Below are 57,671 nucleotides of genomic sequence, written 5' to 3' on the forward strand. Positions count from 1 at the left end.
TTGGAGAATAAGGAGGCTCTGATTCAAAGAGCGTCTGATTTAGGAATCAGGGTCATTGTTACAGATGGATTCAGGAGTTTCCAGGAACAGGACTCTTTGTATGAAAAGGGCAGGACGGCAGACGGCCAAATTGTCACCCATGCAAAAGGCGGGGATTCTTATCATAATTTTGGACTCGCAATAGATTTTGCTTTATTGGATAAACAAGGTAAAGCCTTGTGGGATACTGCCTACGACGGGAATGGAAACGGAAAATCTGATTGGATGGAGGTAGTTGCCATTGCCAAGGACCTTGGATTTCAATGGGGTGGAGATTGGAAACATTTTAAAGATTATCCGCATTTGGAAATGCGCTTTGGACTGAAGATTGATGATTTGAAAAGAGGAAAGCGCCCTCCGGAAAAATCACTGACAGCATCACAAAAATAAACAAAGCATCGGGTACCGTTCACAGTGAACTGCTCCGATGCTTTTGTCTGTTATTTTTGATTGGAGACAGTGGAAACCTTTGAATAAGGCTTTCCAATCTTAAGGAACTGCCTAATGACGAGGCCAGGCCCACCGAGCACGAAGAGATAGCGCGCCTCGATGACTTGTTTCATTAAGGCAGCAAATGAACCTGAGATTTTCAAACCAAAGACTTTTCCTACGGCCGCCTTATTACCAATGGACGCTACTGTTCCTTTATGGTGGTAAACGAAAGTTTTGAGCGGTTCACCCCTCAGGCTGGCAATTATATTTGGGCCGCATAGTTCTGCCTGCTGTATGGCCACCTGCGCAGTCGGAGGCAGGGCGTTTTTCTCATCCTTCATGAATAAGGCGGCATCCCCGATACAAAAGACATTTTCAAGTCCTTTTACCCGCAAATATTCATCGACCGGAATGCGTCCTCTTGAAATGGGCAGGTCCAGTTTTTCCAGGAGGGTATTGCCACGGACACCGCCAGACCAGATCAAAGTCCTGGACGGAAGTACTTCTCCATTGTCAAATTCAATGGAAGTTGGAGAACATTCTAGTATTTTTGTAGATGTCATTAATTCAACGTTGTTCTTCTTTAAATAATTCGTTGTAAAATCAATCGCTTCTTGATCAAACCCTGGCAGAACGGTTGGAGAAGCTTCGATATTGATGATTCTTGTTTCAGATAATGGAATATCATATGTGCGACAAAGCTTTGGCAAAGCTTCAATCAGTTCGCCAACCATTTCAATACCGGTAAAGCCTGCCCCGGCAACCGCAAATGTAAGTCTTGAAGGATCAGAATCTTCTTTGTAAGCAGCCATCTGTCTGAGAACATGGTTGTAGATGGCTTTAGTGCTCCTGAAGCTTTTAATTTTAAACGCATTTTCTTCTACTCCAGGGATACCAAAAGTAGCAACATCAAAACCAAGGGAGATCAGCAAGTAGTCATATTCAATTTCATCTCCAGAATCCAGGCGGACCTTCTTTTCATCAAAGTCAACATCTTGTACGGTTCCTTTTTTGAACTGGACCTTATTTGTCTTGAGGAGGTCAGGGATATGCAATGTAATTTTATCGTCCGATGCAGTACCTGCACCTGTTTTATGAAGTTGGGTAGAAATATAATGGTAATCATGTTTATTGATCAATGTTACTTCAGCTTCGCCGTTCCTTAGAGATTTCTCAAGTTGGCGGCTTGTAATCAGTCCGCCATATCCAGCGCCTAATATGACTATTTTGGGAGTCTTCACTGTATTTCCTTCTTTCTGGCTGTTTATTGTGAAGTAATTCACAAGAAAGGGCAAAAAAATAAAACTTGCAGTTGGTTTTTAATACCCTTTTGTGAAATATTTCACATTGTTTATACCAATAGAATACAATAATCCTATTTATATATCAAGTCTTTTCATGCTGCTATTTTTAACAAAAGTTTGAACAAAATTCTTGATTCTGCCGCACATATACATAAAAAAGAGAGAGGGTACTTTCCCACTCTCCATCGGAAGTTTATAATTTCAATACTTCAGGCTCGCCATTGTCATTCATCAGCCGGATTGTTTCCGGCTTAATTTCTAAGATAATGAACTCGGGATCATTTGGACTTTCTATCCATTTCTTCATTCTTTCGTTCCAAAATTTATCCTTTAAGCTTTGTTCTTCCCGGATTGCAGCTTTGCCCTGCACTTCGATATAGGCGTCACCCATTCCTTCGCCTTCGTAGCCAAGCAGGATGTGGACATTGGCATTCTTTTCAATCTCTTCAGCTTTATATGTTTCCTTGCTGGTTGGGGTGTAAATTGTCAATTCTTCATGGAAGAAAGTCATATAGCGTGTGTGTGGCTTATTATCCACTACTGTCGCAAGGGTTCCTACCTTTGACTCACCGAGAACATCTTTGATTTTTTCCTTCAAAAGTTGTTGGTTCATATAGTTTCCTCCTTTTTGTTCACCTTCTTACTATTCTCTTTTTTAGCAGGGATAAACCAAACAGCCCTGGAATCCCAGGGCTGTTGTTATAATTCATTATCAATATCAACATTGTACTTCTTCTCACTTGAGGACGAATCCTTTGTATGATGACCGTCCTTTTCTTCTTGCTTTTCCTGATTGAGGTCTTCCATCGGAATCGTGTCTACTGTCAATTCACTTTTGTATCGATCATGGAGGCTTTTCGTCCGGGTTTCATACTGTTCCGGGTTGTCCATATTTTGAGTATTATCTACTGGTATAGGCTTTTTATCATCTTTTTTCATAATTTCTCACCTCACTGATTAATTCTTACGGGTATCGCACTTAAGGCCTACTTATCATTTTTCGACTCTTCCTGAGGTTTTACTGGATCCCTTTGAGGCTCGATATCCTTTTTGTGCGCTTGCTTATTCTCCTGTTCTGGTGAACCATCATTGTGTTTTTTTCTGGCATGATAAAACCTCCTTTTAATTGAAAATACCCTTTCATACCAATTTAAAACAAACTCCACTGTGAGCAGGGAAGCCCTCATACAAAATGGATAAAGGCAGCACCCATTAAATACCTCAAAGTACAACCGAATGATTTTCATAAATGCGGGGTACGGAATTGACCAGTATTCACCATAAACAATTAAATCGTGAATTCCAATTAACCACCCTGTCCAATGTCTTTTGTGCCAGGAAACTTCATATAGTTAGAATGTATGTTTAATTATTTGGATATGGAGGGGGAGCGTGATGATTATCATCCGGTTTCCAGATGCTGCAGGCAAGCAAAAGCTGCAAAATCTGTCTGGGAAACAGAGGGAAATATACGACCATCTGGATCATAGCCTGACTTTGTTTGAGTTTGATTCAACCTTTCAGCTCCTATTTGAAATCAGGCTCAGGGAAAATATCATTGAAGCGGCACTGAAACTGAAAGATGCTTCGGTGGCCTTCACTTCATTCAAATACTCTAAATTCAATCCGATTTATTGGACAAAAGGACCAAGTGGTTATCTTTTGAATCCAAATGTACGGCCGTCTGATGCCATATCTGATATTTTTAACAATGGGCAGGAGTATGGGTTTGAATGCTCTACCGCAATGGTGATCATTTTTTATAAAGCAGTCCTTGAATCCATCAGAGTGGCGGATTTTAACTATTTATTCAGGGGGCTGCTTGTATGGAACTGGAATTATGACCCTGATTTAGCCATCATCACCTTGGAAGGGAGTGAGTTCATCCCCGGCGATGTCGTCTATTTCATGAATCCCGATTTCGAAATGCCCATCTGGCGAGGCGAAAACGCGGTTGTTCTGGGAAAAGGGCTATACTATGGGCATGGAATTGGAATTGGCACGGCGAAGGAAATGATCGAGGCACTTAACACCCTTCGGAAAGAAGGCTCGACAACATCTGCCTTTATGCTGCAGCAACATAGCAGGCTGAACTCGAAATACTTGTCCCAGTTCTCCGACAGATAATCCCAGAAAACAGTAAAAGGCTGGCTGTATTGCCGGTCTTTTTTGCTGCTCCTTTCTGCTCATTTTTTTTAAAGCGATTTCTTATACAATTTACGAGGCATAGTTTTAGAAATTGGGGGAATATAAAAAGAGACATATTCTATACGTTTCTAGGTTCCGAATGTGGAATTTATAGGCAGTTAAAAAGGGAGTTTTGGAAATGAGATTATCAAAAGTACTTGAAGCCCTCGGCAACAGTTTGAAAAAATACATAAACGATGCAGATCCTGAATTGACAGGTATACAAATGGATTCACGCAAGGTGAAGCCTGGGGATTTGTTTGTTGCGATTTCTGGTTTTCAAATTGATGGTCACCAGTTTATTCAAGAAGCAATTGAAAAAGGTGCTGCTGCCGTTATTGGAGAAAATGAGCTTGAACTTGCTGTACCGTATATCCAGGTATTTGACAGCAGACTGGCTCTAGGGAGAGCTGCAAGTACTTATTATCAACATCCGTCAAGGAAGCATACAGTGATTGGCATTACAGGCACAAATGGAAAAACGACGGTTTCTTATATATTAAAGCATATTCTTGAGCATGCCGGCAAAAGCTGTTCTTTGCTCGGAACGGTGTCTTATATTATAAATAATGAAGTGTACAAGCCTTCGAATACTACTCCGGATGCTTTGCAAATCCAGGAATTAATGGCAGCCAGCAATGATGAATTTGTTGTTCTTGAGATATCATCACATGCCTTGAAGCAATATCGTATTGAAGGATTGGAACTGGATTACGGATTGTTCACGAACCTTTCCCATGACCATCTGGATTATCATCCGACGATTGAGGATTATTTCGAGGCAAAAACACTGATGTACAATTACATGAAGCAAGAAGGTTCAGCAGTTGTCAGCATGTTGACCGAGTGGGGAGAAAAGCTGGCCGATCTATTAAGTGCCAAGGAAATCCCTGTCTATTCAATGGGGAATCACGAAACAGATGATTTGAAAATAGAGGATATCAGGCTGAATGGTTCGACAAGGTTTGATGTCAAGATGGGAGGGATTGTCTATTCTTTAAGTTTCCCTTCTCCTGGTCTCCATAATGTCTATAATGCTGCAATGGCCTTTTTGACAGCAATAAAAATCGGCATTCACCCTGATGTGATCACTGATGCATTAAAGACGTTCCCTGGTGTGCCGGGGAGGTTCGAAATGATTTCACATCCAGAAGGTGCAACATTCATTATTGACTATGCCCACACGCAGGACGCGATAGAATATTGTCTGCATGCGGCACAAGAACATGATGCTGTGAAGATAAAGCATATATTCGGGTTTCGCGGAGAGCGGGACAAGACGAAGAGAGAGCATATGGTAAAGACGTCTGCGGCCATGAGTGATGAATTCATTTTGACATTCGATGACTTGAACGGCGTTTCAGAAGATGAAATGGAGAATGAGCTGAAGGAATTGAATGAACGGTTTGGGATGAAAAAGGGAAGGGTAATCACCGACAGGACGATTGCGATCCAGGAAGCTTGGGAAAGTGCCGGGATGGGTGAATGGGTCCTCATCACCGGCAAAGGACCCGAGGAATATCAGACCATATATGAACTTCCCACATCTTCCGATAAAGAGACGCTGTTATACTTACAAAAACAGCAGGATAAAGAAAAAATAATCGGTTGAACAATCCACAGGCTGAGTAGTTACAGCCTGTGGATTTATTCTTTTAAATGATCTGTTAAAGCCGAATGTTGTTTTTACATCTGTTGATAGTAGTGGAAGACGCGTAGACTCCTCCGAAAATGCTAACGCATTTCCATCGGGCGTGGGCTGATTCGAGGATGCAATTCAGTGTCCTGCGGGCGCAGCTGGTCAGGTGAGACCCCGCAGGAGCAAGCGACGAGGAGGCTCAGCGCCAGCCAAGAAGAATTTGGTCTTTGAAAAAGCTGGCACTTGAGCTTTTTCATAATTCTTCCCCCGCGGAAAGCGAAGCGCCTGGAACGAAAATCAACAGTCTTGTTTAACAGAGCATTTTTAAAATAAACCTTTTTGTAAGGAAATGACACAAATTAGCCTTTTAATCATGACAATAATATGAAATGTGATGTGATTAACTCCAAATTTTTTCCACCATCTTTTATCATATAAGTAAGTATTATAAGGCATGACTTTGCGGGAGGAGGTACTCAATATGGATAAAGTGGATATTTATAAAATGCTCGAAGAGGTAAAAGAACCAATGCTGGGAGTCGATATTGTGAACCTTGGCCTTGTCTATGAAGTCAGTGTCAAGGACGATCGTGATGTGGAAATCGTGATGACCACCAGGAATGAGAACTGTATGCTTGCTGACTATATCGCCCTCTCTGCTAGGGAACATTTGACAGACCAGATAAAAAACCTGGAGCATATCGACATCAAAATGGTTTCCGCCCCAAAATGGACTAAGGATCGCATGACGAGATATGCGAAATTTTTACTGGATCTTTAACATAAGTGAGAAGATTGCAGCTTATATTGCGATCTTTTTTTGTTTCCATTCTACAAAAGTTATCTTGGAATTTCTTCCATACCCCAATATAAGTTTACTTTTAAACGAATTGTCTTTTAGAATGTGAGTTGGGGGAAAAATGGAGGCATTAATTATGATTTATAAAAAAATATCAGGAATCAACTTGTGGAAATTGAACAGGACATTAAAGAAACTGGCGTTTGCAAGGATGGAATTGGAGAAACAGATGAGGAAAGAATTGATCGTCGTCCTGCTGGAGCCGAAAAAGGATAATGTGCTTTCCAGTCCGGAGGAGAGACAGGAAATTGAAAGGGCAGTGCTGGAATTAAGCGGGTTTGAGACATTGAGGATTTGCCTGCTTGAAGACTGCAAGCCGGTATACAGGGAAAAACTGACGAACAATGGAATATCAAGATGGCTGGAAATACCGGTGAAGCCGTTGATTACATATGAGTTTTTGTATGCGAACGAGGAAGTCCAAATGCAAAAAATTGGATAGCAACAGGCAGAAAGAGAACCTCCATGGTTCTTTTTTTTATTGGCATTTTTTAAATATTGAATTGGGCTAGTATTTTTTTTGGTGTTTAATTGCACAAATGTCCCGGGTTGAATAGGATATAGGGACACAAAAAAAGGAGGTTGTTACGATGTCAGATGGATGCGGCTACGGCGGAGGTTTTGCTTTGCTTGTTGTTTTGTTCATTCTTTTAATCATTATCGGAGCGTCTTGGGGTTTCGGTTACTAAAGTGAACTTCAATAGGAGGTTTTAAAATGTACGGATATGGCGGATGCTGTGGTTATGGCGGCTATGGCGTAGGAGGAGTTGGATACGGCAGCGGATTTGTATTGATCGTTGTGCTGTTTATCCTCTTGATTATCGTCGGCTGCTCATGCTATCGCTACTAATGATACTCTAGCGTCTTGGTCAGTTACGACAAGCGCCTTGAGCGATAAGTGATCGATGTTAGTGATAAAAAGGTGTTTGAGCCATTGGTTCAAGCACCTTTTTCATATTATCGGACACAATTTTGGTTATATAGCACGATGAAAAAAATATAAATTCCTGTTATTTTTAGATAAATTAAAAATATTCCGAAAATAGTGTTGCTTTTTTCGTGCTTGTTCGTCTAACTGTTTGTAAAAGGGGGGAGAAATTTGAGCGATTATTACAACATTCATTTCCAAAAGGTATATGAGGAATACAGTGATAAGGTATTCGGCTATCTGCTGCTATTGACAGGAAAGAAGGAAGTCGCGGAAGATTTAACCCAGGAAACTTTTCTAAGAGTGTACAAGAACATTAACCAATTTAATGGAGACTCGCAAATTTTCACATGGCTGGTGAAAATAGCACGGAATGTGGCGATTGACCACTTAAGAAGGGGAAGAAGGCTGCGGTTTTTTTCATTGGACAAGTATGCGATCCAATCAAGTCAGCCTTCTCCGGTAGAGATTATCGTAAAAGGAGAAAAGACATCGCTTCTTTACAAAGCAATCAAAGCATTGAAGCTAAGTTACCAGGAAGTGTTGATTTTAAGGAAGATCAAGGAATTTTCAATTAGGGAAACTGCCTTGATTCTTGGATGGAGCGAAAGTAAAGTGAAAATCACCACTTCCAGGGCAATGGCCGCCCTAAAAAAAGAGTTGAAGAGAAGAGGGGAACTAATTGAGGAAATCATTTGAACTAGAAGATAGCTTCAGGAATCTAAACCAGATACCTAGGTCGGAAATTCAAAAAAGGAAAACCTATAATACTATCCTCCAAAATGGAAAGCCAGGAAGACAGCTGAACTACATAGTAAAACACTGGACAGGCAGTTTCCTGACATTTGTGATGGTCCTAGCCTGTGCAGCATTCCTTTTTACGGAAGTCCAAACTCCAGCATATGATGGCCAAACTGCTTCTAATCCGGCACAAGTCTTGGCGACAAGCGCTCCTGTCATAACGTATCTCACCAAATCGGATTCGGGTGACCTTTTTAATCTGCACTCGAACCTGACTAGAAAAGGAGTGACCATTATTGATGATCCTTCCTGGATGGAGACACTGAATAGGACTCTCAATGGGCAAAGCAGCGTAAAGGAGGTCAAATCCCTGGATCAAGCGTATGATATATTGGTGATTTATGAAAACCGGAAGCCGGATAAATGCAAATTATGGATTGACGGTGATAAGGTTTATATCAAAAAGATTAAAGAACAACGTATATACAAAATTGAAAAAGATAAGTCGGAAAAAGTCATTGCGATGATCAGAGACATGGAAGAACAGGTTCAGTTTTGAGCCTGTTTTTTATTTTTTGATGATCCTTTTGTCTTATATTTAAAAAAATATCGAAAAAAAGTTTAGAGACCCGAAAAAGGTGGTAAAAGTGAGGTTGTACTTATTAATCAACTTGAATATACAGGAGGATCAGAGATGAAGAGAGGTCTAGCATTACTTATTGCAGCAACCATGCTTATCGGCTTGCTGGCTGGATGCTCAGGGGAGCAGAGCGGAGAAGCAGAAAAAACGAAAGACGGGAAAGTCATTGTTGATTTCTGGACATTCTGGGGATCAGAAACACGTCGTCCGATCATCGAAAAAATCATTGATGATTACAACAAGTCCCAGGACAAAGTTTTTGTGAAGCACACATTCCTGCCATGGGGTGATATTTGGACAAAGAACCTTGCATCCGTTGCTGCAGGAAATCCAGCAGATGTCATCGTTAATGATATCAATACTGTTGCCCAGCGTGCTGAAAACAAGCAGGTTGAGGATTTAAGCAAGTATGTTGATGATTCATTCAAGCAGCAGTTTTATCCTCATCTTTGGGATACAGTCGAACATGAAGGAAATACATACGCAGTACCATTCAATACTGATACGCGTCTTCTTTTTTATAACAAAAAAGCTTTCAAAGAAGCTGGACTTGATCCAAACAAGCCACCAGCAACCTGGGCTGAACTTGAAGAATATGCTCAAAAATTAGATGTGAAAAATGGCGATAAATATGATCGCGTTGGATTCTATCCGCTGTGGGGAAGTGTCGGCGCTTCCAGCTGGATGACGAACGCAGATGATGGCAAAGGCTTCATTGAGGATGGAGAGCTGGCAATCAACACTCCGAAAAAAGTGGAAGCACTAAATTGGATTCTTGATTGGAAAGAGCGTCTTGGTGAAAGTACAGTACAGGCTTTCCAGGCAGAATTCGGCAGTGAACAGTCAAATCCTTTCATCGCAGGAAAAGTTGCGATGTGGGTTGATGTAGGCACATTCTATACACAATTACGTGATTATGGTCAGGATGTTGAATTTGGCGTTGCACCAATTCCAGCCAAAGAAGCAGGAGCGGGGAATTGGGCAGAAGGCGGCGGTTTCGTCGTTGAAGTACCAAAAGGTTCCAAGCATCCAAAAGAAGCCATGGACTTTATTAAATATTTGACAGATGTTGAGGCCCAGAAATATTGGGCTGTCAAAAACTATGACAATGTAGCGAATATTGAAGCAGCTGAAGCAGCTCTGGAAGAACTCGAAGGGCCGGATAAAATGGTTTATGAAGCTTCAGTCAAAAATCTGGAACAAACAAAGATGTTCCCGGTACCTGTTGAGTATCCAGATTATCAGAGCAGATTGAACCCGCACATCGACAATGCCTTATTAGGAAAAACAGCTCCTGAAAAAGCATTGAAGCAAGCGGAAGAAGATATTGAAAAAATGAAGAAGTAATGTAAGAAAAAGAGAAGGCGCATTCCGCCCTTCTCTTTTTGATAAGGTTCTTTTGTCAAAATACTAAAAAGATGGTTGAATTATTTTTTCTGAATTATCGTTTTCATTTATATGCAACAAGGGGGTTTAGGAAAGTATGAAGTCATCGGAAAGTACAATAGTGCACACAAAAGCTGGGTCAAAAGTAATAAGTGAACGTAAAGCTGCCGCAGCAACCCAACGTAAGGGCCTCAGCAAGAAAGCGAAAGATAATCTGGCTGGTTACTTATTCATTTCCCCATGGATCATAGGATTTCTCGGGCTGACTCTGGGCCCATTGCTGTTCAGTCTGGCAGCAAGTTTCACAGATTACAATATTACCTCGAAAATGAATTTCATCGGTTTGGAAAACTATAAACGCATGTTTACAATGGACGATTTATTCCGCACTTCTCTTTTTAATACCATTTATTATGTTGTTTTCTCGGTACCATTGACCACTGCGGGAGCGATTATTCTGGCCGTCCTGCTGAATCAGAAGATCAAGGGGATGAAGTTTTTCCGGACAATCTATTATCTTCCGGCGGTCTTATCCGGTGTAGCAGTCTACTTTCTCTGGATGCAGCTTTTGAGTCCTTCGACTGGCCTTGTGAACACAATGCTCGGCTGGTTCGGCATTGATGGGCCGGCCTGGCTGTTTGATCCTGAATGGACCAAGCCTGCATTGTTATTGATGAAAATGTGGAGTGTTGGCGGAGGAATGCTATTATACCTGGCCATCATGCAAGGGGTATCGCCTCAAATGTATGAGGCGGCAGACATTGAGGGAGCTTCGCCATGGCAAAAGTTTTATCATATCACATTGCCAATGATTTCTCCGATCATCTTTTTTGATGTCATCACAAGTACCATTGGTGCTTTCCAAATCTTCCAGGAAGCATATGTAATGACCGAAAACGGAAGTGGCGGCCCTGGAAATTCCCTATTATTCTATAATCTGCATATGTGGAACAACGCCTTTGAGATTTTTAACATGGGTTATGCGTCCGCAATGGCATGGCTGTTGTTCATCATTGTAATGATCCTGACGGCAGTGAATATGAAGCTCGGGAAAAGATGGGTGCATTATGAAGGGGGTGACGGCAAATGAGTTCAACGACAGCCCCAAAATTTCATGAGACTAAGAAGTTCAAAGATAGGGTAAGACATACATTTGTGACGCTGTTGCTGATTGCCGGCAGTACGCTGATTTTACTGCCATTATGGTGGATGATCTCGACATCATTGAAATCACCTGCTGAGATTGCGCAATATCCCCCGACGTTTTTTCCTGAGGAGTTCAATTTCAACAATTATATCGAGGCCTGGCAGACTGCGCCTTTCACTCGTTGGGCTTTGAATACTCTTTTCCTTGCGACCGTCGGAACCATCGGAAGTGTAGTTGTTAACTCATTGGTGGCTTATGGCTTTGCGAAAATTAAATTCAGGGGCAGGAATGCTTTATTTGTACTGGTTCTCTCAACCATGCTTATCCCCGGATTTGTGACGATGGTGCCGCAATATATCCTTTTTTCAAAACTTGGCTGGGTGAACACATACTTGCCTTTGCTCGTTCCAGCATTTCTTGGCAGTGCTTTTTTCATATTCCTGCTCCGCCAGTTCATGATGGGGATTCCGAATGAACTGATCGAGGCGGCCGTACTTGATGGAGCGGGCCATTTGCAGATCTGGTGGCATATCATGCTGCCACTGACAAAGCCCGCTTTGATTACTGTAGCAATTTTCTCTTTCAATGGTGCATGGAATGACCTGTTGGGACCACTGCTGTACATCAATGATGAAAGCATGTACACCTTGCAGATTGGTCTGCAAACCTTCAAAGGTACTGTCCAGACGCAGTGGCATTATTTGATGGCAATGTCTGTCACGGTATTGCTGCCAGTTATTCTGTTATTCTTCTTTTTCCAAAAGTACTTCATAGAAGGCTCGAATATCTCATCCGGAACAAAGGGATGAAAAAAAGGATGCTGAAAAAATTCAGCATCCTTTTTTGAGGTTAATTTGTTACCGGGCAGGTGGTTAGCCATACGCCAGAGACACAGGTTCTGTAACCATTATAGTAGGCATATTTTGTGCATTGCCAGCATGTATAGCCCTCAGGATTTATATCGGTCTTACTTTTATAATCCTCTGTTGGACTGGTATTCCTGTTTGGATTTTGAGCAGAAGAGGCAATGACAGAACCAGAGAAAACAAGCAACAAAACAAAGGTCAACATGAATAGCTTTTGCATGATTCTTCCCCCTTATTTTTCAATAGCAGATAGTAAACTTTGTAAAAAATTTACTATTACTTTAAGGTACGGAATAGATGATTGGATTAGAATAGGACAAAATGTTTATTCGCCAAAAACCATCTTTTGTACCAGGAATTTTCCCAAGAAAAAAAGCCCGTAAAATTCGGGCTAGTTCAGAGTTGGCGTGTTGCTTTCATGTGGGGTCTCTTCTATGATGAGATGATTTGTACCCTGATTTTCCTTCCAGAGACTGAATTTTTCCAAATCGTTGGTGATTTGTTTCAGAACAAATCCAATCACGGCAGCATCATCGACTATTCCAAGCCCAATCAGGAAGTCTGGTATAAAATCGATGGGAGATACAAAGTAAATGATTGCGGCAATGATGGTCACTATTGATCCAGTCGGTATTTTTCGGTATTCTCCACGCCGCCAGGCTCCGACTAATTCGAACAAAAGCTGGAGGTTGTCCCAACTTTCAGCAAGGACCCCTTTGTTCTCATCAGCCTTTTTGCCTGCATCCTTTAAAAGAATATCCGTTTTTTCTGGCCGCTTGATATACTCTTTAGCTTTTGATTCAAATCTTTTATAGCCTTCTTCAAATTTTTTTGTACCTAACATGAAAAAACACCCTTCCGTCTCAGTTTCATTATTTTATATTTTTACCCTTAGATAACGGTAATCAAAACAAAACTGTTATCTGGTAATATTTTTCACAAGCAGCTGTCATCTTGTGATGGCGGTTTTTATTACTGTTTTTGGGGAATGTAGAAGATGATTAAAATAATTGACTTATCTTGTATATACAAGTACAATGAGAGCGTAAACATGATGTATATACAAGTGTTTTGGTTCAAAGCAATTTTTTTATATTAAATGAAAACGGTAACAGGAGGAGAGAAACTATGGATCGCAAAGCAGTTGAACAAATTGTTGAGGCTGTGGGCGGCAAAGAGAATATCGCCGCGGCTACTCATTGTGTGACAAGGCTTCGTTTTGCTTTAAAGGATGAAGGAAAAGTGGACAAGGATCAGCTAGAGAATAATGACCTTGTAAAAGGGTCATTTTCTGCGAATGGTCAATACCAGGTAGTCATTGGCCAGGGTCTTGTCGATAAGGTATACGCTGAAATGGTAGCGATTACCGGAATAGGAGAAGCTTCAAAACAAGAAATCAAAGATGCGGCAGCGCAAAACTTGAATCCCCTGCAAAGGGCGATCAAGACACTTGCCGATATCTTCATTCCAATCCTGCCAGCGATCGTGACTGCTGGTTTATTGATGGGTATCAATAATATCCTGACCGGAAAGAATATCTTCTTTGAAGGTAAGGCGTTAATTGATGTGTATACTGGCTGGGCTGATTTTGCCAGCATCATCAATTTAATTGCCAATACTGCGTTCGTGTTCCTGCCTGGTTTGATTGGCTGGAGTGCGGTAAATAAATTTGGCGGAAGTCCGCTTCTTGGTATTGTATTGGGACTTATGCTCGTCCACCCTGACCTGCTGAATGCATGGGGATACGGAGCAGCAAAAGAAATCCCTACATGGAATTTATTTGGACTGACTGTTGAGAAAGTTGGCTATCAAGGACAAGTATTACCAGTATTGTTAGCTTCTTATGTACTTGCGAAAATGGAAATTTTCTTACGAAAGCGTATCCCTGATGCTTTTCAGTTGTTGACGGTAGCTCCGATTGCTTTATTGGTAACTGGTTTCCTGTCATTCATCGTGATAGGGCCGATTACTTTTGCGATTGGGAACCTGATTACAGACGGTGTTGTCGGAATTTTTGATGCAGCACCTGCACTTGGCGGTTTAATTTACGGCGGACTTTATGCACCGCTCGTTATCACTGGTATGCACCATACCTTCCTTGCGGTTGACTTGCAGCTGATCGGATCAATTGGCGGAACATTCCTCTGGCCGATGGTTGCACTTTCAAACATCGCTCAGGGCTCGGCTGCTTTTGCAATGATGTTCGCTGAAAAAGATAATGAGAAATTAAAAGGTCTTTCCATGACTTCGGCCATTTCTGCATGGCTTGGAATTACCGAGCCTGCCATGTTCGGTGTGAATCTGCGCTACAGATATCCATTCATTGCAGCAATCATCGGTTCTGCAATCGCGGGAATCGTCATCACGCTTCGTGGTGTTATGGCACCATCAATCGGTGTGGGAGGCCTGCCGGCATTCCTTTCAATCTTCACTGAATTCTGGGGTGTGTTCTTTATCGGAATGGGCATTGCGCTCGTTGTACCGTTTGTACTGACATTCATTATGGCAAAGACGAGAAAGAAAAAAGAAGCATAAACAGCTAGATTAATCCTGATGGAGGTGGAAGTTTTATCATGACTGAACCATGGTGGAAAAAATCGGTTGTCTATCAAATCTATCCAAAGAGTTTTTGTGATACGACCGGCAATGGAACAGGCGACCTTCCGGGGATTATCGCCAAACTTGATTATTTAAAAGAACTGGGTGTGGATGTCATCTGGCTTACGCCAATCTATGATTCACCTCAGCGGGATAACGGTTACGATATTAAGGATTACTTCAAGATCTATGAGGAATACGGGACGATGGAAGAGTTCGATCGTCTTCTTGAAGAAGCACATAAACGCGGCATCAAGCTGATCATGGATATCGTTGTGAACCACTCATCAACTGAGCATGAGTGGTTCCAGGATGCAAGGAAATCCAAGGATAGTCCATACCGTAACTATTATATTTGGAAGGATCCAAAAGAGGATGGAAGTGCCCCGACCAATTGGGAGTCCAAATTTGGAGGAAATGCCTGGGAGTATGATGAGGCGACAGGACAATACTATCTTCATTTATTCGATGTGACCCAGGCTGATTTGAACTGGGAAAATGAACAGCTTCGTAATGAAGTTTATGAAATGATGCATTTCTGGTTCAAAAAAGGCGTTGATGGCTTCAGGCTTGATGTCATCAATCTGATCTCAAAGGACCAGGACTTCCCTGAAGATGACGGCTCGGTGCCTCCGGGAGACGGCCGTAAATTTTACACAGATGGCCCTCGAGTCCATGAGTATCTGCAGGAAATGAATCGAGAAGTATTCTCTAAATATGACAGCATGACGGTCGGCGAGATGTCTTCGACCACGATTGAGAACTGCATCAAATACTCGAATCCAGAGCGGAACGAATTGAGCATGACATTCAATTTCCATCATTTAAAGGTCGATTATGAAAACGGCGATAAATGGACACTGGCTGATTTCGACTTCCTCGCACTTAAGCGGATATTATCATTATGGCAAGAAGAAATGCATAAGGGCGGGGGATGGAATGCTCTGTTCTGGTGCAACCATGACCAGCCGCGTGTTGTTTCCCGTTATGGAAATGACGGTGAATACCACCGGGAATCTGCTAAAATGCTTGGGACTGCAATCCATATGATGCAAGGTACACCTTATATTTATCAAGGTGAAGAAATAGGCATGACCAATCCTTATTTTGAAAAAATTGAGGATTATCGAGATGTGGAATCCTTGAATATGTATAAAATCAAAAAAGAAGAAGGCATGCCTGAAGAGAAAATCCTAAAAATCCTGCAGAGCAAGTCACGTGATAATTCTCGGACGCCAGTTCAGTGGAATGCCGAGGAGCACGCCGGCTTCACAAAAGGGATTCCATGGATTGATGCAGCGAAAAATTATCAGAGTGTAAATGTTGAAAATGCGCTTGCAGATGAAAATTCAGTTTTCTATCATTATAAAAAGCTGATTCAACTACGAAAGCAATACGACATCATCACATATGGTGATTACCAGCTGATTCTTGAAGAACATCCAGAACTTTTTGCATATGTCAGGAACGGACAGGATGAAAAGCTGCTTGTTGTGAACAATTTTTATGGTGTAGATACGGTGTTTGAATTGCCGAATACAGTGGAAACTGAGGGCTTTAAGGTAGAAATCCTGCTCTCTAACTATGCCGATTCGAGTAAAGATGTGTCACGGGTCAAGCTTCGTCCGTACGAATCTGTAGTGTATCATTTAACGAAATAAATCATTTGTGGAGGCCTGAATGAGGCCTCCACTTTTTCTGTTTATTGGAAAATGTAGAGAATAAGGTCATTTTCGTAGAGATTAACCTGGAGTTCGTAGAGAATATGGTCGTAACCGTAGAGATAAACTGCAAAACTGTAGAGATTAGCGGCTAAAACGTAGAGATTGGACTGGTTTTAAAAAAGCTCATTTTTACGGCGCTTATGGATATAACAAAAGTGGCCCGTCCAAATATTTTACCAGTGTGCTCCTGCATGTTTGATAACCTTATTGCGGTGGAAGAAGTTAATATACGATTCCAATACGAAATGAGGTTTGCAAAATGGTACCGATTCAATCAAATATAGATGGCAAAGAGATCACAATGGGTGAGCTGAAGAAAAACCTGGAGCCGCTTGGCTTCACGCTGAACGGCAACTGGGAATATGACCATGCCTTCATCGATTACAAAATGAATGATGATCATGGTGACCAGCAGTATGTCAGGATTCCTTTCAAGTCAAAGGGCGGTCCGCTTGACGATGAGGGAACATTCGTCAAGATTGGGACACCCTTCCTCCTGGATCACCAATTTGAAACAGATGTCGATGATGAAGGGAATATTGGTGCCCTGACTGGTTCTTTTGACCAGTTCAAATCACCTGCCGACAAGGACGCTCCATTTCCGGAGGAACTTATGGAACGTGGAAAAGTATTGGTCAGCAAAGCTGAACAGGCTCTGGGGACTTTATAAACGAAGAAGACAGCTTCCGATTAGGGAGCTGTCTTTTCTATAGATATAAGGAAAAAATGATATACTGGAAAGCATAAGTTGTAATCTGGAGCGTGAGTTTGATCATGGAGAATAAGTTATATTATCAAGATGCTTACATAAAAAGCTTTACTGCTCAACTGATCAGGCAGGGAGCCGATGAGTCAGGCAGGAATTATGCAGTATTAACTCAGACAGCTTTTTACCCGACAGGCGGCGGACAGCCATTCGATACTGGCATTCTGAATGGTGTAGAAGTTGTGGATGTCGAGGAAATTGACGGAGAGATACGCCATTACATAAAAGAGCTGCTGGAAGAAGGAATGCCGATAGAAGGGGAAATTGATTGGGGCCGCCGGTTTGACCACATGCAGCAACATGCAGGACAGCATATTCTTTCGGCTGCTTTCGAGGAATTGTATGGCTATAAAACAGTCAGTTTCCATTTAGGGAAAGATATGCTCACAATTGATTTAGATACAGAAAGTCTGTCAGCGGAGGAAGCTGACAGGGTTGAGGAGCTGGCTAACCAGGTAATACTTGAAAATCGTCCAGTCATTACTAAATGGGTCGATGAAGACGAATTAAAGCAATACAAACTCAGGAAAGCACTGTCAGTATCGAACAACATCAGGCTCGTCATCATACCTGAATTTGATTATAACGGCTGCGGAGGAACACACCCAAACAGTACAGCGGAAGTAGGCTACTTGAAAATCCTTGGATGGGAAAGGCAAAAGAAAATCATCCGGGTTGAGTTTGTATGTGGGCAAAGAGTTTTGAAGAAGCTCGGGCAAAAGCATGAAATCCTAAAAGAGCTGTCGGTCCTGCTGAATGCATCTGAACAGGATATGGTATCGGCCGTTAATAGACTGCTTGGCCAGAAAAAGACAACTGAAAAGTCAATCGAGGAAATGAGAGACCAATTACTTAAATATGAAGCAGCTGATCTCGCAGAAGCCAATACGGGAGCAATTATCAGCCGTGTTTATCAAAATAGGGGTATCCAGGAACTTCAAAGACTTGCAAGATTACTTGCTGAACAGGCAGATGACAAGGTATTCCTGTTAGTGGCCGAAAACGAAGACAAACTTCAATTTGTTTTTGCCCGGGGTAAGAACGCCCGGGGAAATTTGAAAGATTGGTCAAAACATGCTCTTTCATTAATTGACGGCAAAGGGGGAGGCAGCGATCAGCTTGTTCAGGGCGGAGGCAGGTTGATGCCAGGTGAGGAATTCATCAGAGAAATTACTAGGGTTATCCAATAATATGAACGCCTAATGAAAAATCCAGCATGAATTCAGGAGTAATGACCCGGTTCATAAGAAGTGATTTTGGCAGTAAAGATAGTTTTCAAGCCGATATTTTTTAAAAAATCTCAAAAACACCAACTAATAACCTATTTTTTACAGTGCAACTGGTTATAGATGAAAGTTTTACCATTTAAAAATAGGTTTGACTCCCTCATAATGGAATTCAACCAGAGAAATAGGGGGAATCAGAATGTATGAAGTTGAGAGAGGATCTGTAGAAGAGGCAATCATGATCCTGCAAAATCTCGGTCTTAAAGTGAATGAATACGAGAAGACGAATTCAATGATTCCAGTAGATAAATATAAAGAGTTATTGGAATTCACGATTGCAGTAGCCAGGAAAACGAATGATATCACTGTCACAATAGATGAACTTATGGACGATATAGAAGCGAGAATGGAATAACAGAAGAGCAGCCAGTGGGCTGCTCTTTTATTTGGCCTGGGTTTTATCGATATATTCAAACAGGAACGACTGTCCATTTCGGTAAAAGCGCGGATCATAGATTCCGAGCTTCTCGCCATCATTGACGATGACCACAAATGGCGACCATTCGTAAAGCGTCTTCGCTTCAGGTTTCTTCGCAAAAAGCCCATTCAGGTCTGTTTCCTCAGAAGAAGTGAGCTCATATTGCAGCTTTCTGTCAGTAAACAGATTGTCCTGAAAGATTTTAACATTGCTGTCGTTTTTCGCAATTACTGAATATGTCCAAGGAATAAAGCCTGCTGAAAGAGCAATCTGCTTATAATCATTTTCATACTGATTATAGATTAACCAGCCCTGGACGCTCTGGACAACAATGTGCAGCGCAATGAAAACCCATGCAAATTTAAAATAATAGGGGCTCTTCGCTTTATTTTTCCGGGAAGCAATAAAGGCTGTCCCAAGAATGAACCAGAATACAAAATCAATGATCGGTATTGTGCCGAAGGTGATCCTAATGTTTGAATACGGTTCTAGATAGCCTGTTCCCCAGGCGTTGAACAAATCACTCGTATTATGGATAAAGACGGCCAGCCAGCCAAGGAAAAATAATTTGAGATCCTTCACTTTAAAAAGGAGAAAAGACAGCAATACAAATAACAATGCCCAAATTGGCGTCAGAAACACAGAATGGGTGATGCCTCTGTGCCACATCTGATAAAGTCCATCAGTATCCCAAAATTGGGAAATGACGTCTATGTCAGGAATCTGGCTTGCGCCAACCGCGGTCAGCAAATAGGCACGCTTTTGCGTTTTCTCCATATGTTTTTTATCAACGGCTCCATATAAGGCTAAGCCGAATAATGTATGGGTAACTGAATCCACTTTCGCACCTCCTGAAATATTATTATAATGCTTCCAGGAAAATAATTAAAAGTTCTGATATGCATTTGCAGGATTGCAAACTTTCCGCCAGAAAGATAAGATTAATTTTATGAGGAATTTTGCCTTTAAACAGAAAGGAAACATCAAATCATGAAAAAATTACAAGATGAAGTATTATCACGCAGAACGTTTGCGATTATATCACACCCGGATGCCGGGAAAACGACGCTTACGGAGAAACTGTTGTTATTCGGCGGCGCAATCCGTGACGCGGGTACTGTAAAAGCGAAGAAAACAGGGAAGTTTGCGACGAGTGACTGGATGGAAATCGAAAAGCAGCGCGGAATTTCCGTAACCTCCAGTGTCATGCAATTCGATTATGACGGTTTCAAGGTGAACATTCTCGACACACCTGGACACCAGGATTTCTCCGAAGACACCTACAGAACATTGACAGCTGTTGACAGCGCTGTGATGATCATCGACTCAGCAAAAGGGATTGAGGACCAGACGCTCAAGCTCTTCAAGGTTTGCCGCATGAGAGGGATTCCAATCTTCACTTTTATCAATAAGCTGGATCGCCAGGGGAAAGCGCCTCTTGAATTATTAGCTGAACTTGAAGAAGTGCTTGGCATCGAATCTTATCCGATGAACTGGCCAATCGGAATGGGTAAAGAATTCCTCGGAATCTATGACCGTTTCAATAACCGGATCGAGCAATTCCGGGTTGATGAAGACAAAAGGTTTATTTCGTTAAATGAAGAAGGCGAAATTGATGGAGACCATTCCATAAAAGAGTCTTCACTGTATGAACAGACATTAGAGGAAATCATGCTTTTGGATGAGGCTGGAAATGAATTTTCCAAGGAAAAGATTGTCGATGGTACATTAACGCCGGTATTCTTTGGCAGTGCCTTGACGACTTTCGGAGTCCAGACATTCCTTGATTCATATTTACAATTCGCACCTGCGCCACAGCCAAGGAACTCTACGGCAGGAGAAATTGATCCTAAATCTGAGGAATTCTCAGGATTTATTTTCAAAATCCAGGCCAATATGAACCCGGCCCATCGTGACAGAATTGCTTTTCTGCGCATTTGCTCAGGAAAGTTCGAACGGGGAATGACCGTCCAGCTTAGCCGGACAGGAAAAACAATGAAGCTGGCGCAGTCCACCCAGTTCATGGCTGATGACCGCAGTACCGTTGAGGAAGCCGTTGCCGGTGATATCATCGGACTTTACGACCCGGGCACATACCAGATTGGCGATACCATCGTATCTGGCAAGGAAGGGTTCCTATATGAAAAACTTCCGCAGTTCACACCCGAGCTTTTCGTTAGGGTTTCGGCCAAGAATGTCATGAAGCAAAAGCATTTCCATAAAGGAATCCAGCAGCTTGTCCAGGAAGGAGCCATCCAGCTGTTCAAGACATTGAAGACGGAAGAATACCTTCTCGGTGCTGTCGGACAGCTTCAATTCGAAGTATTCGAAGCCAGGATGCGGAATGAATATAATGTTGAAGTCATCATGGAAAGACAAGGCTCCAAAATTGCCCGCTGGATCGAAGGCGACGATGTGAACGAGAATCTGTCCAGCTCCCGAAGCCTGCTTGTGGCGGACCGCTTTGACAAAAAAGTATTCCTGTTCGAAAATGAATTTGCCCTACGATGGTTCCAGGATAAAAATCCGGAAGTAAAACTTTATAACCCTATGGATGTATCCTAAACAATTTGAGTCGGCATAATTTGCCGGCTCTTTTTTGTGGGATTGGCAATCAACCGGCTGCTTTGTGGGTCTGTTTTGGACCAGAAAAGATAAAAAGCCATGCGATGGGGATCAGCGGATGTGAGGATCTGCCCGAAAGCCTGCTATGACGGCAATTTTTTGTCAGATTTTTCTCTGATTTGCGGATAGAATATGGTCCGAGCTTGCTGCGTTCTCCGCCCGAAACCAGGAAGGGTGCAAGAATACGGTCGGAGCTTGCATTGTTCTGCGCCCGAAACCAGGAAGGGTGCAAGAATACGGTAGGAGCTTGCATTGTTCTGCGCCCGAAACCAGTAAGGGTCCAAGAATACGGTCGGAGCTTGCATTGTTCTGCGCCCGAAATCAGGAAGGGTCCAAGAATACGGTCGGAGCTTGCATTGTTCTGCGCCCGAAATCAGGAAGGGTCCAAGAATACGGTAGGAGCTTGCATTATTCTGCCCCCGAAATCAGGAAGGGTCCAAGAATATGGTAGGAGCTTGCATTGTTCTGCGCCCGAAACCAGGAAGGGTCCAAGAATATGGTAGGAGCTTGCATTGTTCTGCGCCCGAAACCAAGAAGGGTCCATTAATACGGTAGGAGCTTGCTTCGTTCTGCGCCCGAAATAAGGAAGGGTCCAAGAATACGGTCGGAGCTTGCTTCGTTCTGCGCCCGAAATAAAGAAGGGTCCAAGAATACGGTCGGTGCTTGCATTATTCTGCGCCCGAAATAAGGAAGGGTCCAAGAATATGGTAGGAGCTTGCATTGTTCTGCGCCCGAAACCAGGAAGGGTCCAAGAATATGGTAGGAGCTTGCTGCGTTCTCCACCCGAAATAAGGAAGGGTCCAAGAATACGGTAGGAGCTTGCTTCGTTCTGCGCCCGAAATAAAGAAGGGTCCAAGAATACGGTCGGAGCTTGCTTCGTTCTGCGCCCGAAATAAGGAAGGGTCCAAGAATACGGTCGGAGCTTGCTGCGTTCTCCGCCCGATACCAAGAAGTGGCCATGCATATGGTCGGAGGTTGTTCCACACCATGCTCGAAATCCTGCTAGAAGGATGCTTCAATCGCTTCTGCTCAAGTGCATGTCAGAACACCGCCTCCAAACTACAAACATACGACAGTTTTTTTCTTGACGTTCTATTACTTTCATAATATAGTATTAGTATTCTATAACGCTTTTATGCATAAAAGCGTTTAAGTGAAAAAGAAATATAGTGCTGACAGAAACTAGTAGAATCCCCATGAGCAGCAAATAGAAACTGGATGGCAGATGAAAATCCAGGCAGTGGCAGATTCGAAATACACCTGTCTCAAAAAGGCACTGTTAACGAAGTGGGTAGACAAATTGTTTGCCAATTAGGGTGGTACCGCGGAGCTCCTTCGTCCCTATACGTTGAGGAGTTTTTTGCATTTTACAACTAATTGGAGGAATCAGCATGATACATCAAAATGAATCCATCACATTAAAAACTTCGGAGGCCGCAGCGGTTATAGTGCTGCTTTTGGCAGGTATAAGCTATGGCATGATCAAGCTGGAATTAATGCCCCATATTCCTGTCATCATGGGAATCATGGCGCTGATGATTTATGGATTATTGAAAAAAATTAAGATGGCCGATCTTGAAAAAAGTATGGTTGAAGGTGCAAAGGCCGGCCTTGGCGCAGTAATGATATTTTTCTTCATCGGCATGCTTGTCAGCAGCTGGATTGCTGCTGGTACCATTCCGACTCTGATATTTTTTGCATTCGATCTGGTGACTGGCAAATGGTTCTATGCAATTGTCTTTATCATCACATCTATAGTTGGATTGAGCATAGGAAGTTCGTTGACCACATCGGCAGTGATTGGGGTAGCTTTCATTGCAGTCAGTGAAGCACTGGGTTTCTCCCTGGCTATCACAGCCGGAGCGGTGATTTCTGGTGCCTTTCTGGGGGATAAAATGTCGCCGCTATCTGATACGACGGTGCTCGCTTCAACCACTGTTAAGGTGGACCTGTTTGAACATATTAAAAATATGTCCTGGACAACGATCCCTGCTTTCTTCATTTCACTTATTTTATTTGGGTTTCTATCGCCAGAGCTCCATTCAGCGGATTTCACCCAACTAGCGAATTTGCAGAACACCCTTATGAAGATGAACCTTGTACACTGGTACTCTTTGATTCCGCTGGCGGTCATCTTGGTTCTGGCTATTAAAAAAGTATCATCAATTATAACCCTTGCAGCAGGGACTCTCACAGCGATGGCAATCAGTATGTTCATTGTCCCAAAGCAAGAGTGGAAAGCGCTGCCGGAAATTTTATATTCTGGCTATGTTTCCGAAAGCGGAAATGCCCAGTTGGATTCACTGTTGTCAAGGGGCGGAATTGAAAGCATGTTTTTCTCCATATCACTGGTTCTTCTTGCCTTGAGCATGGGCGGATTGTTATTCAAACTCGGGGTACTGCCCTCGTTATTACAAGGTCTTGCCGGCAGGCTTGAAAAAGGACCTGTGCTGATTGGTTCAGCCGCATTGTCTGCTCTCGGAATCAATTTGCTGATCGGTGAGCAATACCTTTCGATCCTTTTGACAGGGAATACATTCGCAGACCATTTTGAAAGAGCCGGGCTGCATGCGAAAAACCTGTCCCGAGTCCTCGAAGATGCAGGAACGGTAACCAATCCGCTTGTTCCCTGGAGCGTTTGCGGTGTTTTCCTCAGCAGCGTCCTGGGAGTCAGCACAATGGAGTATGTTCCCTTTGCATTCTTTTGCCTGCTGTCACCTGTATTGACCCTTGCAGCAGGTTTCACCGGTATAACTTTATCAAAGACTAGGAAAAACGCGGTAGCTTAGGCTCCCGCGTTTTTTATGCCGAGTATGTGCCCGAAATCCAAGAGAACAGAGGATTTGGGTAACATAAACTCTGAATATGTACCCGAAACCCGTGAGAACAGAGGATTTGGGTAACATAAACCCTGAATATGTGCCCGAAATCCAAGAGAACAGAGGATTTGGGTAACATAAACCCCGAGTATGTGCCCGTAATCTAAGAGAACACAGGATTTGGGTAACATAAACCCCGAGTATGTGCCCGAAACCAGGAAGAACAAAGGATTTGGGTAACATAAACCCCTAATATGTGCCCGAAACCAGGAAGAACAAAGGATTTGGGTAACATAAACCCCTAATATGTGCCCGAAACCAGGAAGAACAAAGGATTTGGGTAACATAAACCCTGAATATGTACCCTTAATCCAAATAACTATCAAGTTGGGGCACCCGCCCTAATGAGAAATCTGGTGTCAGTTAGGGGATTTGAGTTTGATTAATCCGTTGCTTCATTTAAAATGGAGGGTATGTTGAAAATTGTTCTAAACATTGCATATTGGATAGTTGAATTATCCTTGATGCTTCACTATATTAAGTATGGTATCTTTTTAAAAAAATGTCCGGTCAGTCATAAGGTTTTACCGCCGAAAGGAGTTAGCGTATGAAAGTCAGCAATTTTTCGATCAGGAGACCTGTTTTTACATTGGTTACGATGTTTTTGGTCTTGATTCTCGGGGTGGTTTCATTGATGAGGATTCCTTTGAAGCTCATTCCGGATATAAATCCGCCTGTAGGTGTGGTGGTGACGAATTATCAGGGAGCAAGTCCTGAAGAGGTTATGGAGAAGGTGACGAAGCCGCTGGAGGCGAATCTGGCGACACTGCCGGGAATCAAAACGATGACATCGACTTCCCAGGAGGGTGCAAACCTGATCCTGATGCAGTTTTCATGGACCACCAATATTGATGATATACAGGATGAGATCATCCAAAGGCTGGATATGACGCCTATTCCGGACGATGCGAACAAGCCAAGGTTCATGAAGTTTGACCCGTCTCAATTCCCTATCATCCAGCTATCACTAAGCTCTGGAAAGGATGAATCGGCGTTAAGAGAACTTGCGGAAGAGCTCGAATTGGAACTCACCAAGGTTGAGGGGGTTGCAAGCATCAATTTATCGGGCACATCCGTACGTGAAGTGAGGGTGAAACTGGACCAGGAAAAGTTGAGGGATTATAAGCTGAGTCAGTCGGACATTGTCGATCTAATCAGAGCGAATGATGTCTCGATGCCAGGCGATACGATTTTGACCGACGGCAAAGAACTGACTACGAGGGTCATCAGTACTCTGGATTCGCTGGATACATTGAAGAATCTGACGGTGTTCACCAATCCGGTGACCAAACAAAAGGTAACCCTGGATGATGTCGGAAACGTCGAACTGCAAAAACAGGATGACCGGACGATCACAAGGACGAATCAGACTCCGTCAGTGCTGCTGAGTGTCCTACAGCAGTCTGATGCGAATACGGCAGCAGTATCAAAAGCGTTCCTTGATGAGCTTGAAACTTTGCTTGAGAGAGATAAATACGCTGGAATCAAGTCTGATGTACTCTTTGACCAGGGCGATTATATAAAACTGGCGATCGGCAATATTTCAAACTCGCTTATTGTCGGAGGCCTATTGGCGATGCTGGTGCTGTTCTTCTTCCTGAGAAATGTGAAGAGTCCGCTCATCATCGGAATTGCTATTCCTTATTCTGTTATTTTTACGTTTGTATTGATGTTTTTCGCTGACTTTACATTGAATATCATGACGCTTGGCGGCCTGGCTCTCGGAATCGGGATGCTCGTGGATAATGCCATTGTTGTCATTGAAAATATTTACCGGCATCTGTCAATGGGCAAGGATTCGAAAACCGCTGCCAGGGATGGTTCCAGGGAAGTTGGTGCTGCAATTACTGCTTCGACTTTGACGACAGTTGCCGTGTTCTTGCCGGTTGTATTCATTTCCGGAATCATAGGGGAACTGTTCACAGAGTTTGCATTGACGATTTCATTCAGTTTGTTTGCCTCATTGGTGGTCGCTTTGACAGTTGTCCCGATGCTGGCAAGCAGGCTGCTGAAGGCGCCTAAGAAAAATATTGAAGCGAGAAGGCAGCGCTCCAGCTCGATGAGAGGACTTGAGAAATCAGTCAGGTGGGCTCTGCGTCATCGTTTTGCCGTCATTCTGATCACACTGCTGATGCTTGCCGGAGGCGCTTATGGGGTGACGACTGTCGGTACTCAGTTCATCCCGCCTACAGATGAGGGCTTCTTCAGCATCAGGGTTAATCTTGAAAATGGATCAGCTTTGACAGAGACCGAAAAGGTTTTGTCAGCGTTGGAAGATAAGTTGAAAGATGAAGAAGATGTAGATGTATACGTAAGTCTGGTCGGAACAACCCAGGAGTCCTCCTTCAGAGGTACAACAAACACGAATATCGGGGAATTGTATGTAAAAATGGATGAGCTGGAGGAAAGAGAAATCAGCACCTTCCAGTTTGTCGATGATGTGAAAAAAGAACTTGAGCAAGCTGCAGTTGAGGCAAACAGCAGTGCCGAGCTGAGTTTCAATCTCCAGTCCACATCAGGTTCTGCTCCTAATACACTTACATTCAATGTTCGTGATTCCAGTGAAAAAAGGCTGGATGAATCGGTTGGAAAAATATATGATTCCCTGAAGGATTTGGACGATGTCAATGAATTGACGACGAGCCAAAATGACACTGTCGAAGAAGTCCAGATCACTGTTGACAGGGAAAAGGCTCTCGCACAGGGTCTTGCACCAGCGCAAGTTGCGATGGTGGTCAACAACGTGACAAGAGGGGATATGGCGACCCAAATGCCTGGAGAGGATGAAGAAATTTTAGGTGTTTTTGTGGAATATGACCGCGATGTAACCCAGAATATCGATAATCTAAAGAAACTGCTGATCAAGAAGCCTGATGGCAACTATGTTTCACTTGGCCAGATTGCCAATATTGAAACGGGCAGCGGACCTGTTAAAATCCAGAGGATCAATCAGCAGGGTGCAGTTGAATTCACAATGAAATACAAGTCTTCAACGAATCTTGGAGATATGTCCAAACAAGTGGATAAAAAGATAGAAGAGCTTGATTTGCCTGATGAAACCGAGATTGTTTTCAGTGGGGACAGAGAGCTTCTCGAATCTTCAATTGATGACTTGCTTCTCGCTTTCGTTCTCGCAATCATCCTGATTTATCTTGTCATGGCTGCGCAGTTCGAATCATTGAAGTATCCATTTGTCATCATGTTCACTGTGCCGTTGATGGTGATTGGAGTTGCCATTGCATTGACCGCAACGCAAACTCCAGTCAGCTTAACCGTAATTATCGGTATTATTGTCCTTGCAGGGATTGTAGTGAACAACGCGATTGTGATTGTCGATTACATCAATCAGAAGAAGGAGCGCGGTTTGAATCCGCATGAGGCGATTGTTCTGTCGGTAAAAGACCGCGCACGTCCAATCCTGATGACGGCTTTAACTACCATTCTTGGTTTGATTCCGCTCGCACTTGGAATTGGCGAAGGTACCGAAATCAATCAGCCAATGGGGATCACCGTTATTGGCGGTTTGATCAGCAGTACGTTCCTGACACTGTTCGTGATACCGGTTGTCTACAGCTTTTTTGACAGGGATTATCGCAGAAGAAATAAAATGTATGCAACACCGGATGGCCATCTTGTACCAGCTTATCTGCTGAAAGAGCATACAGATCCTGAATATGAAACAGGAGTGGAGCAGCGGACAGAATCCTTCCAAAAAGGGAAATACTCGAAGGAAGAGATGGCAGGTATGCTGGAGGAACTTCTCCAACAGATAAAAGAAGAAGATTCAACTCAAGATTTTAGAAGAAGAAGATAAAACGTGATGCCTGGCAGAAATCAGCCAGGCATTTTTTAGTGGCGTGTGAACTTCACGATAAAAAAGGGACTTCAATCAAGAATCATACCCGTTATTCATCGTATTTTTCTGAATAGTCAGCAAAGTGATTGCGGATGTAAGCGCTTATCGATAAAATATAGCTAATTACTGTGTTTAGGAGGACGTTCATGGAATACGGATATTTTTTCACTGGCTTTCCAGGATTCATCAGCAATCAATTGATTAGGGAAGTATTACGGAGAAATGAAGGGAAAGGGACAGTTTATGTCCTGGTATTGCCTTCTATGGCTGATAAGGCAGAGGCTGAAAGGGCTTCAATTGTTGGGGATCTTAACCTTGATGAAAGTCAATTTGAGATTATAACAGGTGACATAACGGTTTCAGGTCTGGACATAGTTCCGGAAAAGGCTGATCAACTTGAGAATACCGTCACCCATGTCTTCCACCTTGCAGCTATATATGATCTGGCAGTTCCTAAGGATATCGCTTACCGGGTGAATGTTGAGGGGACCAGGAATGTGAATGAATGGGTGAAAAAATTAAAAAATATCCAGCGCTACACGTATTTCAGCACAGCATATGTTGCCGGTAAACGAGAGGGAATCCTTTATGAAGATGAATTAATAAAGCCACCAGGATTCAAAAACTTCTATGAGGAGACTAAATATGAAGCTGAAGTTCTGGTAGACTCGCTTAAGTCAGAGATTCCGGTCACCATTATCAGGCCGGGAATCGTTAAAGGTCATTCAAAAACAGGGGAAACCATAAAATTTGATGGACCATATTTCATCATGAATTTTATCGACCGGCTTGGCTTCATGCCTTTCTTGCCTAAGCTTGGCACGGGCGAAACAGTTGTCAATCTAGTTCCCGTGGATTATATTATTGAAGCGACCACCTATTTAACATTTGCAGAAATCGGGTCAGGCAAAACGTATCATCTCACTGATCCGAAACCTTACAAAGTATCAGAGCTGTATGAAATGATGATGTTTGAATTGCTGAAGAAGCAGCCAGTGGGTTCGGTGCCTTTGTCCCTGGCAAAAGCAGGGCTTCATTTCAGGGGCTTGAGAAGGTATCTTGGTGTTGAAAAGGAGGCGCTCGATTATTTTACATGGAAAGGCCGTTTTGACTCTTCCCAGGCCCAGGACGACTTGAAAGACTCAGGGATCGTATGTCCGGATTTCAGGGATGGGATTGCTGCAATGGCAGCCTTTTACCGGGAGAATAAGCATAAGCCGCATTATCAGATAAACATAATATAAATACTTGATTAGTATAGGCAGGTGAATGAGTATGCATTCAGTTGAAGATGTGCGGAGAATGCCGGTTGCCGCACCGGCTACAGGAAAAATAATCGCTGAAATGGAAGAGACGCCTGTCCATGAAATGCCGTACTTTTACGAACGGGGAAGGAAGGCCTTCGCCAGTTGGAGTACTTTGCCAATCGCCCAGCGGATCGGTTTTTTAAGAAAGCTAAAACAATTGATGGTAGATGAGATGGACGAAATTGCGCGGGTCATTTCTGATGACACAGGGAAGGTGCTCACCGAAGCTATTGTGGCTGACATTATGCCAACACTCGATGCGATCGACCACATCATCAGGCATGCTGAAAAGGTCCTGGGCAGGCAAAAAGCAAAGACACCATTATTGCTATTCGGCAAGAAATCGTTCATCGAGTATATGCCTCGTGGGGTGGTTCTCGTAATCTCTCCATGGAATTATCCTCTTCAGCTGGCGATGGTTCCTATGATAAGCGCGCTGGCAGGAGGGAACTCTGTTATTTTGAAACCCTCAGAGGTAACCCCGCTAGTCGGAAAATGTATCGAAGACCTGTTCAAGCGTTCGGGATTCCCTGATGGCACAATACAGGTTGCCCACGGAGGAAAAGAAGTGGGCGCCGCTTTCACTGCTGGCAAGCCGGATTATATCTTTTTCACGGGCTCTGTACGCACCGGAAAGATCATTCAGCAGCAGGCAGCTAAGGATTTAATTCCGACTACCCTGGAACTTGGGGGGAAAGACCCGATGGTTGTATTCGGGGATGCCAACCTGGATCGGGCAGCGAAGGCTGCTGTCTGGGGTGCTTTTACTAATAGCGGCCAGGTTTGTATGAGCGCTGAGCGTCTATATGTTGAACGGACAGTTTATGGGGAATTCCTTGAGAAATTGAAAGGTGAAGTCCATTCACTGAGACAGGGTGATGGCATCGATGATGATGTAGGTTCCATGACTTTTCCAGCCCAGAAGAACGTGGTGAAGGAGCAGCTGGATGAAGCACTTCTGCGCGGAGCTAAATTGGCTACTGGACTTAAACCGGAAGATTGGAAGGAAGGCATGTTCCTGCCGCCAACTGTCGTGACGGATGTTGAACAGGATATGAAGATCATTCAGGAGGAGACATTCGGCCCCTTGCTTCCTGTGGTCCCGTTCGATACGGAAGGAGAGGCGATTGCCTATGCTAATGGCACTGCTTTTGGGTTAAATGCGAGTGTATGGACAAAGGATAAGGAAAAAGCGCGCCGTGTTGCGTCCCGGCTGGTGTCCGGCGCTGTCGTCATCAATGACGTCATTATCACCGTAGCCAATCATGGTCTCCCGTTCGGAGGTGCAAAGGAAAGTGGCATTGGGCGATACCATTCTGAAGCAGGGTTGAGGATCTTTTGCCATGAAAAAGCGATCATGGAAGACCAGGGACTCATGAAATCAGAGATTCAATGGTATCCTTATAAAGGAAAGTATCCTTTATTCCTAAACTTGTTCAAGAGCTATTTTTCCGAAAAAAGAGATTGGGTCAACTTTGCAAAGAACTATCTCTCACTATTAAGAAGCAATAAATAAATGTTTAGCCGTTCCTTATCCAGGGACGGTTTTTATTTTTGTTTGCTATAGTGGAGATTTTATATGGATTAACGGGCATTTAAGATTATTTCTTAACAATTATCTGGAAAAATGATAATTCAAGGCACAATTTGGACAATCTAAAACAAGTAGAAGAACGAAAAGGATAAAAAAGACCCAATTCGAAATTGAAGGAATTTGGGCAATCATATATTGAAAGTCCAATAAATTGTTTAAAGGATGAAACCTGTCGTGGCGATAAAAAAGAAATTAACCAAACTAGAAGCGGTAATGTGGAGCATCGCACTGCCTGGATTTGCCCAATTGCTGACGGGCAATCTTGTGAAGGGCATATTATTTGTCTTACTAGAGTTCCTTGTTAACGTGCAAAGTAATTTTAACAAAGGAATAATGTACAGCTTTCTTGGTGAAACGGGAATGGCCATGCAGGTTATGGATTATCAGTGGCTGATGTTTTACCCCTGTCTATATATGTTCGCCATGTGGGATGCATACAGGAGCGTGATGCCGGAAGATGAAAAAATCACGTTTTTGCCTTTCGTTTTTTCGGCCTACTTTGTGACTGTTGGTTTGATGATCTCACCCAAGATCAACATTCTTGGTATCTTTCCCGGTCCTGTGTTTTTGCCGATGATGTTCGTCATTCCTGGTGTACTGGTCGGTTTAATGATCAGGAAACTGATTTTAAGGTTCTATAGCGAATAAACCATCTACATACTAATCCTGCCCGGTTTTTAAAAAATCAATGATAAAACAATGAAGGGATAATTCCGGTCGATTACAGGCTGGAATTTTTTATTTTTTTTATAAAACCCCCATAACCCCCCAAGTGCAAACGTAACCATTTAGTGATTAAAGCGGCCGCTCTTAAAAACACATGAGGTGAACAGAGAATGAAAAAACTATCTAACCAAGAGATGAAGAAAATCGCAAAGAGTACTCTAGCTTTAGTGCTTGCTGGAACGTTCACTTTTTCTCCAATTGCAATGGCAGAAGAAAACCATTCTGAGCTTGAGACAGTAGAAATGCAAAATATCAGCCCGGAAGAAATTGAAGAAGCAAAATCTCAGGTAGAAGAATTAGAAGAAATCAATCCAACGTTGATTCCTGGGGACTTCTTCTACTTTACCAAAATAGTCTTGGAGAAAATCAGGCTTGCTTTTACATTTGATCAGGCTGAAGAAGCAGAATTGCTCGCTACATATGCATCTGAACGCCTAGCTGAGGCTAGTGCATTGTTCGCAGAAGGAAAAGAAGAGGAAGCGCTTAAAGTGATTGAAGCGGCAGTTCAATATATGGAAACCTCTCAGGACATCGTTGACGAGGAAACCTCAACAGAAGAAGAAATAGCTGCTGAAGACGGTAAGGTTTCTGAAGAAGATGGTGAAGGTACAGAAGCTGAGTCTGCAGAAGAAGAAGGGGAACCAGCTGACGATTCGGATGCTGTTGAGCAAACTGAAGAAGAGACAGACGAAGCCACTGAAGAAGAAGCGGTTGAAAATGAAGGCGAAGAAGCTGTAAGTGTAGATCCTTTTGAGGAAATCGAAGGAATGCTAAGGCAGAATATCATTGCATTAAAAGCGGCTATGGAACATGTCGGCAATGAAAATGCAAAAGCACAGCTTCAAAAGAATATTGATAAGACATACGCCAAGATGGCAAAGAAATTGGCTAAAATAGAAGAAAAGTATGGTGAGAAACCAGCAGAGGAAGAAGAAACTGCTGAACCTGTTGAATTAGAACCAGTGGTTGAGCCAGACCTCCTGCCTGCAGATGAAACACCTGAGATTGAAGATGATGCGGCAAATTCTGAAGAGACAATGCCTGTGGATGATGATTCAGTAGTCGCTGCTCCTGTAAAGGCGGAAAAAGAAAAAGCCAAGCAAGAGCGTAAAGCTGAAAAGGCTGCTGTGAAACAAGAGCGTAAAGAAGCGAAGCAGCAGGTGAAAGAAGAAAAGCGTCAGGCAAAGCAAGTTAAGAAAGAAGAAAAGCACCAGGCTAAACAAGGGAAGAAAGAAGAAAAGAAACCACAAAACAAAGCACAACACGGCAATGGCCACGGAAAAGGGAACGACAAAAATTAATATCGTTTGAACAATAGACTCGAAAAGATAGCCAGTAACGGCTATCTTTTCCCTGCCTAACCACAATAGAGAAATTGACAGATATGATATAATGTGTGGAGGAAAAGAGGTGAGGCTATTGCTAAGTTTATTGTTCATGGCAAAGAAAAAGCGCAGGCCGCTGGAAGAAACCGTTGAGAAAATCCACCAGGGGGATGCTGCACTTAGAGAAGAATTAATTGATTCTTACAAACCTTTTATTGCCAAGACTGTTTCGTCTGTCTGCAAGAGGTACATACATGAGTCTGACGATGAATTTAGCATTGGCCTCATCGCCTTTAATGAGGCAATCCAGAAATATTCATCCGAAAAAGGGAATTCCTTGTTAAGTTTTGCAGAAGTAATGATCAAGCGTAGGGTAATTGATTATATCCGCCAGCAGAGCAGGAATCAAAACCTGAGCTTTAATATCGCTAATGACCCAAATGAGGAAGAGCAGCATCGGTCAACACTTGAAGATGAACTTTCACTTGATGAGTTCCGTAAAAAGACAGAACAGGAACTGAGAAGAGAAGAAATCATCCAATTCCAAACGATATTATCTGAATTTGATTTGTCATTCCAGGACTTACTGGAGCAATCACCAAAGCATGCTGATGCCCGGAAAAATGCCATGCTCGTCGCGAAGGCGATGGTAGAAAATGAAGAATTGAAGGGCTTGCTGCTTGAGAAAAAACGATTGCCAATCAAGCAACTGGAAGAAATGGTCAAAGTCAGCAGAAAAACTATAGAGAGAAACAGAAAATATATTATTGCAATTGCACTTATTTTAATTGGGGATTATGTGTTTTTAAAGGATTATATTAAAGGGGTGTTGGAGACATGAGAAAAGGAGTAATCCTTGAAATCAATGAGCTATACCTAACATTGTTGACCCCCGAAGGCGAGTTTTTGCGCGCCCGAAAGCTTCAGCAAGACTATCAGGTTGGAGAAGAAATTCACTTTTTTCCAGAATCGGAAACAGTAAAGAGAAAAAAGTTCGACGTTTCAGTTTTAACTAGTCTTAAGGCAAGGTCAATTATGCTGGCTGCAGCGCTTATGCTCGTTATGGCCGCGATCCTGCCGGTATACCAGGACGGACAGGTATACGCATATATGTCCATAGATGTGAACCCGAGCATTGAATTGGCGGTCAATGATGATTTGAAGGTTCTTCAAATGAAAGGGTACAATCCTGAGGGGAAAGAAATTATCACAGAAATTGAGGGCTGGAAGAAGAAAGATGCCGCCCTTGTTGCAGAGATGATCCTTGATAAAATCGAAGCCCAGGGATATTTCAACAATAAGAATGAAGTCGTCATTGCTACTGTCCATAATACAAAGGCAAGAAAATCAGTGGACCAGAAATTGGAACAAAAAATTGCTGAAATTAAGAAGACAACAACTGATGAAGACCTGAACCTTAAGTTAATGGAAGCAACAAATGAAGACAGGGAGAAGGCTGTTAAGCAGGGTGTTACAACTGGTGTGTATAAAGAGAAGCAAAAATCTGCTGCACCGAATCCTGCTGCAAAGCCGGTTGAAAAAGAAAAGAAAGCCGAGCCGAAGAAAGAGAAGAAGGAGCCAGTCCAACAGCCTGTAAGGCAGGAACCGGAGCCGGAGCAAAAAAAGAAGGAAGCACCCGGCCAGGTAAAGAAAGAAAAGCCGGAGCCTCCAAAAGGCAATTCAAATTCAGAACCGCGAAGGAATCCAGCTCCTGATATAAAGAATGAGAAAAATAATGCCGTATTGAACAGCAATAGCCACTCAAATAACAATCATGCTAATAATGGGAGAACTAAGCCTGATCAAAGCGGACAAACTTACAAACAAGAAAAAAAAACGAACAAGAATCAAAACCACAATAATGGCCGAAGAGGAAACGCAGGGAACACCACAAAAGACAACTCAGGCAAAAAATAGAGAATTTTAAAAGTCCGGAACATGATTCCGGACTTTTTCCATGTCAATATTCAGTTTTAGCCAAGATGATATTGCTGAGGAATTGATTGATTTATTCTTGTCTTTGTCCAGAAAGCTGGGCCTGAGCCTGCTGAACTAAACGCTTGGTGATTTCTCCTCCAACTGAACCATTCGCTCTTGAAACAGTATCAGAACCGAGGCTTACACCGAATTCCTGTGCAATCTCATATTTAACCTGGTCCATAAATTGTTCCACACCAGGCACAAGCAATTTATTTGAATTTCGAGCCATGCCGTCATCTCCTTTGAGTCGATTACAGAGATCATTTCTCTGTAACGATAGTTTTGTCAATCCTGGTGAGAACATGAATGGTAACTTTTAATATTTTGGATAAAGTTTTCCGGAAATGTACAATATCAAGGTAACTGCAGAAAACACTTTATTAATCAATTGGTTTTCTTTATCATAGATAATAATGAATTAGGCCAGAAAGGATTCAATCATGTGGACTAATATTAGAAGAAGATTAGACAAATTAGCTCCGGCACAAATCATTGTGGCGTATTATTTAATTGCGGTAATTGTCTCAATGATTCTATTGAGCTTGCCAGTTGCCATACAGCCCGGTGCAAAATGGACTTTTATGGACGCTTTGTTCACTGCAGCAAGTGCTGTCAGTGTCACAGGGCTTTCGGTTGTCATACTTCACGACACCTTCACTGTTACAGGAATCTTTATCCTTATGTTTGTGCTGCAGTTTGGCGGTATAGGCGTCATGGCGCTTGGCACCTTTTTCTGGCTGATCATCAGGAAGAAAATTGGCTTGAAAGAACGCAGGCTGATTATGATGGATCAGAACCAGACCAGTATGTCCGGACTAGTAAAAATGCTGAAGGATATTCTGGTCATTATTGTCATTATCGAGTTAGTCGGTGCATTATTGTTAGGGTTGTATTTTCTTCAATACTTCCCAACATGGCAGGAAGCTTTTCTCCACGGTTTGTTTGCATCCGTAAGTGCTACAACCAATGCAGGTTTCGATATTACAGGAGCCTCTTTGATTCCGTACGCCCAGGATTATTTTGTGGTGATAATCAATATTCTCTTGATTACACTAGGGGCAATTGGTTTCCCTGTGCTGATAGAATTGAAAAGTTTTCTTTTCAGGAGAAAAAAGAGTACACCATTTCATTTTTCACTTTTCCTGAAGATCACTACACTGACGTTTCTCATTCTCTTGATTTTCGGAACAATCGCTATTTGGGGTCTGGAATTCAACCATTTCTTCTCAGATAAGTCTTGGCTTGATTCGTTCTTTTATGCATTTTTTCAATCGGCGACAACAAGAAGTGGCGGTATGGCGACTATGGATGTCAATGATTTTACAGACCCGACACTATTCCTGATGGCAGCCCTGATGTTTATAGGTGCTTCACCAAGCTCTGTTGGCGGTGGAATCCGTACGACTACTTTTGCACTGAACCTCTTGTTCCTTTATCATTTTGCCCGAGGAAGAAGAGCAATCAAGATCTTCAACAGGGAACTGCACCAGGATGATATTATCAAATCCCTGGTTGTTTCAATTATGGCAGTCATGATTTGTTTTCTTGCTGTCATTATCATGATGGTGACAGAGGACCATGAATTGCTGGCGATTATCTTTGAAGTAGCATCAGCATTTGGGACCACAGGATTATCGATGGGAATCACACCTGATCTCTCAAATATCGGCAAATTGATTCTGATCATCCTGATGTTCATCGGAAGAGTAGGAGTCATTTCCTTCCTGCTGATTATCGGCGGCAAAACGACCAAGGAAAGCATCGGTTATCCTAAGGAACGTGTGATTATTGGATAAATGTAAAAATCCGGGAGAATTCCCGGATTTTTTTAATCTTGTCCCTTGCTAACATCTTTTGTTGGATGCATGAATGGATAGCCCTGTGGTTTTCTCTTTTCCTCGAGAAGCTCCCTGTTTTCTGCTGTGTTCCAGCCAATGTCATTGGTAGGATGGACCCATTCGTCGCCAGCCATGACGGCCGGATCCGTCTCATCCGACCAATTTTCCAGCGGTGAATCCTCAGAAGCGTAAAGACTGTCTCCGATAATGACACCGTGCTCATTCTTAAATGGTGCTTTCATTTCTATCCCGGTATCCTTGAAGCTTGGAGCGTTGATTTGATGGGGCAATGTTTCCTCAATATCCATTGGTTTCAGCTCAGGATCTTTTTTCGCCATTTCTGCTCCTCCTTTTTGAGTTTATCTTTTGTTGTATGCCGCTTTTTATAAGACAGTTCCGTTTGTAAAATAAGGTAATCAAAACTGTACATAGCAAATCACCGATTGAAAAAAATAAAGGATGGAGGTGTTCAGAATGGCTAAACGGAAGGCAGAAAGAAATGCAGTGGCTAAATATACAAACACGCCTAAGAAAAATCTTCAGGAAAGTGAATTTTCTGCTGAATTTGCTCATGGTGAAGATCCGGGGAAATTTGCGAACAGGAATTCAAAGCAGGGCAGGAAAGGAAGAGCATGATGAAAAAGCATGAGGCGCGTCACCAGAAGCCTTTGAACGTTGAGTTCGGCATGGAATTTGGCGATATTAATGCGGGAAAGTTTTATGAACAGCCGTTTGCTGGTAAAAAGGCGAAACATAAAGCTGAAAAGGACTGCAAATAAAGAAAGCCGGCTGAATCAAGCCGGCTTAAGATCTTCCTTTTTAATGGAAAAAAATTGAGGTTTTTCTGACTTGGAATCAAAATAGACAAGGATATGTGACGGTGAATCCTCTATTGTTCCATCTTTGATCAGTAAATCCAGATTGATTGTGATATCTTCTAGCAGGGTATGTTTGTACAGATCCTTTTCATTAAGCTTCAAATTCATGAACTCCTGGCCAAGGGCCCCAGGATTCTTAATGATTTCTCTATATAAATCAGATCGCTGCTTCTTATCAGATGACAGCTCCCACCATGGCTTTCGGGGCTTGTATTTCATGCTGGCGAGATAGTCGTATTTCATCAAGCTGACAATCTGCTCAATGTGCTCCACACCTTTTTCCTGCAGGAACTGGTAAAGTCTTTTAAATAAGTCCTCAAGCTGGTGGCCAATCCTCGACCATCCTTTTGTTTCCCAGTATGAGCCGAATTCCTGGAAGAAATCGAATGGGGATGGAAAAACCTTTGTAACCAGGAATTCGACTGTATTATCCATCCTGTGGTCATTCCAATACTTCTCAAGCACATCCTCAACCTGTTTGATCTTAATGATGTCATTAAAATCAAGTACATTATTCCCGAGGATTTCATATGGCGAATGGTCCATATAGACATAATCATGGTCTGCGGCTCTCAGCCTTAATCCAGTCCCTCTGAGCATCTTCAGGAATCCAAGCTGCAATTCTTCCGGTCTCATCGCAAATACATCATTGAAGGTTTTTTTGAAGGAATGATAATCCTCTTCAGGTAAACCTGCAATCAAATCAAGGTGCTGGTCGATCTTGCCGCCTTCCTTGACCATGGTGACAGTCCGTTTCAGTTTATCGAAATTTTGTTTTCTCATGACCAGTTCATTTGTATAATCATTCGTTGACTGGACCCCAATCTCAAAGCGGAACAAGCCGGCAGGTGCCTCCTCGTTCAGGAAAGCGATCACCTCGGGCCGCATGATGTCGGCAGTGATTTCGAATTGGAACACCGTACCAGGGAGATGCTCGTCAATGAGGAAACGGAACATTTCCATTGCGTAACTCCGGCTAATATTGAAAGTCCTGTCCACGAACTTAATGGTCTTCGCACCATTTGCCATTAAATAGCGGATATCATCCTTAATCTTCTCCCTATCAAAGTAACGGACACCGACTTCAATGGATGAGAGGCAAAATTGGCAGCTGAATGGACAGCCGCGGCTTGTTTCAACATAAGTTACCCTTTTTGAAAGATGGTCAGCATCCTCTTCGAAGCGATAGGGAGAGGGGAGGTCTTTTAAGTCAAGCTTATTGCGCTGAGGGTTCAGCTGGATGCCTCCTTCATTCCGGTAGGCGATGCCATGTACTTCTGAAAAGTCACGTCCGTTTGAAAAACCTGCCAGAAGCTGCTTTAATGTCTGTTCACCCTCACCTATGACAATCACGTCAAAATCAGGCACTTTTTCCATCCATTCCAGGACATCATAGGTAACCTCCGGGCCTCCCACGACAATTAGGATGTCCGGATTGATTTTCTTGATCATTTTAATGACTTTAATGGTTTCTTCGATGTTCCAAATATAGCAGCTGAAACCAATTACATCAGGTTTCTTTTGGATCAGATCTGACACTATATTGATTACGGGATCCTTTATTGTATATTCAGCAATGGTCGCATCATATTCCGGCTGAGCATATGCTTTAAGATATCTGATGGCAAGGTTCGTGTGTATATACTTCGCGTTTAGCGTTGTTAAGACGATATTCATTTTAAAATCTCCTTTATAAAAATCCACAACAAGTCAACTTCCAATTATAGCTCAGTTTAGACAAAAAAGACAGGCTGAATCCTGTTGAAGAAAAGGAAAGAGCCATTCTCGATGAATGGCTCTTTTTCTAGTCATATCTACTGGCTCAACATTTTTCTGCGATAAAAGCGGACGATGGCTCCAATCCTGGTTTTAAGGCGGTTGATTCTTGATGTCTTGAACTCGATTAGCGGCTGGGCGAATGCGGCCGCATATTTGCTTGACAGCAAGAGAGTCAGCACCAGGGCGATGAATGCGAGCAGGATAAAACGTTCGGGACTGTGGAAAAAGTCCTGGACCTCACTTTCGCGGAAAACTCGGACAAAAAAACCATGCAGTAAATACACATAAAGTGTATTTTTCCCAAGATCAGTAAAGAAATATTGCTTTTTAGGCACGATTGTCAAGAAGCTAAATACCATCAGCAGACTTAACAGGTAAAAGCTTAAGCGAGTAAACATGCTTGAAATCGATGCAGCTTCCATCATAGAATAGGGCTTTGATCCAAGAAGCCATTTATAGTCAATATCCGGATTGAAGTAGAATCCTAAAAAAACGACTGTGAATGAAATGAGCGCGCCAATTTTAAACGATGGCCTTGTCAATGTTTTAATATGGTCCTTCGTTAAATGGTATCCGAGCAGGAACAATGGAAAGTATACGAATGTCCTGGAGAGACTCAAATAATTGGATATCCAGTCAACATAGCCTACGCCGAGCCCCAAGCCAAAAGCAATCAAAAGACCTGTAGGTGCGCTAAGCTTTGCAAAACCAATCAACATAAGGTTCCAGCAGAACAGGCTGATCAAGAACCATAATGACCAGTGCGGATTCAGCGGATCGATCGTAAAGGTCGATTTGCTGTATAGAAAATAGTAAAAAATTGAATAGATGAGCTGGAAAATGAAATATGGCAGAATCAATTTCTTGGCTATTTTCATTACATAACCCTTTTTGTTGAAGCCTCTTGCAAAAAAGCCTGAAACCAGGATGAAGGCTGGCATATGGAATGTATATATGACTTTATAAATATTGTAGATCATTTCATTGTCTTCAATGAACGAGCGCAAAAGATGGCCAAATACGACGAAAAAAATCAAGATGAACTTGGCATTGTCAAAGTAGTAATCTCGCTTCTTCATATTTCCTCCCTTAATTAGAGACCCCCAAAAAATACTCACCTATATTTACCCTTTTCAGGATAAAGACAAACCAGGCTATTTGCTCAAAATTAAGGAACTGGTTCCTGGTTCAGGAATCGTTTCCTGAATCAGGGTTAAGTGCTGTATTAATACAATTTCATTTCTGTTATATAAAAGGAATCCATTATAGCATACGGATTAAGTGAATAATTTTTGGGTGTGTTCTAATAAAAAAATTCAAATGTTTGATATATGTCACAGCTTAATGATCTTGTTATCTATAAAATTAAAAGTGGGGAATGTTCACATTCAATTACCTTAACAACAAAATTGGGGAGGGAGATTATGTCTATCTTACCGAAGAAGAATGAATTAGGGTTTTATGAGATAAGGCTTGAATCGATTGGGGGGCTTGGCGCCAACCTTGCCGGAAAGATGCTTGCCGAAGCAGGAGTTCTTGGTCTTGGGCTGAATGGTTCCAACTTTTCTTCATATGGTTCCGAGAAAAAAGGCTCGCCGGTAAAAAGTTTTGTCCGGTTCTGTGATCCAGATACTGAAATCAGGGTCCATAGTCCGATAGAAGAGCCGCATGTTGTTGGTGTCTTCCATGAAGCGCTTTACAAAACGGTTGACGTTGTCAGCGGCTTGCGCCCGGATGGAATCCTGCTCGTTAACTCAACAAGGGATTTTGATGATATCAAACAAGACCTTCAGCTCGAATATGGAACACTCGCGATTGTCGATGCACTTTCGATTGCCGTCGAGGAAAAAACGAAGGTGAATACTGCGATGCTTGGAGCTTTGTACCGCATTATTGACTTTCTTGATCCTGAAGCAATGAAACATGTAATCCGTAAAACTTTCGAAAAGAAATATCCTCATTTGGTAGAACCAAACATTCGAACATTCGAAAGGGGCTATAATGAGGTCCAATTCAAGACATACGAACTTGAAGAAGGAGCACAGGGCAAAGATTTCAAGCGTCCAATACCGCTGCTAGGCTATGAAACACAGGGTCTTGGCGGAGTCATTACTGCCCAGGCAAACAGCATTCTCAAAGATTTAAGCGGTTCCAGACAGGGATTCGTGCCGCAATTCAACCAGGCAGACTGTATCAACTGCGCGGCATGTGACACTGCATGTCCTGATTATTGCTTTGTCTGGGAAGAAGGCGAAGATAAGCGCGGCAGAAAGCAAATGTTCCTGAAGGGAATCGACTACCAATATTGCAAAGGATGCCTGAAATGTGTCGAGGCATGTCCTACATCAGCATTAAGCGAACTGAGGGAAATGATCGGCTATGCTGAGGAAAATCAAGTAAAACAAAACTATCCTTATGTGACTGGAGGGGTTTCTTAATGTCCATTCTTGAAGAGAACATAAAAGCAATGAGCACAGCAGAGCAGGTGGCCACTTTTGAATCGGGAAATGAAATGGCGGCAATGGCTGCAGCTCAGATCAATTATCATATCATGGGCTATTTTCCAATCACCCCTTCAACAGAAGTCGCCCAGTATCTGGACATGATGAAAGCAAGGGGAGAGCATGATATCAAGTTGATCCCTGCTGATGGCGAGCATGGTTCCGCGGGAATCTGCTATGGAGCTGCTGCAACGGGAGCGCGCGTGTTCAACGCAACAAGCGCGAATGGATTGATGTACATGCTTGAACAGCTTCCGGTCCAATCCGGCACACGGTATCCGATGGTACTGAACCTGGTCACACGCTCAATCAGCGGTCCGCTTGATATTCGCGGCGACCATTCAGATTTGTATTTTGCCTTGAATACCGGGTGGGTGATCCTGACAGCGAGAACGCCTCAGGCGGTTTATGATATGAATATCATGGCGCTGAAAATAGCTGAGCATTCCGATGTCCGCCTGCCGGTGATGGTTGCCTATGATGGCTTCTTCACATCACATCAAAAGCGGAAAGTGAATTATTTCAAGGATCGTGCAGTCGTCCAAAAATTTGTTGGAGAGGCACCGACTGAATACAATTTCGCGCGAGATCCTAAGAAGCCGTTGACGATTGGTGCGCACATGAATGGCGACGACTTGATCAACAACCACTTCCAGCAATCAGAAGCAATATACAGAGCGAAAGATGTTTATAAGGAAGTGGCTGCAGAGTATGCAAAACTGTCAGGCCGCAATTATGACATTCTCGATCTCTATAAAATGGAGGATGCGGAAGTAGCGCTGTTTCTTTTGAACTCAGCTGCAGAATCTGCCAAGGATGTTGTAGACAGACTGAGGGAGCAAGGAATCAAGGCAGGCGTCATTAGCCCTAACATTATCCGTCCATTCCCTGCTCAGGAAATCAGGGAAGCTTTAAAGAATGTGAAATCCCTTCTTGTTGGGGAAAGAGCAGATTCTTACGGCGGACATGGCCCGAACCTGACGCACGAAATCAAGTCCGCGCTTCAGGAAGACAGGAACAATGGAACCATCGTCCAGAGCAGGGTGTTCGGCTTGGGCGGCAAGGACTTTTATGCAGATGATGCTGAAGCATTTTTTGCTCTGGCGATGGATGCTATGGAAAAAGGCTACGCCGAAAAACCTTTCGACTACTACGGACATATTCCTGGCGAACCCGATAAAACATTGAAGACTGTCATTGAACCTCAGCATGGTGATGTGTATAAATCAGGACTCATCCAGGTAACTAGGGATGAAGAGAAAAACAAACTGAATGTTAAAATTCCGCCATTAAGGGCGCTGACTTCAAAGCCAAAACGGATTGCCTCAGGCCATGGTGCATGTCCTGGCTGCGGTATTTTTGGCGGACTTGAAATGTTCTTCAAAGGCATAGAAGGAGATCTTGTCATCCTGTTCCAGACGGGCTGTGCGTATGTTGTTACAACAGCATATCCTCACACATCCCATAAACAGACGACGATCCATAATCTGTTCCAGAACGGGGCAGCAACACTGTCAGGGACACTGGAGGCATTCCTTGAATTGAAGCGCCGCGGTGAAATCGAAGTGTCAGCAGATGCCACATTTGTTATGGTAACCGGAGATGGCGGCATGGACATCGGTATGGGATCGGCAATCGGAACAGCGCTGCGCGGCCATAAACTGATCATGCTTGAATATGATAACGAGGGATATATGAATACAGGTTCGCAGCTTTCATATTCCACTCCATTTGGCCATATGACCAGCACATCGAATGTAGGAAAGGCCCAAAAAGGAAAGGCGTTCCACCATAAGGATACTGCACAAATCATGGCTTCAACCAATATACCTTATGTCTTCACGGGTACAGAGGCATTCCCTCAGGATCTTTTGAAAAAGGCAGCGAAGGCACAATGGTATGCCCAGAATGTTGGAACTGTGTATGGCAAGCTTCTGATCACTTGTCCGCTTAACTGGAAGTCAGAAGATCGCTATGGACAGACGATCGTTGAAGCAGCAGTCAATTCCAACTTCTTCCCGCTTTATGAAGTGGAGCAGGGAATCACGAATATAACATATGACCCTGAAGCGAAAAACAAGAAAATCCATCTGTCAGACTGGCTAAAATATATGGGAAAAACAAAGCATTTGTTAAAAGAAGAAAACAAAGACATGCTTGTTGAATTCGAAGAAGAAGTTGAAAAAAGATGGCAGCGCCTTAAGGCAAAGCACGAAAACGAATATTTATAAGAATTTAAGAAGCCGGGGATTCCCGGCTTTTTTTTTCAACAGTGTCTGCCAAAAAGTCTTGTAAATAAGCAGGAAATAATCACGAAATTAAAGGGATTTTCAACATCAATGTAGAATTTACTAGAAAAATGGGAATCCGACAAGGAGGCTTTCTGGTGAGTAGTGCTAATGGACGGGATGATATTAAGGCACTGAAGGGAAAAATAGCCGCTTTAGAAAAAGAAAATTCCTTTTTAAAAGAGATGGTAAAAGACCAGCAAGCAGCCGCTGATTGTTCATTCGATGTGGAACCAGATGCCAGCCAAACAAATTTAGATGAAAGATTTCTCGATGACGGAGGCTTATTAAAAAGCTTATTCCGCGAAGCGCTTGACGGCATTGTGTTTTGGGGGACATCTGGACAGATCATTGCAGCAAATCAAGCGACCTGCAAAATTTTTGGCCTTACTCTGGATGAATTAGTGAAACATAAAATCTCGGATTTTATTTATCAAAAAGATGAGAAATATAGCGAAATGAAAAAAATCATCAAAGAAAAAGGCGCGCTGCGTGAGGAAGCGTTCTTCTTGCTGCCAAGCGGGGAGAAACGGCTTCTTGAATTTACCGTCAAGCTAAATGCTGGTGACGGGTACCATATGACGATTGTGCGGGATGCAAGTGATCGATTCCGAATGGAACAGGAAATACGCAAGAGCGAAGAGAGGTTCAGGAAAATCTTTGAGGGGTCAATCGAGGGCATGATTCTCTGGGATGAAAATTGCAAACACTATGAAATCAACCCTTCCGGCATGGCGAAGCTTGGATTGAAGCCAGAAGACCTGGAAGAAGAAAATTTCAGGAAACTTTTCCTTAGCCTTGGATTATCCGAAGCCCTGATTGATGACAAGATTGAAGAACTGATGCGAAAAGGAAGGCTGGATGGAAGGATTACCATCCCATATGAAGATGGCAGGTTGAAGCATTTTGAATACACGGTCAAACGGCATCTGGTCGACACCCTGAATTTGATTATCTTCAGGAATATCACTGAAAAAGTCGAAATGGAAGCACAGCTCCGAAAATCCGACACTTTGAATATATTAGGGGAGCTGGCAGCTGGGATAGCTCATGAAATCCGGAATCCAATGACTGCGCTCAAAGGATTCATCCAGCTTCTTGAGAACAGCTCGGGTGATAAGTATTCCCTTTATTTCCAGGTGATCAAATCAGAACTCCAGAGGATAGACTCGATCATAAATGAGTTCCTCATCCTTGCAAAGCCGCAGGCCATCAAGTATGTCAAAGAAGATATTTCGAAAATAATGAAGGAGACCGTTGACCTTCTGACAGCACAGGCAGTCCTCCATGACGTTCAATTCAGGACGATTTATGACGACAGTTTACCCAATCTCTTTTGTGAACCGAATCAGTTGAAAAAAGTATTTATCAATATCATAAAAAATGCCATTGAAGTCATGCCAAAAGGCGGATTCGTATATATTGAAATCAGCAAGGCACCAGGGAACAAGATACATATTTCAATCAAGGATGAGGGAGAGGGAATCCCTGCTGATAAAATTGAGAAGCTTGGGGAACCATTTTACACAACAAAAGAAAGAGGAACTGGCCTGGGACTAATGGTTAGTTTCAAAATTATTGAAGAACATGGAGGAACGATTGAAGTAGAAAGCGAACTGGGACACGGAACTACTTTCCATCTGTATTTGCCAATCACTGAAGGAACGCCTGATTGAATGATAATCAGGCGTTTTTTTGATCTTGTTGAGCGACAGTCTCTAGAAATTTTATCAAGATAGGGCTTCGCAAGTTTTGGAAGGAAATCACTCTGTTTAAACCATAATGAGCAATGTGAAATAAGTGAAAATGAAAAGAGCTTTTCAAATAACGGAAGATGCTATATATTAGATGTATACCTAATTAGATGATCATGAAATAATGGAGGGATTATCATTCAGCTGGATAGAATTGTCGCTTTTCATAAAGCAATGGGCGACCCTACAAGGATAAGAATTGTTGCGCTGCTGGCCCGCGGGCCGCTTCATGGCCAGGCGATCGCTGGCAAATTAGGCCTCACGCCGCCCACAATCACACATCATATAAAAAAACTGCGTGATGTCAATGTCATCATTGAGCGCAGGGATAAGAACACAATCTATTTCCATTTGAACGAGTCGGTCATCAAGCAGCAGACCAAGTCACTTGGCAAGTTAATCATGAAAAAGGAAGAGGAGGTGGAAGCATTGCTCGATCAGAATATCGAAAGGCAGAAGGTCATTGAGAATTTCATGACAAAAGACGGTAAATTAAAAAATATTCCGGCCCAGCGGAAGAAAAGGCTGATGATTTTTGAATACATGATCCGTGGTTTAAAAGCGGGTAAAAAATACCCGGAAAAAGAGTTGAACGAATATATTAAAAAGTTTCACGAGGACTATGCTACAATCAGGCGTGAATTCATCATCAATCACTATATGTATCGCGAAAATGGGATTTACGAACTGAATCCGGAAGAGATGTGGGCACAACCAGAGTGATGGTCCTATCTCATTCAAAAAAACCGCCACAGGGCTTTTCCCAGGCGGTTTTTTTGCTGGATATATGCATTAATACAGTTCAGGCCGCCTGTCTGCAAAAATAGGGATTTTGCTCCTCGCCTCTTTAACCTGATCAAGATCGATTTCTGCGAACAGGATCTCCTCGCCTTCCCCGCCTTCAGCGATCACGTCACCCCAGGGACCGATGATCATTGAATGGCCCGCAAATGTATTGTTAGGATCCGCTCCGGCGCGGTTGCAGGCAATGACAAAACATTGGTTTTCAATGGCACGGGCAATAAGCAAAGCGCGCCAGTGTTCAAGCCGCTGGATAGGCCATTCTGCGACAATGAAGAGTGCTTCAACATCCTGAAGGGCATGGGCACGCACCCATTCCGGGAAGCGGATGTCATAGCAAATCAGCCCGGCGAAATTATGTCCGTCCAAAGAGAACAAGCCTTTTTCTTTCCCAGCAGCGAGGTATAAGTGCTCATCCATAAGCTGGAACAGGTGAAGCTTACTGTATTTTCCGGCAAAATTACCATTCTTGTTATAAATGAGCATTGTATTTTCAATGCCAGCTTCTGTTTTGTTGGCAACGGAACCGCCAATAAAATGGGTTTGGTGCTTCACAGCTGCTTCATGGAAAAAAACTCTGGCCTTCTGTGCTTCTTCTTCGGCTGTGCCATCCAAATTGGCCAGATCGTATCCGGTTGTCCATAGTTCAGGAAGGACCATGACATCTGGATTATGAGAACTTGCCCGGTCAATCATAAGGGATGCAGCAGCGTAGTTTTTTTCAGGGTTTCCGAATGCTATATCCATCTGCAAGCATGCAATCTTGAATTTCATATAAAGTCACCGCCATAGTTTCTGAAAATTATATCTTTACAAGTTACTATTTACGTTATATCATTTGTGACTAGAATTTCAAATTAAAAAATTTAAAATTTATAAATAATTAAGCAGGTGAGAGAATGGAGTTCGAACAATCTGAGTTATTGAAAAGCCTGCCCAGACAGTTTTTTGCTTCGCTCGTGCAAAAGGTGGGCACATATACCGAAAAAGGGGCTGATGTCATCAATCTCGGACAGGGGAATCCTGACCAGCCTACCCCGGAACATATTGTGGACACATTAAAAACAGCTGCCGAAAATCCTCTGAACCATAAGTATTCACCATTCCGTGGATTTCGGTATTTAAAAGAAGCGGCAGCTGAGTTTTATAAAAGGGAATATGGCGTCGATCTTGATCCTGAAGAGGAAATTGCCATCTTGTTTGGCGGCAAGGCTGGACTGGTCGAAATTCCTCAATGCTTGTTGAACCCTGGAGACTCGATCCTTGTTCCAGATCCTGGCTATCCTGACTACTGGTCAGGAGTCGAGCTGGCAAGGGCAGAAATGATAAAAATGCCGCTGAGAGAAGAAAATGGCTTCCTTCCTGACTACACCGAGTTAGGCTCCGAAGAACTCGCCCAGGCGAAATTGATGTTCTTGAATTATCCTAATAATCCCACTGGAGCGATTGCGGATCAAGCATTCTTTGACCAGACAATCGATCTTGCACAAAAACATAATATATGTGTTGTCCACGATTTTGCTTATGGGGCGGTTGGCTTTGACGGAAAACGCCCATATAGCTTTCTGCAGTCAAAGGGTTCCAAGGATATAGGCATCGAGATTTATACTTTATCGAAGACGTATAATATGGCCGGATGGCGAGTGGGTTTTGCAGCTGGCAACAAGAGTGTGATTGCTGCAATTAATTTACTCCAGGACCATATGTACGTCAGTTTGTTTGGTGCGATCCAGGAGGCTGCGGCCGAAGCGTTGCTTGGATCACAGGAATGTGTAGCAGAATTGAATGACTTGTATGAATCAAGAAGAAACATACTCATTGACGGTTTGACCGGTATTGGCTGGAAGGTCACTGCACCCAAAGGGTCTTTTTTTGCCTGGCTTAAGATACCCGAAGGATTTACCTCATCCGTTGATTTTGCTGACTTTCTTCTGGAAAAAGCCCATATTGCCGTTGCACCTGGAATTGGGTTTGGCGACTATGGTGAAGGCTATGTTCGGGTAGGCTTGCTCACTTCTGAAAAGAGATTGAAGGAAGCAGTCAGCAGAATCGAAAGCTTAGGAATTTTCAAAAAAGATATTGACAATGATTTGTGAACCTGACATAATCCTAATTAATAAATTCACTTTAACCAATTAAATAACTTAATTAAATTATTTTCTTATCAAGAGCAGGCGGAGGGACGAGCCCGATGAAGCCCGGCAACCGATCCAGCATAATGCTGGGCACGGTGCTAATTCTTGCAGCGAAAGCTGAAAGATAAGAAGAGTTTAGTGAACGTCCTAACCTCTTCTTTGTGAAGAGGTTTTTTTAATGTTTTTTACAATTTGATTGGCTCCAGTGCCCCGCCCTTGAGACGCTTGGCTAGCTGCGGCTCCTAACTCCTCGAGACGTTTCGGTCCTGTCAATGAAGTCAAAGAACGACTTCACTGTCAGGCCCTCCAACGCTTGTCGGAGTTGGGCAGTCGCCTCCGCTTTTCGAGTTATCTAGTGTCGCCTCCTGGAAACTCCGAAACTTCAACTCCGCCGGCAGAAGCAAAAAGCGCTTCTTTATCGGAGTCTCCAGTTTCTGCGTTTCTGGGCAGTCAACTATACTTTTCGATTTCGGTCCTGCGCAATGAATTCAAAGAACGGCTTCACTGCCTGGCCCTCCAGCGCTTGTCGGGGCTGGATAAGGCGCTATCGATTTTCTAACTGAAAGGAATTGATTTTCATGAGTGAAATTACAGCAACTTACATAGTCCATGACGCTAAGCATAATCCAGAGAAAAAAGCAGAGGGAATAGCACTTGGTTTGACAGTGGGATCCTGGACAGATTTGCCGGAATTGGACCAAAAACAATTAAAAAAGCATAAGGGAAGAGTGGTTTCGGTTGAAGGCAGTGGCCTGGACGCAAATTCTGATACCGTGGCGACCATTAAGGTCGCTTATCCGGCTATCAATTTTTCTCCAGACCTGCCGGCAATTCTTACAACGGTTTTTGGCAAGCTATCGCTCGACGGAAAAATAAAGCTGGTCGATCTCGAATTCGGAGATCAATTGAAAAAAACTTTTCCAGGTCCCCGCTTCGGGATTGAAGGAATTCGCAATAAGCTGGGTGTTTATGACAGGCCATTGCTGATGAGTATCTTCAAAGGAGTGATCGGCCGCGACCTTCCATTCCTGTTAAAACAATTAAAAGAACAAAGTCTTGGCGGAGTCGACCTGATCAAGGATGACGAAATATTGTTTGACAATGAGCTTGCTCCTTTTGAAAAGCGAATCATGTCAGGAAAACAGGTCCTTGAAGAAGTCTATCAAACTACCGGTCACAGAACGCTTTATGCTGCCAATCTGACGGGCAGAACGACCCAGCTGAAAGACAAGGCGAGAAAAGCAGCTGAGTTGGGAGCGGACGCATTGCTGTTCAATGTTTTTGCCTACGGACTTGATGTACTGCAGGAGCTAAGGGAAGATGATGAGATTGGCATTCCGATCATGGCGCATCCCGCGGTAAGCGGTGCGTTTACAGCAGCGGATGAATATGGTTTTTCCCATTCTTTGCTGCTCGGGAAGCTTCTACGCTATGCTGGTGCAGATTTCTCGCTGTTTCCATCTCCTTATGGCAGTGTCGCCCTTGAAAAACAGCAGGCTCTTTCGATCGCTGAGGCATTGACTGCCGAGGACCAATTCAAGAGAACATTCCCTGTCCCATCCGCTGGTATCCATCCGGGAATGGTTCCCCTTCTTATCGAGGATTTCGGACTGGATTCGATCATCAATGCTGGCGGCGGTGTTCATGGACATCCCGGGGGAGCAAAGGGAGGCGGAAAAGCTTTCAGGCAGGCGATCGACACAGTGCTTAAAGGTAAAACGCTCGAGGAAGGTGCTCATGAATTCAATGAGTTGAGGGCAGCAATCGAACTTTGGGGTTTGTCTAAGGCGGTGGCAAAATGAGCCACCCAGTCATTTTCTGTGACTTTGATGGTACAGTGACCGAAAAGGATAACATTATAGCCATCATGAACCGGTTTGCTCCAGATGGGTGGGAAGAACTGAAGGAAGGAGTGCTGAATCGTACGATTTCCATCAGGGAAGGAGTCGGGAAAATGTTCTCCCTCCTTCCAGTCAGCCTGAAGGAGGAAATAATAGAGTTTGCCTTGAAAAATGCGAGAATTCGTCCCGGGTTCCAGGATTTCCTTGATTTTGCGAGAGAGGAGGGGATTCCTGTCTATATTGTCAGCGGCGGGATTGACTTTTTCATTGAACCGATCATCAAATCATTCGGGCCGATTGAAGGCATTTTTTGCAATGGCTCAGATTTCTCAGGTGAATCAATAAAAATTGAATGGCCAAACAGCTGTGATGATCAATGTTCAAATGATTGCGGTTGTTGTAAGCCAACCATCATGAGGAATCTGGATCAGGACGGAATCTATAAAATCGTCATCGGTGATTCCGTGACCGACCTCGAAGCAGCCAAACAGGCAGATTATGTGTTTGCGAGAGATTATTTAAAAGATAAATGCGAAGAATGGAAGATTCCATATACACCTTTTGAGACATTCCATGATTGTATTGAAGCTCTTAAAATTCAGACAGGGGTGAGAGGATGAGCATTTTAGAATCAAAATGGGAAGAGCTGGCTGATGTGAAAGCCGAATTAGCAGAGCGGGATTGGTTCATGGGAACAAGCGGGAACCTGGCGATTAAAGTGGAGAGCGACCCGGTGCAATTCCTTGTGACAGCAAGCGGGAAAGATAAGCGGAAGCGGACGGATGAGGACTTCTTACTTGTTGACCAATATGGTCGGCCGGCAGAGGAAACACACTTAAAGCCTTCTGCTGAAACCCTCCTTCATGTGGAGGTCTATAAGAAGACCAATGCAGGCTGCAGCCTGCATGTCCATACCATTGACAATAATGTGATTTCCGAGGTGTATGGTGACAGGGGGGAGGTTCAATTCAAAGGACAAGAATTGATTAAGGCATTTGATCTTTGGGAGGAAGATGCTGTTCTCAAAATTCCCATTATTCCAAATTATGCTCATATCCCAACGCTTGCTAAGGCATTTTCCGAACACGTAAAAGGGGATACTGGAGCCGTTCTGATTCGCAATCATGGTGTTACCGTCTGGGGCAGAAGTGCCTTCGAAGCCAAGAAAATCCTCGAAGCGACGGAGTTTTTGTTCCGTTATCAATTGAGACTGCTCGAGCATAAACCATTCCAGCTGTTCAAAGTAGTTTAAATGAATTATTAAAATTATTTACAAAGCGACTTAAATAAAGGAGAGATTCAGATGGCATACATTGTTAAGCAGAACACACAGGAAAGAATCATTGAGGAACAACAGGTAGAAGCATTCCTGAATTCACAGGAAGTCATTTATGAAAAATGGGAGATCAATAAGCTTCCAGCCAGCCTTCAGGAAAAATTCCTGTTATCTGATGAAGAAAAGCAGCAGATCCTTGATGTATTCAAGGCTGAAATCGATGATATTTCAGCGCGTCGCGGTTATAAAGCACAGGATGTCATTTCGCTGTCAGATCATACACCAAATCTTGACCAGCTGCTTGCGAATTTCAAGCAGGAGCACCACCATACAGATGATGAAGTAAGGTTCATTGTCAGCGGGCATGGTGTATTCGTTATACAGGGAAAAGACGGTGAATTCTTTGAAGTATTCCTGAATCCGGGGGATTTAATCTCTGTTCCTGAAAATATCCGCCACTACTTTACGCTTCAGGAAGACCGCCAGGTGGTAGCAGTCAGGATTTTCGTTACCACTGAGGGCTGGGTGCCGATTTACGAAAATGATAAAGTAAGCCAGTCACAATAAGAAGTCGCAAACTTTGTCGAAGAAAAAAATTTCGGGAATGAAAATTGTCTTATTTTGCGATTCTATTTACATTCATCAAAGCATTTGCAATAATTCTTCAAGTAATCTATTTATTTTATTAAGCAATTAAAGTAGTAGAGGAGATTTTAGAAGTGTATCAAACGCAAAATGCTTTATTGAAAGAAATTGATCGCGTCCGGGAATTGATGATCACTGCTGCACTGGAAACTGGATATACAAGTAATGAAACAGTGCGACACAGCCAGGAACTTGACACCTTGATTTATGAATATCAGGCATTGTGCAAGGAGACAGAAGTGCAACGGCAAAAAACAAAAATCCTCTTCAGACAGATAATCTTGCTTACCAAGAAACAATATATTTTGTCACATGCTTAAATGTTCAGATTAAAAGCCACCGCTGGCCCATGGCGGTGGCTATTATATTTAGGCAATTCCCCCCTTATAAGCATCTAAGTATATCTCCGTTCAAGGAAATCCACTAATAACATTGACAGAACCAAAAATATGTAACAATTTGCTCAAAATTTCACGATAATATGACTTTGTGTGATTTTTATCATATTTTTATAAGCTTATTTTATATATTTTTAACATAGAAAGGTTTATATCATCAAATTCAATTTACCCCAACATCATGTTGATTTCAGCGGATTACCATTTTATCGATTTGGTTCAATGATCGATGCTCATCCAAGTTTTTTCAACCTCAAATTTTACTATCAATATCATCTTTGTTTTTCACTTTTTTAATTGTTGGTACTATGCTTGTAATGCGATTCATATATCGTACTACAAAGCATTTTATTTTTATAAGGCCTTGAAAGGATGTTTCCTCATAGAGAGAAGAAATCTGTCAACATGGCCGTTTATAAATAGTTGTTTTCTGAAGTACTCGTTCTTTCTATTCACGATTGACGATACAGAAGAGTGATGGACCTTATATTGTCCCTCTCTTTCAAGAAGAACGGCCTATATAGGAAAACAGCCAAAAGTAACCGCTTACAATTTAATAGTTTTTCAATCCAAGGAGGGGAAAAGAGAGTATGCACATTGTCGTATGTGTCAAGCAAGTGCCCGATACTAAGATCATTAAAATCAATCCCAAGACGAATACTCTGGACAGAAGGAGTGCACCTGCGATATTGAATCCTTATGATGCCCATGCTGTTCAGGAAGCGGTCAAAATCAGGGATAAAACAGGTGGAACGATTTCTGTTTTGTCCATGGGACCGCCACAGGCAGTTGCAGTCATCAAGAAAAGCGTTGAAATTGGCGCAGACCAGGGCTACTTGATCTCTGACAGAGCGTTCGCTGGTGCGGATACACTGGCTACAAGCTATGCTCTTTCCAAAGCGCTCGAAAAAATTTCAAAGAATAACCCGATTGACCTTGTCATTTGCGGAAAGCACGCAATTGATGGCGACACAGGACAAGTAGGACCGGGTATCGCCCGTCGTCTTGATATACCGCCAATCACAAATGTTATAGAAGTTTCAGAGGTTAATAAGGATGAAAAATATGTTCATATCAAACGGAAGCAACTCGATGGTTATGAGGTACTTCAATCGCAGCTTCCTTGTTTGCTGACAGTTGAAAAAGAGATCAATGACATCGAATATGCACCAATGCCGAACATGATCAAGGCTGCACGCTATGCACCTGTAATATGGTCAGTGAATGACCTAGAGAATGTGGATAAAACACAGCTTGGCTTAAAGGGATCTCCAACCATCGTTGGCAAGATGTTCAGCCCTCCCAAACTGGAAGGCGGAAAAAGATTGGAAGGAAACCCAGATTCTCAAGTAGAACAGCTGATGGGAGTCTTGCTGGAACGAAAAGATTTATTGAAATTAAATACAGCCAACTCTTGATTCCGAATTTGAAGGGGGAATAAAAGGATGCAAGAAAACCAGGGAGTCTGGGTATTCATTGAAGTAAATGACGGAAAAATCGAAGGTGTTTCGCTGGAATTACTGGGTGCCGGCAGAAAGCTTGCAGACAAGCTGGAGGTTCCGCTTGCTGGTGTGATGCTCGGCGAAGGTGTTATGCCTTTGGCAAACGAAGTGATTTATGCTGGGGCAGACCAGGTATATGTGGTCGATCATCCAGTCCTGAAAGATTACCGGACTGAGTCGTTTATGAAAGGTGTTTGTATACTCGCAGAAAAATATAAACCCGAGATTTTCCTTTATGGTGCGACACCAAATGGAAAGGACCTGGCCAGTGCGGTTGCAACTGATTTAAGCACAGGGTTGACTGCAGATACGACAATGCTTGACGTTGATGTGGAGAAAAGGCTGCTCGAGGCAAGCCGTCCGGCATTTGGCGGAAATATCATGGCCACGATCCTTTGCAAAAAACACCGGCCGCAAATGGCGACCGTAAGACCGAAAGTCATGAAGGCCCTGGAAGCTGATACAGGCCGAAAGGGAGTCATCATTGAGGAAGAGCTGGAGCTTAGGGAAGAGGATATGCGCACAAAAGTGCTTAAAATTGTGAAGGACGTAACAAAAAAGGCAAGCCTGGCGGAAGCTCATGTCATCGTGGCAGGTGGAAAAGGAATGGGCGATATCCAGGGATTCCAGCTGATTCATGAACTGGCCGAAGTCATCGGCGCAAGCGTCGGAGGAACAAGGGATGTTGTTGAAGCAGGCTGGCTTAAGCATGAACAGCAGGTCGGGCAGACGGGAGAGACCGTCACACCAAAAATTTACTTTGCAATCGGGATATCTGGAGCGATCCAGCATGTGGAGGGCATGAAAAACTCCGAATTGATCATCGCAATCAACAAAGACCCGAATGCACCGATTTTCGATGTCGCCACATACGGCATAGTGGGTGATGCATTGGAAATTATTCCAAAGCTGATCAAACAGTTCAAAGAGCTCAGCAAAGAGAAGGGCGGGGAAATGAGCTATGTCTGAAAAATTTGATGTAATCGTCGTAGGAGCCGGCCCTGCTGGAACATCATGTGCCTACAACTGTGCAAAAAACGGATTGAAAACATTGTTGATTGAACGTGGGGAATATCCAGGCTCAAAGAACGTTATGGGAGGAGTTCTTTACCGTAAACAGATGGAAGACATCATTCCCGAGTTCTGGAAGGAAGCACCGCTGGAAAGACCAGTCGTTGAACAGCGGTTCTGGATGATGGATAAAGAATCAGTTGTCCAGTTTGGTTACAAAGGTCTCGAATGGGCGGTCGAACCATATAATAACTTTACAGTACTGCGGGCACATTTTGACCAATGGTTCGCACAGAAAGCTGTCGAACAAGGGGTATTATTGATAAATGAAACAGTTGTTACGGAATGTATCGTTGAAAACGGTAAAGTGATAGGCGTAAGGACCGATCGTCCAGATGGAGAAGTGTTTGCAGATGTTGTCGTGCTGGCAGACGGGGTTAATTCCCTGCTTTCCAAGCAGCTGGGCTTCCATAGGGAATTCCGGCCTGACGAGGTGGCCCTGACGGTGATGGAAGTCATCAATCTTCCGAAGGACAAAATCAATGAACGCTTCAATCTTGAAGGAAATCATGGAACGACTATTGAGATTTTCGGGGATTCTACACAAGGCAATCTGGGCACTGCCTTCCTTTATACGAACAAAGAAAGCTTGAATATCGGGGTAGGAACGACACTTTCAAGTATGATCAAAGCAAAGCTTAAGCCATATGAGCTGCTGGATTATCTGAAAAAGCATCCAATGGTCCGTCCATATCTGGAGGGAGGAGAATCGGCGGAATATCTCGCCCACTTGATTCCTGAGGGTGGATTCCATTCTGTTCCGAGAGTTGCCGGAAACGGGGTGCTTGTCGTAGGGGATGCTGCCCAGCTTGTCAATGCAATTCACCGTGAGGGTTCCAATATGGCGATGGCTTCGGGACAAATGGCTGCAGAAGCGATCGTTGAGGCCAAGAAAGATGGCGACTTCAGTGAGCGCAGCCTGAATCGCTATAAGGAAGCATTATTTGGAAGTTTCATCATTAAAGACCTTGAAAAGTATAAGGATGCGGCACATACCTTCGAGACATACCCGCAATATTTCAAGGAATATCTGCCAATGATGAACAAAGCGATGAGCAAATTCTTTACAGTGGATGGGACACCAAAGAGAGAGAAGCAAAAAGAAATCATGCGAAGTGTAACGGCCGAAAAAGGAACCTTTAAGGTAATGCAAGATATCTATCGTGCCTGGAAGGCGGTGAAATAATGTCAACAACAAACATCGAGGAAAAACAATTTCTTTTAAGGTTTAAGTGTGACACGAAATCGCATCTTACCGTACTTGACCATGACGTCTGCATGACACAGTGCCCTGATAAACTTTGCACCGTATTCTGCCCGGCTGAGGTTTATAAATGGGAAGGAAAAAGGATGCAGGTAGGCTATGAAGGCTGCCATGAATGCGGCAGCTGCCGGATCGGCTGCCCGTACCAGAACATCAAATGGGAATATCCAAAAGGCGGCCACGGAATCGTATTCAGGCTCGCGTGATATAGAATAAGTAAAAGCTGGCGATTGAACTTTCATGGTCGCCAGCTTTTTGCTTTTTTATTTGGCTTGGGTACTTAGGGAACTTTGAAGAAGAGAAAGGAATATTGGTAATCAAAGTATTGGTATTGTCATTCAATAGGGGGAGGGATACCAGTTTACAAAATCAATCTTATAGAAATGTTCTATATTCATCATATGTAAGTTAATTCACAAGTGGGTACAAAAAAGAGTGAAGCTAAAGG

54 protein-coding genes and 1 riboswitch (1 of these 55 only partly in view) are annotated in these 57,671 nt (G+C 43.1%); of the genes, 43 read left to right on the forward strand and 11 right to left on the reverse strand.

Annotated elements, in window-relative coordinates; all coding sequences use genetic code 11:
• Positions 1 to 429 carry the 3' portion of a M15 family metallopeptidase gene (locus FS736_RS01725; RefSeq protein ID WP_144474629.1) on the forward strand. 138 nt of this gene lie to the left of the window's left edge, so 429 of the gene's 567 nt are visible here — the last part of the coding sequence; its start codon lies off the left edge, out of view; the stop codon is at positions 427 to 429.
• Between the two features lie 50 nt (positions 430 to 479).
• Here FS736_RS01725 and FS736_RS01730 read toward each other — a convergent pair whose 3' ends face one another.
• The 3 genes from FS736_RS01730 to FS736_RS01740 all read right to left on the reverse strand — a co-directional run bounded on the left by FS736_RS01730 (position 480) and on the right by FS736_RS01740 (position 2,714).
• Positions 480 to 1,712 (reverse strand): NAD(P)/FAD-dependent oxidoreductase, encoded by a 1,233-nt coding sequence (locus FS736_RS01730; RefSeq protein WP_144474630.1) that lies wholly within the window; start codon positions 1,710 to 1,712, stop codon positions 480 to 482.
• A gap of 256 nt (positions 1,713 to 1,968) precedes the next feature.
• Positions 1,969 to 2,388, reverse strand: a complete 420-nt coding sequence (locus FS736_RS01735) for a pyridoxamine 5'-phosphate oxidase family protein (protein WP_144474631.1) — start codon at positions 2,386 to 2,388, stop codon at positions 1,969 to 1,971.
• An 86-nt stretch (positions 2,389 to 2,474) separates the two neighbouring features.
• Positions 2,475 to 2,714 (reverse strand): hypothetical protein, encoded by a 240-nt coding sequence (locus tag FS736_RS01740; RefSeq protein ID WP_144474632.1) that lies wholly within the window; start codon positions 2,712 to 2,714, stop codon positions 2,475 to 2,477.
• 456 nt (positions 2,715 to 3,170) lie between these two features.
• On the opposite strand from FS736_RS01740, the gene FS736_RS01750 reads away from it, so the two are divergent.
• The 11 genes from FS736_RS01750 to FS736_RS01800 all read left to right on the forward strand — a co-directional run bounded on the left by FS736_RS01750 (position 3,171) and on the right by FS736_RS01800 (position 12,111).
• Positions 3,171 to 3,902, forward strand: coding sequence for a protein-glutamine gamma-glutamyltransferase (locus FS736_RS01750; protein WP_144474634.1), 732 nt, complete (start codon positions 3,171 to 3,173; stop codon positions 3,900 to 3,902).
• 199 nt (positions 3,903 to 4,101) lie between these two features.
• A complete protein-coding gene (locus FS736_RS01755; protein WP_144474635.1) occupies positions 4,102 to 5,574 on the forward strand; it encodes a UDP-N-acetylmuramoyl-L-alanyl-D-glutamate--2,6-diaminopimelate ligase in 1,473 nt (490 codons plus the stop codon).
• Between the two features lie 508 nt (positions 5,575 to 6,082).
• Positions 6,083 to 6,382 (forward strand): metal-sulfur cluster assembly factor, encoded by a 300-nt coding sequence (locus tag FS736_RS01760; protein WP_186326633.1) that lies wholly within the window; start codon positions 6,083 to 6,085, stop codon positions 6,380 to 6,382.
• Positions 6,383 to 6,536: 154 nt separating this feature from the next.
• Positions 6,537 to 6,902, forward strand: coding sequence for a hypothetical protein (locus FS736_RS01765; protein ID WP_186326634.1), 366 nt, complete (start codon positions 6,537 to 6,539; stop codon positions 6,900 to 6,902).
• A 148-nt stretch (positions 6,903 to 7,050) separates the two neighbouring features.
• The gene (locus tag FS736_RS01770; RefSeq protein WP_079508178.1) at positions 7,051 to 7,149 is read left to right on the forward strand and encodes a YjcZ family sporulation protein; all 99 of its coding nucleotides are present in this window, start codon (positions 7,051 to 7,053) and stop codon (positions 7,147 to 7,149) included.
• Positions 7,150 to 7,175: 26 nt separating this feature from the next.
• Positions 7,176 to 7,310, forward strand: coding sequence for a YjcZ family sporulation protein (locus FS736_RS01775; protein ID WP_144474637.1), 135 nt, complete (start codon positions 7,176 to 7,178; stop codon positions 7,308 to 7,310).
• Positions 7,311 to 7,559: 249 nt separating this feature from the next.
• Positions 7,560 to 8,087: an RNA polymerase sigma factor gene (locus tag FS736_RS01780; RefSeq protein WP_144474638.1), complete on the forward strand. Its 528-nt coding sequence runs from the start codon at positions 7,560 to 7,562 to the stop codon at positions 8,085 to 8,087.
• Positions 8,071 to 8,688 carry a YhfM domain-containing protein gene (locus FS736_RS01785; protein WP_144474639.1) on the forward strand — a complete coding sequence of 206 codons (618 nt, stop codon included), beginning with the start codon at positions 8,071 to 8,073 and terminating at the stop codon, positions 8,686 to 8,688. The genes FS736_RS01780 and FS736_RS01785 overlap by 17 nt, the downstream gene beginning before the upstream one ends.
• A 135-nt stretch (positions 8,689 to 8,823) precedes the next feature.
• The gene (locus FS736_RS01790; RefSeq protein ID WP_144474640.1) at positions 8,824 to 10,116 is read left to right on the forward strand and encodes an ABC transporter substrate-binding protein; all 1,293 of its coding nucleotides are present in this window, start codon (positions 8,824 to 8,826) and stop codon (positions 10,114 to 10,116) included.
• A 136-nt stretch (positions 10,117 to 10,252) separates the two neighbouring features.
• Positions 10,253 to 11,245 (forward strand): carbohydrate ABC transporter permease, encoded by a 993-nt coding sequence (locus FS736_RS01795; protein ID WP_144474641.1) that lies wholly within the window; start codon positions 10,253 to 10,255, stop codon positions 11,243 to 11,245.
• Positions 11,242 to 12,111, forward strand: coding sequence for a carbohydrate ABC transporter permease (locus FS736_RS01800; protein WP_144474642.1), 870 nt, complete (start codon positions 11,242 to 11,244; stop codon positions 12,109 to 12,111). The genes FS736_RS01795 and FS736_RS01800 overlap by 4 nt, the downstream gene beginning before the upstream one ends.
• Before the next feature lie 40 nt (positions 12,112 to 12,151).
• Here FS736_RS01800 and FS736_RS01805 read toward each other — a convergent pair whose 3' ends face one another.
• Both FS736_RS01805 and FS736_RS01810 read right to left on the reverse strand, forming a co-directional pair.
• A complete protein-coding gene (locus FS736_RS01805) occupies positions 12,152 to 12,388 on the reverse strand; it encodes a hypothetical protein (protein WP_144474643.1) in 237 nt (78 codons plus the stop codon).
• A 171-nt stretch (positions 12,389 to 12,559) separates the two neighbouring features.
• A complete protein-coding gene (locus FS736_RS01810) occupies positions 12,560 to 13,012 on the reverse strand; it encodes a YkvA family protein (protein WP_144474644.1) in 453 nt (150 codons plus the stop codon).
• A gap of 284 nt (positions 13,013 to 13,296) precedes the next feature.
• Here FS736_RS01810 and treP point away from each other — a divergent pair, with 284 nt between their 5' ends.
• The 5 genes from treP (at position 13,297) to FS736_RS01835 (ending at position 18,897) form a co-directional block, all read left to right on the forward strand.
• A complete protein-coding gene (treP, locus tag FS736_RS01815; protein ID WP_144474645.1) occupies positions 13,297 to 14,703 on the forward strand; it encodes a PTS system trehalose-specific EIIBC component in 1,407 nt (468 codons plus the stop codon).
• Positions 14,704 to 14,741: 38 nt separating this feature from the next.
• A complete protein-coding gene (treC, locus tag FS736_RS01820; protein WP_144474646.1) occupies positions 14,742 to 16,427 on the forward strand; it encodes an alpha,alpha-phosphotrehalase in 1,686 nt (561 codons plus the stop codon).
• Positions 16,428 to 16,749: 322 nt separating this feature from the next.
• Positions 16,750 to 17,160: a YugN family protein gene (locus tag FS736_RS01825; protein WP_144474647.1), complete on the forward strand. Its 411-nt coding sequence runs from the start codon at positions 16,750 to 16,752 to the stop codon at positions 17,158 to 17,160.
• Between the two features lie 104 nt (positions 17,161 to 17,264).
• The gene (locus FS736_RS01830; protein WP_144474648.1) at positions 17,265 to 18,446 is read left to right on the forward strand and encodes an alanyl-tRNA editing protein; all 1,182 of its coding nucleotides are present in this window, start codon (positions 17,265 to 17,267) and stop codon (positions 18,444 to 18,446) included.
• A gap of 235 nt (positions 18,447 to 18,681) precedes the next feature.
• Positions 18,682 to 18,897, forward strand: a complete 216-nt coding sequence (locus FS736_RS01835) for a hypothetical protein (protein WP_144474649.1) — start codon at positions 18,682 to 18,684, stop codon at positions 18,895 to 18,897.
• Positions 18,898 to 18,924: 27 nt separating this feature from the next.
• On the opposite strand, the gene FS736_RS01840 is transcribed toward FS736_RS01835, so the two are convergent.
• Positions 18,925 to 19,800 carry a metal-dependent hydrolase gene (locus tag FS736_RS01840; RefSeq protein WP_144474650.1) on the reverse strand — a complete coding sequence of 292 codons (876 nt, stop codon included), beginning with the start codon at positions 19,798 to 19,800 and terminating at the stop codon, positions 18,925 to 18,927.
• Positions 19,801 to 19,950: 150 nt separating this feature from the next.
• Here FS736_RS01840 and FS736_RS01845 point away from each other — a divergent pair, with 150 nt between their 5' ends.
• The 9 genes from FS736_RS01845 (at position 19,951) to FS736_RS01885 (ending at position 35,189) form a co-directional block, all read left to right on the forward strand.
• Positions 19,951 to 21,525, forward strand: coding sequence for a peptide chain release factor 3 (locus FS736_RS01845; RefSeq protein ID WP_186326635.1), 1,575 nt, complete (start codon positions 19,951 to 19,953; stop codon positions 21,523 to 21,525).
• 1,451 nt (positions 21,526 to 22,976) lie between these two features.
• Positions 22,977 to 24,374, forward strand: a complete 1,398-nt coding sequence (gene nhaC / locus FS736_RS01850; RefSeq protein WP_144474652.1) for a Na+/H+ antiporter NhaC — start codon at positions 22,977 to 22,979, stop codon at positions 24,372 to 24,374.
• 637 nt (positions 24,375 to 25,011) lie between these two features.
• A complete protein-coding gene (locus tag FS736_RS01855; RefSeq protein ID WP_144474653.1) occupies positions 25,012 to 28,278 on the forward strand; it encodes an efflux RND transporter permease subunit in 3,267 nt (1,088 codons plus the stop codon).
• Positions 28,279 to 28,466: 188 nt separating this feature from the next.
• Positions 28,467 to 29,564: an SDR family oxidoreductase gene (locus tag FS736_RS01860; RefSeq protein WP_144474654.1), complete on the forward strand. Its 1,098-nt coding sequence runs from the start codon at positions 28,467 to 28,469 to the stop codon at positions 29,562 to 29,564.
• A gap of 31 nt (positions 29,565 to 29,595) precedes the next feature.
• Positions 29,596 to 31,143 (forward strand): aldehyde dehydrogenase family protein, encoded by a 1,548-nt coding sequence (locus FS736_RS01865; protein WP_144474655.1) that lies wholly within the window; start codon positions 29,596 to 29,598, stop codon positions 31,141 to 31,143.
• A 291-nt stretch (positions 31,144 to 31,434) separates the two neighbouring features.
• Positions 31,435 to 31,869, forward strand: coding sequence for a hypothetical protein (locus FS736_RS01870; RefSeq protein ID WP_251542401.1), 435 nt, complete (start codon positions 31,435 to 31,437; stop codon positions 31,867 to 31,869).
• Positions 31,870 to 32,057: 188 nt separating this feature from the next.
• Positions 32,058 to 33,248, forward strand: a complete 1,191-nt coding sequence (locus tag FS736_RS01875) for a DUF5667 domain-containing protein (RefSeq protein ID WP_144474657.1) — start codon at positions 32,058 to 32,060, stop codon at positions 33,246 to 33,248.
• Positions 33,249 to 33,366: 118 nt separating this feature from the next.
• A complete protein-coding gene (gene sigI / locus FS736_RS01880) occupies positions 33,367 to 34,113 on the forward strand; it encodes an RNA polymerase sigma factor SigI (protein ID WP_144474988.1) in 747 nt (248 codons plus the stop codon).
• Positions 34,110 to 35,189 (forward strand): anti-sigma factor domain-containing protein, encoded by a 1,080-nt coding sequence (locus FS736_RS01885; protein ID WP_144474658.1) that lies wholly within the window; start codon positions 34,110 to 34,112, stop codon positions 35,187 to 35,189. The genes sigI and FS736_RS01885 overlap by 4 nt, the downstream gene beginning before the upstream one ends.
• A gap of 91 nt (positions 35,190 to 35,280) precedes the next feature.
• On the opposite strand, the gene FS736_RS01890 is transcribed toward FS736_RS01885, so the two are convergent.
• Entirely contained in the window at positions 35,281 to 35,481 is a 201-nt protein-coding gene (locus tag FS736_RS01890; protein ID WP_144474659.1) for an alpha/beta-type small acid-soluble spore protein, read from the reverse strand.
• A gap of 211 nt (positions 35,482 to 35,692) precedes the next feature.
• Here FS736_RS01890 and FS736_RS01895 point away from each other — a divergent pair, with 211 nt between their 5' ends.
• The gene (locus FS736_RS01895) at positions 35,693 to 37,048 is read left to right on the forward strand and encodes a TrkH family potassium uptake protein (RefSeq protein ID WP_144474660.1); all 1,356 of its coding nucleotides are present in this window, start codon (positions 35,693 to 35,695) and stop codon (positions 37,046 to 37,048) included.
• Positions 37,049 to 37,080: 32 nt separating this feature from the next.
• Here FS736_RS01895 and FS736_RS01900 read toward each other — a convergent pair whose 3' ends face one another.
• The gene (locus tag FS736_RS01900) at positions 37,081 to 37,428 is read right to left on the reverse strand and encodes a DUF3905 domain-containing protein (RefSeq protein ID WP_144474661.1); all 348 of its coding nucleotides are present in this window, start codon (positions 37,426 to 37,428) and stop codon (positions 37,081 to 37,083) included.
• Between the two features lie 136 nt (positions 37,429 to 37,564).
• Here FS736_RS01900 and FS736_RS24105 point away from each other — a divergent pair, with 136 nt between their 5' ends.
• On the forward strand, positions 37,565 to 37,726 hold the full coding sequence (locus FS736_RS24105; RefSeq protein ID WP_186326636.1) for a hypothetical protein: 162 nt from the start codon (positions 37,565 to 37,567) through the stop codon (positions 37,724 to 37,726).
• Entirely contained in the window at positions 37,723 to 37,869 is a 147-nt protein-coding gene (locus FS736_RS24110; protein ID WP_222125049.1) for a hypothetical protein, read from the forward strand. Before FS736_RS24105 ends, FS736_RS24110 begins: the two co-directional genes overlap by 4 nt.
• 15 nt (positions 37,870 to 37,884) lie before the next feature.
• Here FS736_RS24110 and FS736_RS01905 read toward each other — a convergent pair whose 3' ends face one another.
• The gene (locus tag FS736_RS01905; protein ID WP_144474662.1) at positions 37,885 to 39,645 is read right to left on the reverse strand and encodes a B12-binding domain-containing radical SAM protein; all 1,761 of its coding nucleotides are present in this window, start codon (positions 39,643 to 39,645) and stop codon (positions 37,885 to 37,887) included.
• Between the two features lie 137 nt (positions 39,646 to 39,782).
• Entirely contained in the window at positions 39,783 to 40,826 is a 1,044-nt protein-coding gene (locus FS736_RS01910) for an acyltransferase family protein (RefSeq protein WP_144474663.1), read from the reverse strand.
• Between the two features lie 345 nt (positions 40,827 to 41,171).
• Between FS736_RS01910 and FS736_RS01915 the strand changes: the two genes are divergently transcribed.
• The 4 genes from FS736_RS01915 (at position 41,172) to FS736_RS01930 (ending at position 47,013) form a co-directional block, all read left to right on the forward strand.
• Positions 41,172 to 42,185: a 2-oxoacid:acceptor oxidoreductase family protein gene (locus FS736_RS01915; RefSeq protein ID WP_144474664.1), complete on the forward strand. Its 1,014-nt coding sequence runs from the start codon at positions 41,172 to 41,174 to the stop codon at positions 42,183 to 42,185.
• Positions 42,185 to 44,479: a thiamine pyrophosphate-dependent enzyme gene (locus FS736_RS01920; RefSeq protein WP_144474665.1), complete on the forward strand. Its 2,295-nt coding sequence runs from the start codon at positions 42,185 to 42,187 to the stop codon at positions 44,477 to 44,479. Before FS736_RS01915 ends, FS736_RS01920 begins: the two co-directional genes overlap by 1 nt.
• Positions 44,480 to 44,634: 155 nt before the next feature.
• On the forward strand, positions 44,635 to 46,212 hold the full coding sequence (locus tag FS736_RS01925; protein WP_251542275.1) for a PAS domain-containing sensor histidine kinase: 1,578 nt from the start codon (positions 44,635 to 44,637) through the stop codon (positions 46,210 to 46,212).
• A gap of 216 nt (positions 46,213 to 46,428) precedes the next feature.
• Complete coding sequence (locus tag FS736_RS01930) at positions 46,429 to 47,013, forward strand: DUF2087 domain-containing protein (RefSeq protein WP_144474667.1); 585 nt, start codon at positions 46,429 to 46,431, stop codon at positions 47,011 to 47,013.
• A 69-nt stretch (positions 47,014 to 47,082) separates the two neighbouring features.
• On the opposite strand, the gene FS736_RS01935 is transcribed toward FS736_RS01930, so the two are convergent.
• Positions 47,083 to 47,865 carry a carbon-nitrogen family hydrolase gene (locus FS736_RS01935; protein WP_144474668.1) on the reverse strand — a complete coding sequence of 261 codons (783 nt, stop codon included), beginning with the start codon at positions 47,863 to 47,865 and terminating at the stop codon, positions 47,083 to 47,085.
• Positions 47,866 to 47,990: 125 nt separating this feature from the next.
• On the opposite strand from FS736_RS01935, the gene FS736_RS01940 reads away from it, so the two are divergent.
• The 10 genes from FS736_RS01940 to FS736_RS01985 all read left to right on the forward strand — a co-directional run bounded on the left by FS736_RS01940 (position 47,991) and on the right by FS736_RS01985 (position 57,429).
• On the forward strand, positions 47,991 to 49,187 hold the full coding sequence (locus FS736_RS01940; RefSeq protein WP_144474669.1) for a pyridoxal phosphate-dependent aminotransferase: 1,197 nt from the start codon (positions 47,991 to 47,993) through the stop codon (positions 49,185 to 49,187).
• Between the two features lie 62 nt (positions 49,188 to 49,249).
• A riboswitch (SAM riboswitch) is annotated at positions 49,250 to 49,357 on the forward strand.
• A 447-nt stretch (positions 49,358 to 49,804) separates the two neighbouring features.
• Positions 49,805 to 51,028, forward strand: a complete 1,224-nt coding sequence (gene mtnW / locus FS736_RS01945) for a 2,3-diketo-5-methylthiopentyl-1-phosphate enolase (RefSeq protein ID WP_144474670.1) — start codon at positions 49,805 to 49,807, stop codon at positions 51,026 to 51,028.
• Entirely contained in the window at positions 51,025 to 51,687 is a 663-nt protein-coding gene (locus FS736_RS01950; protein WP_144474671.1) for a 2-hydroxy-3-keto-5-methylthiopentenyl-1-phosphate phosphatase, read from the forward strand. Before mtnW ends, FS736_RS01950 begins: the two co-directional genes overlap by 4 nt.
• A complete protein-coding gene (locus FS736_RS01955; protein ID WP_144474672.1) occupies positions 51,684 to 52,319 on the forward strand; it encodes a methylthioribulose 1-phosphate dehydratase in 636 nt (211 codons plus the stop codon). The genes FS736_RS01950 and FS736_RS01955 overlap by 4 nt, the downstream gene beginning before the upstream one ends.
• A 51-nt stretch (positions 52,320 to 52,370) precedes the next feature.
• A complete protein-coding gene (locus tag FS736_RS01960; RefSeq protein WP_144474673.1) occupies positions 52,371 to 52,910 on the forward strand; it encodes a 1,2-dihydroxy-3-keto-5-methylthiopentene dioxygenase in 540 nt (179 codons plus the stop codon).
• Positions 52,911 to 53,062: 152 nt separating this feature from the next.
• Positions 53,063 to 53,308 carry an aspartyl-phosphate phosphatase Spo0E family protein gene (locus FS736_RS01965; protein ID WP_251542262.1) on the forward strand — a complete coding sequence of 82 codons (246 nt, stop codon included), beginning with the start codon at positions 53,063 to 53,065 and terminating at the stop codon, positions 53,306 to 53,308.
• Between the two features lie 668 nt (positions 53,309 to 53,976).
• Entirely contained in the window at positions 53,977 to 54,804 is an 828-nt protein-coding gene (locus FS736_RS01970) for an electron transfer flavoprotein subunit beta/FixA family protein (protein WP_144474674.1), read from the forward strand.
• 27 nt (positions 54,805 to 54,831) lie between these two features.
• On the forward strand, positions 54,832 to 55,857 hold the full coding sequence (locus FS736_RS01975; RefSeq protein WP_144474675.1) for an electron transfer flavoprotein subunit alpha/FixB family protein: 1,026 nt from the start codon (positions 54,832 to 54,834) through the stop codon (positions 55,855 to 55,857).
• Entirely contained in the window at positions 55,850 to 57,145 is a 1,296-nt protein-coding gene (locus FS736_RS01980) for an FAD-dependent oxidoreductase (protein WP_144474676.1), read from the forward strand. Before FS736_RS01975 ends, FS736_RS01980 begins: the two co-directional genes overlap by 8 nt.
• Positions 57,145 to 57,429 carry a ferredoxin family protein gene (locus FS736_RS01985; RefSeq protein WP_023615122.1) on the forward strand — a complete coding sequence of 95 codons (285 nt, stop codon included), beginning with the start codon at positions 57,145 to 57,147 and terminating at the stop codon, positions 57,427 to 57,429. Before FS736_RS01980 ends, FS736_RS01985 begins: the two co-directional genes overlap by 1 nt.
• Positions 57,430 to 57,671 lie beyond the last annotated feature (242 nt).

This window comes from Cytobacillus oceanisediminis 2691 (assembly GCF_007678455.1).
Taxonomy (GTDB): Bacteria; Bacillota; Bacilli; order Bacillales; family Cytobacillaceae; genus Mesobacillus; species Mesobacillus oceanisediminis_A.

Excerpts from the sequence above, each read along its gene's own strand:
- FS736_RS24105 (WP_186326636.1), top strand. The coding sequence starts at position 37,565 with ATGGCTAAACGGAAGGCAGAAAGAAATGCAGTGGCTAAATATACAAAC.
- FS736_RS01870 (WP_251542401.1), top strand. The coding sequence starts at position 31,435 with ATGTGGAGCATCGCACTGCCTGGATTTGCCCAATTGCTGACGGGCAAT.
- FS736_RS01845 (WP_186326635.1), top strand. The coding sequence starts at position 19,951 with ATGAAAAAATTACAAGATGAAGTATTATCACGCAGAACGTTTGCGATT.
- FS736_RS01920 (WP_144474665.1), top strand. The coding sequence starts at position 42,185 with ATGTCCATTCTTGAAGAGAACATAAAAGCAATGAGCACAGCAGAGCAG.
- FS736_RS01755 (WP_144474635.1), top strand. The coding sequence starts at position 4,102 with ATGAGATTATCAAAAGTACTTGAAGCCCTCGGCAACAGTTTGAAAAAA.
- FS736_RS01860 (WP_144474654.1), top strand. The coding sequence starts at position 28,467 with ATGGAATACGGATATTTTTTCACTGGCTTTCCAGGATTCATCAGCAAT.
- FS736_RS01830 (WP_144474648.1), top strand. The coding sequence starts at position 17,265 with ATGGAGAATAAGTTATATTATCAAGATGCTTACATAAAAAGCTTTACT.
- FS736_RS01905 (WP_144474662.1), bottom strand. The coding sequence starts at position 39,645 with ATGAATATCGTCTTAACAACGCTAAACGCGAAGTATATACACACGAAC.
- FS736_RS01975 (WP_144474675.1), top strand. The coding sequence starts at position 54,832 with ATGCAAGAAAACCAGGGAGTCTGGGTATTCATTGAAGTAAATGACGGA.
- treC (WP_144474646.1), top strand. The coding sequence starts at position 14,742 with ATGACTGAACCATGGTGGAAAAAATCGGTTGTCTATCAAATCTATCCA.
- FS736_RS01955 (WP_144474672.1), top strand. The coding sequence starts at position 51,684 with ATGAGCATTTTAGAATCAAAATGGGAAGAGCTGGCTGATGTGAAAGCC.
- FS736_RS01950 (WP_144474671.1), top strand. The coding sequence starts at position 51,025 with ATGAGCCACCCAGTCATTTTCTGTGACTTTGATGGTACAGTGACCGAA.
- FS736_RS01735 (WP_144474631.1), bottom strand. The coding sequence starts at position 2,388 with ATGAACCAACAACTTTTGAAGGAAAAAATCAAAGATGTTCTCGGTGAG.
- FS736_RS01805 (WP_144474643.1), bottom strand. The coding sequence starts at position 12,388 with ATGCAAAAGCTATTCATGTTGACCTTTGTTTTGTTGCTTGTTTTCTCT.
- FS736_RS24110 (WP_222125049.1), top strand. The coding sequence starts at position 37,723 with ATGATGAAAAAGCATGAGGCGCGTCACCAGAAGCCTTTGAACGTTGAG.
- FS736_RS01915 (WP_144474664.1), top strand. The coding sequence starts at position 41,172 with ATGTCTATCTTACCGAAGAAGAATGAATTAGGGTTTTATGAGATAAGG.
- FS736_RS01795 (WP_144474641.1), top strand. The coding sequence starts at position 10,253 with ATGAAGTCATCGGAAAGTACAATAGTGCACACAAAAGCTGGGTCAAAA.
- FS736_RS01775 (WP_144474637.1), top strand. The coding sequence starts at position 7,176 with ATGTACGGATATGGCGGATGCTGTGGTTATGGCGGCTATGGCGTAGGA.
- FS736_RS01855 (WP_144474653.1), top strand. The coding sequence starts at position 25,012 with ATGAAAGTCAGCAATTTTTCGATCAGGAGACCTGTTTTTACATTGGTT.
- treP (WP_144474645.1), top strand. The coding sequence starts at position 13,297 with ATGGATCGCAAAGCAGTTGAACAAATTGTTGAGGCTGTGGGCGGCAAA.
- FS736_RS01900 (WP_144474661.1), bottom strand. The coding sequence starts at position 37,428 with ATGGCGAAAAAAGATCCTGAGCTGAAACCAATGGATATTGAGGAAACA.
- FS736_RS01885 (WP_144474658.1), top strand. The coding sequence starts at position 34,110 with ATGAGAAAAGGAGTAATCCTTGAAATCAATGAGCTATACCTAACATTG.
- FS736_RS01825 (WP_144474647.1), top strand. The coding sequence starts at position 16,750 with ATGGTACCGATTCAATCAAATATAGATGGCAAAGAGATCACAATGGGT.
- FS736_RS01760 (WP_186326633.1), top strand. The coding sequence starts at position 6,083 with ATGGATAAAGTGGATATTTATAAAATGCTCGAAGAGGTAAAAGAACCA.
- FS736_RS01810 (WP_144474644.1), bottom strand. The coding sequence starts at position 13,012 with ATGTTAGGTACAAAAAAATTTGAAGAAGGCTATAAAAGATTTGAATCA.
- mtnW (WP_144474670.1), top strand. The coding sequence starts at position 49,805 with ATGAGTGAAATTACAGCAACTTACATAGTCCATGACGCTAAGCATAAT.
- FS736_RS01980 (WP_144474676.1), top strand. The coding sequence starts at position 55,850 with ATGTCTGAAAAATTTGATGTAATCGTCGTAGGAGCCGGCCCTGCTGGA.
- FS736_RS01800 (WP_144474642.1), top strand. The coding sequence starts at position 11,242 with ATGAGTTCAACGACAGCCCCAAAATTTCATGAGACTAAGAAGTTCAAA.
- FS736_RS01770 (WP_079508178.1), top strand. The coding sequence starts at position 7,051 with ATGTCAGATGGATGCGGCTACGGCGGAGGTTTTGCTTTGCTTGTTGTT.
- FS736_RS01970 (WP_144474674.1), top strand. The coding sequence starts at position 53,977 with ATGCACATTGTCGTATGTGTCAAGCAAGTGCCCGATACTAAGATCATT.
- FS736_RS01865 (WP_144474655.1), top strand. The coding sequence starts at position 29,596 with ATGCATTCAGTTGAAGATGTGCGGAGAATGCCGGTTGCCGCACCGGCT.
- FS736_RS01935 (WP_144474668.1), bottom strand. The coding sequence starts at position 47,865 with ATGAAATTCAAGATTGCATGCTTGCAGATGGATATAGCATTCGGAAAC.
- FS736_RS01960 (WP_144474673.1), top strand. The coding sequence starts at position 52,371 with ATGGCATACATTGTTAAGCAGAACACACAGGAAAGAATCATTGAGGAA.
- FS736_RS01835 (WP_144474649.1), top strand. The coding sequence starts at position 18,682 with ATGTATGAAGTTGAGAGAGGATCTGTAGAAGAGGCAATCATGATCCTG.
- FS736_RS01765 (WP_186326634.1), top strand. The coding sequence starts at position 6,537 with ATGATTTATAAAAAAATATCAGGAATCAACTTGTGGAAATTGAACAGG.
- FS736_RS01895 (WP_144474660.1), top strand. The coding sequence starts at position 35,693 with ATGTGGACTAATATTAGAAGAAGATTAGACAAATTAGCTCCGGCACAA.
- FS736_RS01790 (WP_144474640.1), top strand. The coding sequence starts at position 8,824 with ATGAAGAGAGGTCTAGCATTACTTATTGCAGCAACCATGCTTATCGGC.
- FS736_RS01890 (WP_144474659.1), bottom strand. The coding sequence starts at position 35,481 with ATGGCTCGAAATTCAAATAAATTGCTTGTGCCTGGTGTGGAACAATTT.
- FS736_RS01940 (WP_144474669.1), top strand. The coding sequence starts at position 47,991 with ATGGAGTTCGAACAATCTGAGTTATTGAAAAGCCTGCCCAGACAGTTT.
- nhaC (WP_144474652.1), top strand. The coding sequence starts at position 22,977 with ATGATACATCAAAATGAATCCATCACATTAAAAACTTCGGAGGCCGCA.
- FS736_RS01985 (WP_023615122.1), top strand. The coding sequence starts at position 57,145 with ATGTCAACAACAAACATCGAGGAAAAACAATTTCTTTTAAGGTTTAAG.
- FS736_RS01875 (WP_144474657.1), top strand. The coding sequence starts at position 32,058 with ATGAAAAAACTATCTAACCAAGAGATGAAGAAAATCGCAAAGAGTACT.
- FS736_RS01750 (WP_144474634.1), top strand. The coding sequence starts at position 3,171 with ATGATTATCATCCGGTTTCCAGATGCTGCAGGCAAGCAAAAGCTGCAA.
- FS736_RS01910 (WP_144474663.1), bottom strand. The coding sequence starts at position 40,826 with ATGAAGAAGCGAGATTACTACTTTGACAATGCCAAGTTCATCTTGATT.
- FS736_RS01740 (WP_144474632.1), bottom strand. The coding sequence starts at position 2,714 with ATGAAAAAAGATGATAAAAAGCCTATACCAGTAGATAATACTCAAAAT.